Annotated in this window: 46 protein-coding genes and 2 pseudogenes (2 of these 48 only partly in view); 23 read left to right on the top strand and 25 right to left on the bottom strand. The window is 68.4% G+C overall.

The genetic code is table 11. The annotated features are described in order from the left end of the window. A protein-coding gene (gene bcsS, locus CBM2586_RS27200) for a cellulose biosynthesis protein BcsS (protein WP_115691510.1) crosses the window boundary here: on the top strand, window positions 1-347 show its 3' end. It extends 376 nt beyond the left edge of the window; only the last 347 of its 723 coding nucleotides appear in the window; the start codon falls outside the window, past its left edge; its stop codon occupies window positions 345-347. 100 nt (window positions 348-447) lie between these two features. Here the strand turns inward: bcsS and CBM2586_RS27195 are convergent, their stop codons facing one another. Further along, window positions 448-762, bottom strand: a complete 315-nt coding sequence (locus CBM2586_RS27195) for a DMT family transporter (RefSeq protein ID WP_115690947.1) — start codon at window positions 760-762, stop codon at window positions 448-450. A 174-nt stretch (window positions 763-936) separates the two neighbouring features. On the opposite strand from CBM2586_RS27195, the gene CBM2586_RS27190 reads away from it, so the two are divergent. Further along, entirely contained in the window at window positions 937-2,085 is a 1,149-nt protein-coding gene (locus tag CBM2586_RS27190) for a hypothetical protein (RefSeq protein WP_115690945.1), read from the top strand. Between the two features lie 12 nt (window positions 2,086-2,097). Here the strand turns inward: CBM2586_RS27190 and CBM2586_RS27185 are convergent, their stop codons facing one another. Continuing rightward, window positions 2,098-2,901 (bottom strand): BPL-N domain-containing protein, encoded by an 804-nt coding sequence (locus tag CBM2586_RS27185; RefSeq protein WP_115666226.1) that lies wholly within the window; start codon window positions 2,899-2,901, stop codon window positions 2,098-2,100. Between the two features lie 215 nt (window positions 2,902-3,116). Between CBM2586_RS27185 and CBM2586_RS27180 the strand changes: the two genes are divergently transcribed. Further along, on the top strand, window positions 3,117-3,566 hold the full coding sequence (locus CBM2586_RS27180) for a group I truncated hemoglobin (protein WP_115690943.1): 450 nt from the start codon (window positions 3,117-3,119) through the stop codon (window positions 3,564-3,566). Here the strand turns inward: CBM2586_RS27180 and CBM2586_RS27175 are convergent. Together CBM2586_RS27175 and CBM2586_RS27170 are read right to left on the bottom strand one after the other, a co-directional pair. After that, a complete protein-coding gene (locus CBM2586_RS27175) occupies window positions 3,563-4,363 on the bottom strand; it encodes an AraC family transcriptional regulator (protein ID WP_115690941.1) in 801 nt (266 codons plus the stop codon). The two genes, CBM2586_RS27180 and CBM2586_RS27175, sit on opposite strands and share 4 nt — an antisense overlap. Beyond that, complete coding sequence (locus tag CBM2586_RS27170) at window positions 4,347-5,270, bottom strand: DMT family transporter (RefSeq protein ID WP_115690939.1); 924 nt, start codon at window positions 5,268-5,270, stop codon at window positions 4,347-4,349. Before CBM2586_RS27170 ends, CBM2586_RS27175 begins: the two co-directional genes overlap by 17 nt. Window positions 5,271-5,468: 198 nt before the next feature. Between CBM2586_RS27170 and CBM2586_RS27165 the strand changes: the two genes are divergently transcribed. Continuing rightward, a complete protein-coding gene (locus CBM2586_RS27165) occupies window positions 5,469-7,073 on the top strand; it encodes a DUF1800 domain-containing protein (protein ID WP_115691508.1) in 1,605 nt (534 codons plus the stop codon). Between the two features lie 17 nt (window positions 7,074-7,090). Continuing rightward, window positions 7,091-8,422 carry a DUF1501 domain-containing protein gene (locus CBM2586_RS27160; protein ID WP_115666561.1) on the top strand — a complete coding sequence of 444 codons (1,332 nt, stop codon included), beginning with the start codon at window positions 7,091-7,093 and terminating at the stop codon, window positions 8,420-8,422. Window positions 8,423-8,450: 28 nt separating this feature from the next. Here CBM2586_RS27160 and CBM2586_RS27155 read toward each other — a convergent pair whose 3' ends face one another. Then, window positions 8,451-11,033, bottom strand: a complete 2,583-nt coding sequence (locus tag CBM2586_RS27155) for a penicillin-binding protein 1A (protein WP_115690937.1) — start codon at window positions 11,031-11,033, stop codon at window positions 8,451-8,453. Window positions 11,034-11,355: 322 nt separating this feature from the next. Here CBM2586_RS27155 and CBM2586_RS27150 point away from each other — a divergent pair, with 322 nt between their 5' ends. Beyond that, entirely contained in the window at window positions 11,356-12,423 is a 1,068-nt protein-coding gene (locus tag CBM2586_RS27150; RefSeq protein ID WP_115690934.1) for a porin, read from the top strand. Window positions 12,424-12,611: 188 nt separating this feature from the next. On the opposite strand, the pseudogene CBM2586_RS27145 reads toward CBM2586_RS27150, so the two are convergent. Continuing rightward, window positions 12,612-13,086, bottom strand: a pseudogene (locus CBM2586_RS27145) (DM13 domain-containing protein). 160 nt (window positions 13,087-13,246) lie between these two features. Between CBM2586_RS27145 and CBM2586_RS27140 the strand changes: the two are divergent. Then, entirely contained in the window at window positions 13,247-13,480 is a 234-nt protein-coding gene (locus tag CBM2586_RS27140) for a hypothetical protein (protein WP_062803537.1), read from the top strand. Between the two features lie 19 nt (window positions 13,481-13,499). Here the strand turns inward: CBM2586_RS27140 and CBM2586_RS27135 are convergent, their stop codons facing one another. The 6 genes from CBM2586_RS27135 to CBM2586_RS27110 all read right to left on the bottom strand — a co-directional run bounded on the left by CBM2586_RS27135 (window position 13,500) and on the right by CBM2586_RS27110 (window position 20,798). Continuing rightward, complete coding sequence (locus CBM2586_RS27135) at window positions 13,500-15,047, bottom strand: TAXI family TRAP transporter solute-binding subunit (RefSeq protein ID WP_115690932.1); 1,548 nt, start codon at window positions 15,045-15,047, stop codon at window positions 13,500-13,502. A 1-nt stretch (window position 15,048) separates the two neighbouring features. Continuing rightward, window positions 15,049-16,239: a sodium/glutamate symporter gene (gltS, locus tag CBM2586_RS27130; RefSeq protein ID WP_115666234.1), complete on the bottom strand. Its 1,191-nt coding sequence runs from the start codon at window positions 16,237-16,239 to the stop codon at window positions 15,049-15,051. Between the two features lie 291 nt (window positions 16,240-16,530). Next, entirely contained in the window at window positions 16,531-17,697 is a 1,167-nt protein-coding gene (locus CBM2586_RS27125; RefSeq protein WP_115690930.1) for an ABC transporter permease, read from the bottom strand. A gap of 15 nt (window positions 17,698-17,712) precedes the next feature. Further along, window positions 17,713-18,867 (bottom strand): ABC transporter permease, encoded by a 1,155-nt coding sequence (locus CBM2586_RS27120; protein ID WP_115666236.1) that lies wholly within the window; start codon window positions 18,865-18,867, stop codon window positions 17,713-17,715. Window positions 18,868-18,879: 12 nt separating this feature from the next. Next, entirely contained in the window at window positions 18,880-19,572 is a 693-nt protein-coding gene (locus CBM2586_RS27115; protein ID WP_115690928.1) for an ABC transporter ATP-binding protein, read from the bottom strand. Window positions 19,573-19,583: 11 nt separating this feature from the next. Further along, a complete protein-coding gene (locus CBM2586_RS27110) occupies window positions 19,584-20,798 on the bottom strand; it encodes an efflux RND transporter periplasmic adaptor subunit (protein ID WP_115690926.1) in 1,215 nt (404 codons plus the stop codon). 196 nt (window positions 20,799-20,994) lie between these two features. Here CBM2586_RS27110 and CBM2586_RS27105 point away from each other — a divergent pair. Beyond that, window positions 20,995-22,106: pseudogene (locus CBM2586_RS27105) on the top strand (IS481 family transposase). A gap of 204 nt (window positions 22,107-22,310) precedes the next feature. Here the strand turns inward: CBM2586_RS27105 and CBM2586_RS27100 are convergent. The 9 genes from CBM2586_RS27100 to CBM2586_RS27060 form a co-directional block, all read right to left on the bottom strand. Next, window positions 22,311-22,670, bottom strand: a complete 360-nt coding sequence (locus CBM2586_RS27100; protein ID WP_115666239.1) for an ArsR/SmtB family transcription factor — start codon at window positions 22,668-22,670, stop codon at window positions 22,311-22,313. Next, the gene (locus CBM2586_RS27095) at window positions 22,651-23,115 is read right to left on the bottom strand and encodes an SRPBCC family protein (RefSeq protein WP_115666240.1); all 465 of its coding nucleotides are present in this window, start codon (window positions 23,113-23,115) and stop codon (window positions 22,651-22,653) included. Before CBM2586_RS27095 ends, CBM2586_RS27100 begins: the two co-directional genes overlap by 20 nt. Before the next feature lie 103 nt (window positions 23,116-23,218). After that, the gene (locus CBM2586_RS27090) at window positions 23,219-24,172 is read right to left on the bottom strand and encodes a PDR/VanB family oxidoreductase (protein WP_115690924.1); all 954 of its coding nucleotides are present in this window, start codon (window positions 24,170-24,172) and stop codon (window positions 23,219-23,221) included. A gap of 80 nt (window positions 24,173-24,252) precedes the next feature. Continuing rightward, entirely contained in the window at window positions 24,253-25,899 is a 1,647-nt protein-coding gene (locus CBM2586_RS27085) for an APC family permease (protein ID WP_115666242.1), read from the bottom strand. 347 nt (window positions 25,900-26,246) lie between these two features. Continuing rightward, complete coding sequence (locus CBM2586_RS27080; protein ID WP_115666243.1) at window positions 26,247-26,558, bottom strand: CBU_0592 family membrane protein; 312 nt, start codon at window positions 26,556-26,558, stop codon at window positions 26,247-26,249. A gap of 46 nt (window positions 26,559-26,604) precedes the next feature. Beyond that, window positions 26,605-27,504 carry a TorF family putative porin gene (locus CBM2586_RS27075; protein WP_115690922.1) on the bottom strand — a complete coding sequence of 300 codons (900 nt, stop codon included), beginning with the start codon at window positions 27,502-27,504 and terminating at the stop codon, window positions 26,605-26,607. Window positions 27,505-27,679: 175 nt separating this feature from the next. Next, a complete protein-coding gene (betA, locus tag CBM2586_RS27070; protein WP_115690920.1) occupies window positions 27,680-29,410 on the bottom strand; it encodes a choline dehydrogenase in 1,731 nt (576 codons plus the stop codon). 86 nt (window positions 29,411-29,496) lie between these two features. Continuing rightward, complete coding sequence (locus CBM2586_RS27065; protein ID WP_115690918.1) at window positions 29,497-30,963, bottom strand: aldehyde dehydrogenase family protein; 1,467 nt, start codon at window positions 30,961-30,963, stop codon at window positions 29,497-29,499. Between the two features lie 28 nt (window positions 30,964-30,991). Next, window positions 30,992-32,113, bottom strand: a complete 1,122-nt coding sequence (locus CBM2586_RS27060) for an aromatic ring-hydroxylating oxygenase subunit alpha (RefSeq protein ID WP_115690916.1) — start codon at window positions 32,111-32,113, stop codon at window positions 30,992-30,994. Window positions 32,114-32,350: 237 nt separating this feature from the next. Between CBM2586_RS27060 and CBM2586_RS27055 the strand changes: the two genes are divergently transcribed. The 5 genes from CBM2586_RS27055 to CBM2586_RS27035 all read left to right on the top strand — a co-directional run bounded on the left by CBM2586_RS27055 (window position 32,351) and on the right by CBM2586_RS27035 (window position 37,963). Then, window positions 32,351-33,364 carry a helix-turn-helix domain-containing protein gene (locus CBM2586_RS27055; protein WP_115666248.1) on the top strand — a complete coding sequence of 338 codons (1,014 nt, stop codon included), beginning with the start codon at window positions 32,351-32,353 and terminating at the stop codon, window positions 33,362-33,364. 266 nt (window positions 33,365-33,630) lie between these two features. Further along, window positions 33,631-33,930, top strand: coding sequence for an amidase family protein (locus CBM2586_RS27050; protein WP_240988037.1), 300 nt, complete (start codon window positions 33,631-33,633; stop codon window positions 33,928-33,930). A 172-nt stretch (window positions 33,931-34,102) separates the two neighbouring features. Continuing rightward, entirely contained in the window at window positions 34,103-35,092 is a 990-nt protein-coding gene (locus tag CBM2586_RS27045) for a Bug family tripartite tricarboxylate transporter substrate binding protein (RefSeq protein WP_115690914.1), read from the top strand. 25 nt (window positions 35,093-35,117) lie between these two features. After that, complete coding sequence (locus tag CBM2586_RS27040; protein WP_115690912.1) at window positions 35,118-36,629, top strand: N-acyl-D-amino-acid deacylase family protein; 1,512 nt, start codon at window positions 35,118-35,120, stop codon at window positions 36,627-36,629. Further along, window positions 36,626-37,963 (top strand): aspartate aminotransferase family protein, encoded by a 1,338-nt coding sequence (locus CBM2586_RS27035; protein WP_115690910.1) that lies wholly within the window; start codon window positions 36,626-36,628, stop codon window positions 37,961-37,963. Before CBM2586_RS27040 ends, CBM2586_RS27035 begins: the two co-directional genes overlap by 4 nt. 113 nt (window positions 37,964-38,076) lie before the next feature. Here the strand turns inward: CBM2586_RS27035 and CBM2586_RS27030 are convergent, their stop codons facing one another. Next, window positions 38,077-39,189 carry an IS481 family transposase gene (locus tag CBM2586_RS27030; protein ID WP_115687561.1) on the bottom strand — a complete coding sequence of 371 codons (1,113 nt, stop codon included), beginning with the start codon at window positions 39,187-39,189 and terminating at the stop codon, window positions 38,077-38,079. 418 nt (window positions 39,190-39,607) lie between these two features. On the opposite strand from CBM2586_RS27030, the gene CBM2586_RS27025 reads away from it, so the two are divergent. Further along, window positions 39,608-39,850, top strand: a complete 243-nt coding sequence (locus CBM2586_RS27025) for a hypothetical protein (protein ID WP_115690908.1) — start codon at window positions 39,608-39,610, stop codon at window positions 39,848-39,850. Between the two features lie 23 nt (window positions 39,851-39,873). Here the strand turns inward: CBM2586_RS27025 and CBM2586_RS27020 are convergent, their stop codons facing one another. Both CBM2586_RS27020 and CBM2586_RS27015 read right to left on the bottom strand, forming a co-directional pair. Further along, entirely contained in the window at window positions 39,874-40,965 is a 1,092-nt protein-coding gene (locus tag CBM2586_RS27020) for a methyl-accepting chemotaxis protein (RefSeq protein WP_115690906.1), read from the bottom strand. A 185-nt stretch (window positions 40,966-41,150) separates the two neighbouring features. Next, window positions 41,151-41,771 (bottom strand): flavodoxin family protein, encoded by a 621-nt coding sequence (locus CBM2586_RS27015; protein ID WP_115666254.1) that lies wholly within the window; start codon window positions 41,769-41,771, stop codon window positions 41,151-41,153. A gap of 287 nt (window positions 41,772-42,058) precedes the next feature. On the opposite strand from CBM2586_RS27015, the gene CBM2586_RS27010 reads away from it, so the two are divergent. The 3 genes from CBM2586_RS27010 to treF all read left to right on the top strand — a co-directional run bounded on the left by CBM2586_RS27010 (window position 42,059) and on the right by treF (window position 47,684). Further along, a complete protein-coding gene (locus CBM2586_RS27010) occupies window positions 42,059-44,248 on the top strand; it encodes a TonB-dependent receptor family protein (protein WP_115690904.1) in 2,190 nt (729 codons plus the stop codon). Between the two features lie 101 nt (window positions 44,249-44,349). Continuing rightward, entirely contained in the window at window positions 44,350-45,774 is a 1,425-nt protein-coding gene (gene mdtD, locus CBM2586_RS27005) for a multidrug transporter subunit MdtD (protein WP_115666256.1), read from the top strand. Window positions 45,775-45,902: 128 nt separating this feature from the next. Next, the gene (treF, locus tag CBM2586_RS27000; RefSeq protein WP_115690902.1) at window positions 45,903-47,684 is read left to right on the top strand and encodes an alpha,alpha-trehalase TreF; all 1,782 of its coding nucleotides are present in this window, start codon (window positions 45,903-45,905) and stop codon (window positions 47,682-47,684) included. A gap of 45 nt (window positions 47,685-47,729) precedes the next feature. Here the strand turns inward: treF and CBM2586_RS26995 are convergent, their stop codons facing one another. Then, window positions 47,730-49,718, bottom strand: a complete 1,989-nt coding sequence (locus CBM2586_RS26995) for a ligand-gated channel protein (RefSeq protein ID WP_115690900.1) — start codon at window positions 49,716-49,718, stop codon at window positions 47,730-47,732. A 244-nt stretch (window positions 49,719-49,962) separates the two neighbouring features. Here CBM2586_RS26995 and CBM2586_RS26990 point away from each other — a divergent pair, with 244 nt between their 5' ends. The 6 genes from CBM2586_RS26990 to CBM2586_RS26965 all read left to right on the top strand — a co-directional run. Then, window positions 49,963-50,682, top strand: a complete 720-nt coding sequence (locus CBM2586_RS26990; RefSeq protein WP_115690898.1) for a response regulator transcription factor — start codon at window positions 49,963-49,965, stop codon at window positions 50,680-50,682. Next, entirely contained in the window at window positions 50,679-52,088 is a 1,410-nt protein-coding gene (locus tag CBM2586_RS26985) for a sensor histidine kinase (protein WP_115690896.1), read from the top strand. The genes CBM2586_RS26990 and CBM2586_RS26985 overlap by 4 nt, the downstream gene beginning before the upstream one ends. Before the next feature lie 293 nt (window positions 52,089-52,381). Continuing rightward, complete coding sequence (locus tag CBM2586_RS26980; RefSeq protein ID WP_115666260.1) at window positions 52,382-52,930, top strand: fimbrial protein; 549 nt, start codon at window positions 52,382-52,384, stop codon at window positions 52,928-52,930. A gap of 115 nt (window positions 52,931-53,045) precedes the next feature. Further along, window positions 53,046-53,804, top strand: coding sequence for a fimbria/pilus periplasmic chaperone (locus tag CBM2586_RS26975; protein ID WP_115690894.1), 759 nt, complete (start codon window positions 53,046-53,048; stop codon window positions 53,802-53,804). A 144-nt stretch (window positions 53,805-53,948) separates the two neighbouring features. Next, window positions 53,949-56,546 carry a fimbria/pilus outer membrane usher protein gene (locus CBM2586_RS26970; protein WP_115690892.1) on the top strand — a complete coding sequence of 866 codons (2,598 nt, stop codon included), beginning with the start codon at window positions 53,949-53,951 and terminating at the stop codon, window positions 56,544-56,546. A 157-nt stretch (window positions 56,547-56,703) separates the two neighbouring features. Further along, on the top strand, window positions 56,704-57,671 hold the 5' portion of the coding sequence (locus tag CBM2586_RS26965) for an ATP-binding protein (protein ID WP_115690890.1). Its footprint extends 2,425 nt past the window's final position; the window shows 968 of its 3,393 coding nt (coding positions 1-968); it begins with the start codon at window positions 56,704-56,706; the stop codon falls past the right edge of the window.

Genomic DNA, 57,671 nt, shown 5'->3' with positions numbered 1-57,671 from the left:
CGGACAATCGGTCCGACGGCGGCGAATGGGGTCTCGCGCTGACCCTGCTGGGGCAGCAGGAGTTTGCGCGGAACTGGGCAGTCAACGGCATCGCCAGCTACAACTTCGGACCCAGGGCCTACTGGGCGCGCGGCCGCCTGCTCTACAAGGTCTTCGGCGATGCCTGGGCCGGGGTGGAGTTCATCAAGCACGGCGATCCGTTCTACCATGCCACGCAAGGTGGCGTGGTCGTGACCGGCATTGCCATCGGCAAGGGCGTGAACCTGGGCTTCTTCGGCGGCGCCAAGAAGACAGCGGGCGAGCCGCGCGCCTTCTATGGCGGGCTGGAGCTGAGCAAGGCGTTCTGAGCGCACACCGGATGCGCCGTTGCGGATGCAAGCGGCTACCACGGGGCAGCAGACGAAGCTGGCCCGCGCGCTTGGGCAAGGCAAGCCCGGCGCCGGATCCTCAGGAGGTGACCTTCATCATCACGAGCCCGCTGACGATCAGTGCGGCGGCCAGGATTCTGGCGGCGCTGGCGGGCTCGCCCAGCACGAACAGTCCCACCAGGAACGCGCCCACGGCGCCGATGCCGGTCCAGATGGTGTAGGCCGTGCCGAGCGGCAGGCTCTTCATTGACAGGGACAGCAGGGCAAAGCTGGAAATCATGGCCACGATCGTGATGGCCGAGTAGCCCGGGCGGGTAAAGCCTTCGGACAGCTTCATGGAGTAGGCCCAGAGCACCTCGAGCACTCCGGCGATGACGAGAAATATCCAAGCCATGACGGCTCCCTGATCAAGAGCCGGGCCGTCCCGGACATTCATACCCAGTATGGGCGAGGCCGTCCTCGAAAGCGGAGCATTGTACCGGATCGCAGCCGTGCGCCGTGGCGAGGTGCACCATGGTATCGTCGGCATGTCATGGTCATGCCCGGCGGCAAAGATTCGGGGGAAATAATGAGGCTGGTGCTGTGGTTCGTCGCGATTGCCTTGCTCTTGCCGCGCCTGGCCCTGGCCAACGCATTCGGCAGCAAGGGCGGGCCGGAGCCTGCCAACCTCGGACAGATTGCGGCACGGTTGCGCGAGGATCCCTATGACCTGGAACTGCTGATCAGCTTCGGCACCTCCAAGGGCGGATCCGCCGGCCATATCGCACTGGCGCTGCGTGACGATGCGGCCGGCGACGACGTGGTGTATTCGGCCAATTTCTACGCTGATCGGGACCCCGCGCACGCAAGCGGCCGCTATACCACCGATCTGATGATCGCCATCCCCAGGCAGGAATATCTGTTCAAGACCGTATCCACGGTCGCCGAGACCGCATCGTTCGGGCTCGACTTCGGCGAGATCTACAAGCGCTCGGTCATCGGGGTGCGGGTCTATGGCGTGCCGGCGGCGCACAAGGCGGCGCTGGCCGCGTATTTCCGCCGCATCAACGACGACTATCACCAGCAACGCAGCAACACCGAATACCATCACGGCCCGATCCGCTACGACTACCTGCGCCTGAACTGCGCCAAGACCATAGGTGCCGCTTTCAAGTATGGCGCCGGCTACCGCAACCTTGAGGTGACCAGCGCGACGCTGTTTTCAGGACAGCGCCTGGTTGCGGCAGCCAACGCCAATATCCCGACCGAGATGGCGATGAAGCTGGTCCGGGAATGGGGCCAGCGCAACTACGGCATGGATGTGGTGCTGTACAAGAAGTATCGCGGCTCGACCTATGTCGATCCGCAAGAGGAAGAGCAGATCGCCTTCAAGGACCTGCCGGACCGCTTTCCGTCGGTGCTGTCGCTGGACTTCCGCCGCGAAGCCGGAGCCTACCAGGACTATGACAACCTGCTGGCGATGTACCTGCTGTTCAACCTCGGCAAGTACAGCGTGCGGGTCAACGAACAGACGCTGCTGCTCGAGATCGAGAAATCGAAGGAGGCGCTGCCCTATGCCGAGGCGCTGCAGGCCGCCGAGCGCGACGCCCGGGCCGACAGCGAAAAATTCCGGCGCCATATGGAATTTCGCCCGAGCGGCGAGGGCGTCAGCGAGGCGCCGGACAATACCCACCTTTACCACTTTACCGAGGATGCGGCGGAGAAGTTGGCGCGCTAGGATGCCGCCCACTCAGCCCAGCGACAATCCACCCTGCGCCAGCAACTGCCGGAACACCGCCAGGCGCGCATCGCCGGTTTCCGCCAGCCGGTCGCAAACATAAAGGTACTCGGACATATCGCTGTGTCCACGCAACGCATCCTTGCACTCCCGCTCCGAAATCTCCAGATGCACCCCGGTCAGCAGCGCGCGGCCCTTGCCGACCTGTGCGCTGACGATCGCGGGCGGGGTGCCGGCGATGCCTGCATAGACCGCCAGGACTTCGGTCCCGGGGCCGGGGGTGTCGGCGAAGTCGAAGCGGCAGCCGCCGTGGTAATGCGTGTACAGCGACAGCGGGACGTCGGTCAGCTTGTCGGTGGTCCGCAGCTCCACCGCGGCCGTGGTGCGCGGCGTGCCGTCGTAGAGCTTGCCTCCGGTCAGTTCCGGCAGCGAGCCGACGGCCACCGCGTCCACCAGGCGCAGTTCGCGCGGGCCGCAGATCGCGCCGCGGGTGCCGGCATGGAATGCCAGTTCGCGGCACGCGTAGTAGGCGCCCGCGCATATGCCCAGATAGACGCCGCCCCGCTCGACAAACTGCCGGATGCGAGCGTTCGGCGCGCCGTTGAGCAAGGCGCAATAGGGCAGGTCGGCGCCGCCCGGCATGACGAACATCACCGCGTCATCGAACAGCGTGGCGTCGTGCCGGATGTCGTTGGCCATCACCGCGCGGAGTTCGTATTCCCCGGCCGGAAGCTGATGGCCGATGGTCCGCATCAGGCATGCGGTCCAGTCCGACGCGCCGGCGTCGACATAGGTAAGGATCTGAGGCCTGGGCATCGCCGCATTCGTGTCTTGTCATCTCCGACTCTAGCCGTTCGGTAGCGAAAACGCCATGCCGTCATCCGGCTTGCCAGCAAGACAAAATCAACCTGCTATGCTGAAACAGCCGAAGCCGGCGCTGTCGGCGCAATCCCCGCATGCGGTCAATGCCGATTGCGCCGCGGCGGCACTGGCTCGATCCCGCAGCTACCGGGTAAAGGAAGGAGGCAGCCATGCGTATCCCGCCTGTTCTGTGCGGTCTTGTTGCGGCGGCGGCGCTTGGGGTTGCCGGTTGCGCAACGCCGGAGTCTGCCAAGCCTGCCACGTCGTCGTCGTTATACGACCGGCTTGGCGGCATGCAGGCGATTACCGCGGTGGTCGACGACTTTGTCGGCAACCTGGCAACCGACGAGCGCATCAAGGCAAAGTTTGCCAACGCCAATATGCCGCGGTTGAAGACGCGGCTGGTCGAACAGATCTGCGCGGGTTCGGGCGGGCCCTGCACCTATGCAGGACTTGATATGAAAACCGCCCATGCCGGCATGGCCATCACCAATGACGAGTTCGACGCGCTGGTGGACGACCTGGTGAAATCGCTCGACAAGTTCAAGGTGCCGGCGGGGGAGCAGAAGGAGCTGCTGGCTATTCTCGGGCCGATGCGCAAGGATGTCGTCTCGCGCTAGCCCGGTCGCGCCAGGCGCTCGGCGCTCTCGCACTCCCCGCGCGCGGCCGCCCGCCATGCCCCCGGGGCCAGCCCGAAGCGCCGCGTGAAGCTGCGCGTAAACGTGGTCTGGTCCGGGTAGCCTGACATCAGCGCGATCTCGGCCAGCGCCAGCCGGGAGTTGGACAGCCACTGCAGCGCGCGGTCCAGCCGCAGCCGGATGTGGTAGCGGTGCGGGGTATCGCCGAAGGCCTCGGCGAACAGCGTCTGGAAGCGCCGCGCGCTCCAGCCGAAATGCGCGGCCAGTTCCGGCACGCGCAGCGGCGCGGCCAGGTTGGCGCGCAGGTAGGCATCGACGGCCATGAGCGGAAAGACATCATGCTCGGCGGGCAGGCCGAGGCTGTCGGCCAGCGTCGCGGCCAGGGTTGCCGCAAGTTGCCAGTCTGCCTGCGGCGCCCGTGCCGCGAACGCCGTGCGCGCCGCCGCCAGGGCCCGCACCCGGTTGCCAAAGGCGCCGTCCAGCGCGAACACGCGCGGCCGCGCCATCAGCCGCGCGGGCAGCGCCACCGATTGCGCGGGGAAGTCCGCCACCAGCTGCAGGTTGCCCTGGTAGCCCAGGTAGTCGTGATGGCTGCCCGCCGGCACGATCAGGCCGGTGCGGTCGTCGACGCGGTAGAGATGGTCGTCGAGCTCCAGCTCGGAGACGCCGGCCAGGCCGAACAGCAACTGGTGGTAGCCGTGCTGGTGGCCCTGCGGCTGCGGGGTGTAGCGCCGGTGCTCGACCAGCGGGGCGGGCAGGGGTTCAGCGAGCTTCGGCATGCCGCATCCTGCCACGGGTCTGGCACAGCCAGACGCCGGCGCCTGCCACCGCCATGCCCAGCGCCTGCACCGCGCCGAGGCGCTCGCCGAACAGCAGCCAGGCCTGCAGTGCCGCGAGTGGCGGCGCCAGGAACATCAGCGCCGCGGCATTGGCGGCCTGGCCGCGCCGCACCAGGCTGACCAGCAGCCAGGTGCCAACGCCGGACAGGCCGATGGCGGCCCAGGCCAGCCCGGCCCACAGCGCCGGCCCGCCGTGCCAGTGCAGCGGCGCGCCGGCTGCCTGGGTCGCCACCATCGCGGCGGCGACCAGCATGGCGCCCAGGCTCTGCCACGCCGAGCTGGCGCGCAGGTCACAGGTGGCGATGGCAGTCTTCTGCAACAGGGTTCCCATGGTGATGGAGACAATGGCGACCAGGCCCAGCAGCACGATCCCCGGCGATACCGCGCCGGACGCGCCGTGCGCGCCGGCCCGCAGCGCGGGGGCGACCACCAGCGCAACACCGAGGGCACCCAGTGCCAGGCCATGCCAGCTCCGTCGGGAAGGTAGCTCTTTCAGCAGGGGGATGGCAAGCAGTGCGGTCAGCAACGGCTGCAGCGCGCCCAGCAGGGCCATGATCGCCGGTGGCAGGCCGCTGGCGACGGCGCCGTAGCCGGCGCACAGGTAGAGGCCCTGCAGCAGCGCGCCGGCCAGCAGGTGGCGCGGTGCCTCGCGCAGCGGTGGCCAGGCCGCGCGCGCGGCCAGCGACCACGCCACGAACATCACCCCGGCCACGGCAAAACGGGCCAGCAGGAACAGGCTGGTGTCGGCCAGCGGCACGATGGCCTTGCCGACGATAAAGCCGGTGGACCAGATCAGGACGAAGGCCACGGCGGGTAGCCAGGCGACAGTGGACAAGGGGCGCGACATGCAGGCGGGCGTTGCCGCTACGGGAGCGGGAAGGGCGGTAAAAACGCAAGGCTAGCGGGGCGCGGCGCCGCTGTCTTGGCAAATCCGGCAATCTCGCGCTGAAAGCATTGGTAACACTCGCCTGGCGTCGCCGCGTCAACCGGCGCGGGCTTGCCACGTAACATGGTAATGGGGATCGAACCGGACGAGGTGAACCACATGGATCCAGCGCAGCATCCGAGACCAACCGGCCGCGGGCGCCTGGCCGCCTGGCGCGCCGCCGCCGCGCTGGCGCTGGCCGCGGGCCTGGCGGGCTGTGCCCAGTTGCAGGCGGGGCCGGGCCATGGCGACGACCGTGGCGCCACGGCCGCCGCCGACCTGCGCTGGCTCAATACCGTCACCTATGGCGCCGACCAGGCTTCGCTGGATGCGCTGCGCCGGCTGGGGCGCAAGGACTTCCTCGCGCAACAACTGGCAATGCCGCTCGCCGATCCGCCGGAGCTGGCGGCCGCAATCGCCGCCTTGCCCAACCTGCGCGACGGCGCCGCGGCGCAGGTCCAGGCCGCGCGCGCGGCGCGCCAGCGCATCGATGCCTTGCCGGACGAGGCCAGCCGGCAGCAGGCCCGCCAGGCGCTCAACCTGCGGGGCCGCGAGATCGTCGCCGATGTGGCGCGGCGCCACCTGCTGCGCGCGCTGTATTCGCCGGCGCAGCTGCGCGAGCAGATGACGTGGTTCTGGATCAACCATTTCAATGTCTTTGCGGGCAAGGGCCAGGTCGGGCTGCTGCTGGCCGACTACGAAGAGCACGCCATCCGGCCCCACGCGCTGGGCCGTTTCCGCGACCTGCTGATGGCCACGGTGACCGCGCCGGCAATGCTGGTCTATCTCGACAACGCCCAGAGCAGCGTCAACCGCGTCAATGAGAACTACGCGCGCGAACTGATGGAGCTGCATACGCTGGGCGTCTCTGGCGGGCCCAGCGGCTCGCGCTATACCCAGCAGGACGTACAGGAGCTGGCGCGCGTGCTGACCGGCGTGGGCGTGAACCTGCGCGGCGCGCCGCCACCGAGGCTGGCGCCGGCGCGCGCGGGCCTGTACCGCAGTGACGGGCTGTTCGAGTTCAATCCCGCGCGCCACGACTTCGGCACCAAGACGCTGCTGGGCCAGCGCATCGAGCCGGCCGGTTTTGAGGAAGTGGTGCGGGCGGTCTCGATGCTGTCGCGCGAGCCGGCCACGGCGCGCTTTCTCAGCGCCAGGCTGGCGGCCCACTTCATCGCCGATCAACCGCCGCCCGCGCTGGTCGAGCGCATGGCGCAGACCTTCACGCGCACCGATGGCGATATCGCCGCGGTGCTGCGCACCATGTTGCTCGCGCCCGAGCTGGACCGGCAGGCGGGCGCGTCGCCGCGCAAGTTCAAGGATCCGATGGTCTATGTGGTGTCGTCGCTGCGGCTGGCATATGAAGGCCGGCAGGTGGCCAACCTGCGCCCGGTGATGAACTGGCTGAACCAGCTGGGCCAGCCGCTGTACGGCCACGTGGCGCCCGACGGCTACCCGTCGGCGGAAAGCGCCTGGGCCAGCTCGGGGCAGATGGTGCGGCGCTTCGAGATCGCGCGCGCGCTCGGCTCGGGGCCGGCGGGATTGTTCGCGGGCGATGGCACCACGCCGCGCGGCGCGCGCTTCCCGACGATCGGCAACAAGTTCTACTACGGCGCGATCGAAGCCACCCTTGGCCCCGCCACGCGCGCCGCGCTGGACCAGGCCGCGTCGCAGGCGGAATGGAACACCCTGCTGCTGGCTTCGCCCGAATGGATGCAGCGCTGAAGGCAACGGAGAGCACCATGGAACGCCGACAATGGCTCCGGACGATGGGTGGCGCAGCGCTCGGGCTGGCCCTGCCTGCCGTCGCTTCACGCGTCTACGCGCTGCCCGCGCAGGCCGACGCGCGCTTTCTGCTGGTATTCCTGCGCGGCGGCTATGACGCCGCGAGCGTGCTGGTGCCGGCCGGCAGCGACTTCTACTACGCGGCGCGGCCCAATATCGCCATCCGCCGCCCGCCCGCGCCGGGTGCCGACGCCGATCCCGGTGCCGCGGTAGCGCTGGCATCCGCTGTTGGCGCCGACAGCGCCGCGCGCGGCATCGGCGACTGGGCCCTGCACCCGGCCCTGGCCCCGACTTTGCTGCCGTTGTGGCAGCAGGGCCAGCTGGCCTTCGTGCCGTTCGCCGGCACGCACGACCTGTCGCGCAGCCACTTCGAGACCCAGGACGGCATCGAGGCTGGCCTGCCCGGCAATGACGATAGCCGCCAGGCAGTGGCCGCGCCGCGCGGCAGCGGCTTCCTCAACCGGCTGGCCCAGGCCATGGGCGGGCAGGCCGCGCCGGTGGCGTTCACCGACGGGCTGCCGCTGGTGCTGTCCGGCCCGCGCGACGTGCCCAATGTCTCGCTCAAGGGCGCCGGCCGCGCCCCCTTCGATGCGCGCCAGGCCGGGCTGCTGGCGCAGATGTATCGCGGCACGCGCTTCGAGTCACTGATCGACGAGGGTTTCGAGCTGCGCGAGACCGTCGCGCGCCAGGCCCAGGCGCAAGCGCCGGAGGGCGGCATGGCGGGTGCCGGCCCGGCCACCATGGCGTCGCGCCAGCAGGAGATGCAGGCCGCCAGCCGCCGCGCGCTCAGTGCCCGCGGCTTCGAGGTCGAGGCCCGGCGCATGGCCGGGCTGATGCGCGAGCGCTTCAACCTGGGTTTTATCGACGTGGGCGGCTGGGACACCCACGTCAACCAGGGCGCCGCGCAGGGCCAGCTGGCCGGGCTGCTCGACAACCTCGGCCGCGGTTTGTCGGCCTTTGCCGCGCAGATGGGGCCCGCATGGAGCCAGACCACCGTGGTGGTGCTGTCCGAATTCGGCCGCACCTTCCGCGAGAACGGCACGCGCGGCACCGACCACGGCCACGGCACGGTCTACTGGGTGCTGGGCGGCAGCGTGCGCGGTGGCCGCATCGCCGGCGAGCAGGTCCCGGTGGAGCCGGCCACCCTCAACCAGAATCGCGACTGGCCGGTGCGCAACGAGTATCGGGCGCTGCTGGGCGGGCTGTTCGGCAGGTTGTACGGGCTGGATGCGGAGCGGCTGGCGCGGGTGTTTCCGGGAGTGGCGGCGCGGGATATCGGCTTGGTATGAAGGCCGCGCCGGCAGGCAACAACGTGGTTCACTGGCTGCCGCTGGCCGGCGTGATGATGGTGGGCGCGAGCGGCCGGATGGGCTCGGTGGGCGGCGGCGCCTGCGGCGGTGTGCGCGAGGGGGGCGCCGGCGGCACCGCCGCGGAAGCCGGTTCATTCGACGGGAACGGCGCAGCCGGCGCGCTGCCCGCGCCAGGGTCTGGCGCGGGCACTGCCATCACCGTCTCCCCCCGGTCCAGCGCCAGGCTGGAATCATCCTGGCCAAGCTCCGCCGCTGCGGCCGACGCCGCGCCTGCCGGCGGCGCGACCTCGGCTTCCTGCGCCGGCAAGGCCGGGCGGCGCGGCGCCGGACGCGGGGCCGGGGTCTCGCTGGCCTTGTCGCGCGTGAACAGCTGGCTGAACCAGCCGCGCAGCTGCGTGCCCAGTGATGCGAATACGTGCGTTTCCTCGTGCTCGGCAAAGCGCGCGCGGCCGTCGATGATGCGGGCGCGCAGGGCACGCTGGTAGAAGTCGCCCACCATCGGCAATGCGCTGTGCGCGCCCTGGCCCCAGTAGTCGCTGCGCAGCGTGATGCGGCTGTCGTTGAAGCCGACCCAGGCGCCCGCCACCAGTTCCGGATGCATCAGGATGAACCAGCCGTCGGCATTGTCCTGGGTGGTGCCGGTCTTGCCGGCGACGTCGGCGCGGATGCCGAAGCGCGAGCGGATGCCGGCGCCGGTGCCGCGGTCGATCACGTCGCGCATGACGTCGAGCAGGGTTTGCGTGGCCGCCGCGGGCAACGCATGCTCGGCCCGCGTCGGGCGGAACACCTGCAGCACATTGCCGTTGCGGTCTTCGATGCGCGTCACCATGGTCGGCGCGATGTAGTCGCCGGCATTGGCGATGGTGCCGTAGGCGGCCACCATTTCCTTCAGCGTGACCGGGCTGGTGCCCAGCGCCAGCGACGGCACCACGTCGAGCTGGCTGTCGCGCACGCCCATGTCGCGCGCCAGTCGTGCCACGCGCTCGGGGCCCACTTCCTGCATCAGCTGCGCGGTGATGGTGTTGCGCGAATAGACCAGGCCGTCGCGCAGCGTCATGGCGCGGCCGGTGGGGCGGCCTTCGTCGCTGGGCCGCCAGATCTCGCCGCCGGCCAGCTCGATTTCCACCGGCTGGTCCACCAGCGTGTCGTCGGGCGTCTTGCCTTCTTCGAAGGCCGCGCCGTAGACAAAGGGCTTGAAGGTCGAGCCCGGCTGGCGGCGCGCCTGCTGCACGTGGTCAAATGCGTCCTGGGTGTAGTCGCGGCTGCCGACCCAGGCGCGGATCTCGCCGTTGCGCGGGTCGAGCGCCAGGAAGCCGGCCTGGATCCGGGTCTTGTTCTGGTGCAGCGTGCGCAGGAACGCGCCATCGGACATCAGCTGGCGCAGCGCCTCGTCCGGCGCGGTGCCGGCGGCGACGGCGGCACGGTACTCCGGCGTCTCGCGCACGAAGGCCTGCACCAGCGGCTTGTTGGCGGCCCAGCCCGCGCGCGGGGCCCAGGCGGCGTTGGCAACCGCCTGCAGGCGGTTGCCCTGCTGCACCACGGCCTGCGTAGCCATGGCCTGCAGGCGCGCGTCGATGGTGGTGTGCACCACCAGGCCATCGGCGTAGATATCGTAGCCGTTGCGGTCGGCCCAGCCGATCAGCCATTTGCGCAGCTGCTGCGCAAAGTGCGGAGCCGGGCCGGGCGGCTCGGTCTGGCGTTCGAAATCGATGCGCAGCGGCCGCTTCTTCAGCTGCTCGTAGCGCGCCGCGTCCAGCTTGCCGCGCTTGACCATCTGCCCCAGCACGGTATTGCGCCGGTCCAGCGCGCGCTCGGGATTGAGCACCGGGTTGTAGTAGCTGTTGCCCTTGAGCATGCCGATCAGCGTGGCGCTCTGCAGCACGTCGAGCGAGCGGGCGGGGCGGTCGAAGTAGGTGCGCGCCGCCATCTCGATGCCGAAGGCGTTGTACAGGAACGGCACCGTGTTGAGATAGGTCTCGAGGATCTCCTCCTTGGTGTAGAGCGCCTCGATCTTCAGCGCGGTGATCGCTTCCTTGAGCTTGCGCGTCAGCGTGGGCGCGCGCCCGATCTCGTCGGGATAGAGATTGCGCGCCAGTTGCTGGGTGATGGTGGAGCCGCCCTGGCGGTCGCCGGAAAACGTATGCAGCGCGGCCGAGGCGAGGCGGCGCCAGTCCAGCCCGTGGTGCTGGTAGAAGCGGTGGTCCTCGGTGGAGATCAGCGCGGCCACCACGTTGGGAGAGATCTGCTTGAGCGGGACCCAGTCGCGGTTGGCCCACTTGAACACCGCCAGTTCCTTGCCGTCGGCGGACAGCACCTGCGCCGGCTGCTCGGACTTCGCCTTGCGGATATCGCTGATGCCCGGCGTGAACGGAATCAGCACCAGCACATAGAGCAGCAACGCCCCCGGGATCGCGGCCAGGCCGGCCAGCAGGCCGCGCCGGGTCGGTCGCAGCGTGCCGGGCCGGGTCAGGCCGGCGCGCGCGGTGCGCGCAGCAAGTCGGGACAGGCCTTGTCGGACCGGGGCAGGCAGTGAAGCCGGGAACGAGGCAAGCAGCTGGGCAAGCCGGGTCTTGATCTCAGCCAGCTTCATGAGGCGAAGCGGTCGAGGCACAGGCGCGGGGCGGCACGGAACACTGGCATTACCGTCGTCGGAAAAGCCTGCATCCTACCAAAACGTTACCGCTAGTCACAGGGAAAACCCCCACCCCGGCGCGATGCGCCACTTTCCGCTGAGAAGCATGGGTCACAAAGCGTTCATATTGCGCCGCCACAATGCCGAGGCCGCCACTCGTGCGGACGATGCACCGTCGCCGGGTTGCCCGGCCGGGCCGGATCGCCATGGCTCTCCATGGCGAGCGGGGCCCTGGGTCCGGTGCGGTGTCGTGCCTCAAACAGAACACAGAGAAACTACAGTGAAGAAAGCTCTCCTTGCATTGACGGCAGCAGTGGCCGCGTCGGCCGCATCCGGGGTGGCGTCGGCCCAGTCGATGTCCAATGTGACGCTGTACGGCATCGTCGATGCCGGCGTCGAAGTGATCAGCAACGTGCCGGGCAGCGGCGGCGCCGAGGGCACGGCCGTGCGCCTGAACTCGGGCAACCTGTCCGGCTCGCGGTGGGGCGTGCGTGGCACCGAAGACCTGGGCGGCGGCCTGAAGGGCATCTTCGTGCTGGAAAGCGGCTTCGACGTCGACACCGGCACTTCGGGCCAGGGCAACCGCCTGTTCGGCCGCCAGGCCTACGTCGGCCTGCAGGGCGGCTGGGGCGCGGTCACGCTGGGCCGCCAGCAGAACGCGCTGTACGACCTGTTCGGCGCCTTCGACCCGATGGGCGTGGGCCCGCGCTACTCGCTCAACAGCGTCGACTCGGCCTTCAACGGCCGTGCCGACAACGCCATCAAGTACACCGGCAAGTTCGGCGGCCTGACCGCCACCGGCTTCTACAGCTTCGGCCGCGATAACAACGAAGTCCCGGGCGAGACCAAGGTCGGGCGGAATTTCGGCGGCGGCCTGTCGTATGCGGCGGGCGGCTTCTCGGTCGGCGCGGCCTACGACCAGTTCCAGGGCGGCACGGTGGCGCTGCAGGACCGCGCCGCCAAGCGCGCGGCGCTGGGCGCGGCCTACGCCTTCGGCGGCGCCAAGGTGTTCGCCGGCTACCGCTGGCTGCGCGACGACGGCGTGTCCGGCGCCACCGCCGCCGCGACCCGCAGCAATGTCTACTGGGCCGGCGCGCAGTACCGGTTCACCCCGGCGCTCCTGCTGACCGGGGCGGCGTACTACAACGACACCCGCAACAGCGACGCGGATCCGTGGATGTTCGTGCTGTCGGCGGACTACTCGCTGTCCAAGCGCACCGACGTGTACCTGAACGTGGGCTACTCGAAGAACAAGTCGGGCTCGGCGCTGGGCCTAAACGGCGTGGGCACCGTGGTTGCCGGCGAGAACCAGACCGGCGCCACCGTCGGCCTGCGTCACCGCTTCTGAGTATTGCCGCCTGATGCCCGCCCGGCAGGCCCCCATGCCTGCACGGGCGGTTGCCTGACTTTCATATCGACGCCTGCGGCTGGTCTTGCGGGGTTCGTTGGGCCGGTTGTCTGGATCGGCCCTTTTTTCCTTTGGCCGGGTGCATCCAATCGGCGCCATCGCTCCCCGCCGCGATCTGCACGCCGTCCCTACCGATACCCCGCCGCGCCGATAAACTGCCCGAACCGCTCGCACCAGATCACCACCGCCGCGTACCGGGAGGGATCCACCCCGGCCGGCAAAGCCACGGTGAAAATTGCCGAAGGTCTTCAGTTCGCCCACCTGCAGGGACTGGTCCTTGATCCGCAGGAAGGCTTCCTTGTTGTCGACGAACGCCGGCGCCAGGTAGATCCGGTAATCCGGTCCCGGTGCCACGCTGCCTTCGAAGGCGAGCGCGCTGGCCGAGACATGGAGCCGGCCGCTGGCCCAGTGCAGCGCGTCGCTGCCGGCCAGGTCCTTGCGGAAGGTGCCGGCATAGCGCGCCTGTTGCGATATCGCCTGCACCTGCCCGGCGCTGGCGCCAGGCTGCGCCGTCAGGATCGGCAGTACATAGATGCCCGCGGCAAAGCCGGCGGCGAGCATGGCGAGGTGGGTCAGGACGAGGATGGCGGGCCGGGCGGTCATGTGTGGCTCCAGCAGGCACGAAGATGCCGGTATGTCGGCGCTGGCGCCCGAACCTGACAGTGCCATGGCAGGTTGGCGGCCTTGGCATTCGCAACGGTTTCACCAATCCAACACATGGAAGTGGTTATGATCTGGTAGTTGCCCTGTCGAGAAGCTGCCTATGACTCTCCACGTCACGATCCGCACCATCCGTACCGGCACGATGCAATCCGCGCGCTACCAGGCGCGCGTCTACCTGACCACCGATGCCGAGGCCCTGCCATTGCTGGCAACGGATTGGAGCGAGCGCGAGGCCGAAGCCTTCCGTACCGCACAGTTCTGGGCGCAGCGCCACGCTTATGTGGTGTCTAATCCACGCGCAGGAACGTTCTACGGCGTTTCGGGCCGGCGTTGAGGCCGGCCCCGCGTATCCTTTACCTGACCTGCGTCCCGGACGCGGCCGGCGGCGGGACAGGCCTTGCCGAGCCCGGCGCGGCGCCGGCCGGGCCCATGGCGTCGAGCGCCTTGGCCGCCGCCAGATGCTGCGGAATCATCAGGCCCTGGCGCGCCGTGGCCACGGCGATCTGTCCGCCCTGGGCACTGCCGCGCGCCACCAGGTCGCGCCCGTTGCGGTAGACCAGCCGCGTCAGGTCGGCCACTTCGGCGTCGGACAGGTCCGGTCCGGTCACCAGGACGGCCGCGGTGGCGATGGTGCGCACCGGTGCGCTCAGGCCGGGATAGGTGCCGGGCGCAATCGCTGCGCGGAAGTAGCCGGCCTTCTGCCCCACCAGCGCGGCGATGGCCTTTTCGTCCAGCGGCAGCAGCCGTAGCGGCATTTCCGCGAGCGCATCGCGGATGCTGTCGGCGGGCACGCCGATCACCTGGATCACGGCGTCGACCTGGTTCTGGCGCAGCGCCACCAGGCCGGTGCCCAGCCCCACTTCCTCGGCCTTGAAGTCCTTGTCCGCCAGCCCGTGCGCGGCCAGCACCCGCAGCGCGGTGCCGCGCGAGGCCGAGCCGCGCTCGCCCACCGCGATGCGCTTGCCACGCAGGTCGGACACCGAGCGCGCGGGATCGCCGTCGCGCACCAGCACGTGCACGGGCTCCGGATAGAGGCTGCCGATGGCGCGCAGCGAGGCCTGCGGGCCGTCCTCGGCGAAGGCGTGCTTGCCCTCGTAGGCGTCCAGCGCGGCATCGCCCTGTGCCAGCGCCACCGAGACCTTGCCCGCGCGCAGCAGGCGCAGGTTCTCTTCGCCGCCGTGCGTGACCAGCGGTATCGCGCGCACGCGCGTGCCGGCCACCAGCGCCTGCGCAAAGCGCAGGTACTGCCCATGCTCGGCGCCGGCGGCAATGGCATAGCCTTCGTTGATGCGCGCCAGCCGCGCGCGGATATTGGCGTGCGCGGTGGTCAGTTCCTGCTCGATCACCGCGCGCTGCGCCGGCGAGGCATCCTTCTGCACCGAGTCGATCACCTTGCGCATCGCGTCGAGGATCGCCGCCGGGCCGCTTTGCGCATTGGTGGCGACCGCCGGGGCTTCGGCGGGACGGTAGCCGGCCGGCAGCACGCCGACCCAGCGTTCGCCGTCGCGCCGGTACAGCGCGGTGCCGTGGGCGCGGATGATGTCGCCGGCCTTGTTGCCGCCGCTGGTGATGCCGGTGATGCCGCGCGGGCCCGCGCCCAGCGCCGACACCAGCCCGGCCACGCCGGGCGAATCCCAGGCGCCGAAGTCATAGTCGCGCAGCAGCTTGAGCTGCGCATCGAAATAGAGGATGCGGCGGGTCTCGCCGGCCGGGGCCTTGGTGTCGGCCTGCGAGCCGCGGCGCTCCAGCGCCACCACCTCCACCGTGCCCGGCGGCAGCGCCAGCGCCAGCCGTTCGTTGACGCCGGCGCGGATGCCATCGGCGGCGGGGCCGCCGCCGCATCCCGCCAGCCAGGCGCTGGCCAGGACGGCGAACAGCAGGGTCAGCAGGGCGCGGCGCATGTCAGCCTCCGATCAGCGGCAGCGCCAGCATCATGGTCAGCACGAACGCGTTCATCAGGTCGACGAAGAACGCGCCGGCCAGCGGCGTGATCAGGAAGCTGGTGGGCGCCGGCCCGTAGCGCGCGGTGATGGCGCGCATATTGGCCATGGCGGTGGCGGTCGAGCCCATGTTGAAGCCGATGAACGCGGCCGAGCTGACCGCGGCTTCGTAGTCGCGCCCCATGAAGCGGAAGCACACCAGCACCACGTAGAGGATGATGAACACCACCTGCATCGCAATGATCAGCAGGAACGGCCCGGCGGACAGCGCCACGTCGGCCAGGTCCAGCGCCATCATCGTCATCACCAGGAACAGCGACAGGCAGACATTGGTGATCAGGTCGGTGGCGCGGTCGTCAAAGCGCATGCCGGCAAAGGGCAGCAGGTTGCGGATGGCGATGCCGAGCATCATGCACCAGAGGAAGCCCGGGATGGTGATGGCGCCGGTCGGCATCTGCGCGGCGATCCAGCGCCCGCCGATCACCGCGGCCAGGATGCCGGCCAGCGATGCCAGCGCGCCCACGGTGGTGATGGGCGCGACCGCCGCCGCTTCCTCCTCGGTGTCGCCGGGCTCGCGCGCGGTCGAGCGCAGCCGGTAACGCGAGATCAGGTATTGCGCCACCGGCCCGCCGATAATGCCGCCCACGATCAGGCCGACGGTGGCCACCGTCATCGACAGGTCCATCACCGCCTGCAGGTTGTTGACTTCGGCAAAGCGCGCGGCATAGGCGGCGCCGGTGCCGTGCCCGCCCACCAGCGTGATCGAGCCGCCCACCAGGCCGAAGATCGGATGCAGGTCCAGCACCCGCGCCATGGCCACGCCGACCACGTTCTGCACCACGATATAGGGCAGCAGGATGATCAGGAAGATCACCAGCGCCTTGCCGCCGCGCCGGAGCATGCGCAGGTCGGCGCAGAGGCCGACGCCGCCGAAGAACATCAGCAACAGCACCGGCTTCATGCCGGGATCGATCACCACGCGGAAGTTCACCGTCGCCATCGCCGTCGACGCCAGGATCGCGAACAGCAGGCCGCCGGTGACGGGATCGGGAATGTTGTAGCGCGACAGAACGCCGACGCTGCGGTTGACCAGCGTACCGATCAACAGCACCACCACGGCGGTCAGCAATGAGGCCAGCAGGTCAAGGTTCATCGGGGGGCGTCCTGACGCGTAGCATGCATCACTACGGGTTGTAGTCGGACGGCGGGGAGAAGGCAAGGAAAGGATGGGCCGCGCAAGGGCAGGGTGTACTCCCTCTCCCCTCATGGGGAGAGGGCCGGGGTCAGGGGTGGTCTGGCTGGCGGCCACATCAAGCGGCGCCAATGGTTTTTTCAAGCGCACAACTGTCGTGGAGGCGCCGGCCCTCACCCCCGCCCCTCTCCCGCAAGCGGGAGAGGGGAGCAAACCGGCAGTGATGTCATTGACTTCGCGTCCGGCGCAGCCTCAACGCGTCCGCAACGCCTCCACGATATTCATGCGCGCCGCCCGCACCGCCGGCAGGAATCCTCCCACCAGCCCCATCACCATCGAGAACGCCAGCGTCTGCAGGGCAATCGCCGGCGTCAGGATAAAGCGGAACGACAAGTCGGCGAAGGTCTGGAAGTTGGTGGTCGAAAACGAGGCGAACTGCATCAGCGCCGCGCAGGCCAGGCCCGCGGCGCCGCCGACCAGGCCCAGCAGTGCCGCTTCGGCCAGGAACGCGGCCAGCACGCTGCCGCGCGGGAAGCCCAGTGCGCGCAGCGTGCCGATCTCGGCGACGCGGTTGGCCACCGACGCATACATGGTGATCATCGCGCCGATCATCGCCGCGATCGAGAAGATGGTAGACAGCGTGAAGCCAAGGATATTGATAAAGCCGGACAGGGCCTTGGACTGGTCGCTGTAAAACGCCTGCTCGCGCTTGGCCTCGTCGGCGAGGCGCGGGTCGACATCGAGGTCGGCGCGAAAGCGCTCGAACAGCGCCGAATCGGCCAGCCTGACCACCATCGACGAGTACGCATTGCGCCGGAACGATTGCATCAGCTGGTCGACGTCGCCCCAGATCTCGGAGTCGAAGCCGCTGCCGCCGCCGTCGAAGTGGCCGACCACGGTCCAGTCGCGCTGCGCAAAGCGCAAGTGCTCGCCGATCTGCACGCCGGCAAAGCCGCCGGCGATGCTGCTGCCGACGATGATCTCGGACGAGCCCGGCCGGAACATGCGTCCGGCCACCAGCCGCACCTGCGGACGCAGGTCCATGCCCGCCGGCGAGATGCCTCGGATCACCACGTTGGACGGCTGGCCGGTGCTGGCCTTGGTCAGCGAGATCAGCACCACGGCCTCGCGCGACGCCAGCGGCTGGCCGGCGCCGCTCATGGCCACGGCCGGATGCATCTCGATGATGCTGGCCTGGTCGCGGTTGACCGCGCTCTGGATCTCGGTCTCGGCGCCCTTGCGGATTACGACCACGTTGTCGTGCTCGCCGGTGGTGACCAGCGTCTTCTTCAGGCCGGCGTCGAGCATCAGCATGGTGGCGAAGACGAACACCACCAGCGCCAGGCCGGCCGCGGTCAGCGCGGTGGTCAGGCGCCGGGCCCACAGGTTGCGCGCGATATAGGTCAATGGGATGGCCACGGCAGTCTCCCCGCGCTAGCCGATGGCCCGCAGGCCCTCGACGATGCGCACGCGCGCCGCCTGCAGCGCCGGCACGATGCCGGCAAAGATGCCCACCGCCAGCGCGCACGCCGCCTGCAACTGCATGGTCTGCGGCGACACCGTGAATACCGGGAACACGCCGCCGACCGCCTGCTTGAAGGCAGCCGCCACCGGCGGCGTGGCCAGCATGCCGAGCGCGCCGCCGGCCACGCACAGGGCCAGCGATTCGCCGAACACCAGCAGCGCCAGGAAGCCGGGGCCGAAGCCCAGCGCCTTGAGCGTGGCATATTCGACGGTGCGCTCGCGCGCGCTCATCGCCATGGCGTTGGCCATCACCGCCATGATGATCACGATCACCACGTATGACACCACGCGGATCGCCGCGATGATCTGGTTCGACATCGCGACAAAGCCGAGCTGGAAGGCCTGCTCGGTCTCGGTCAGGGTTTCGGCCAGCGAATTGCGGAACACGCCGTCGACCTGGCGCGAGATTGCCGCGGTGTTGTCAGGGTTGCCGACGCCCAAGATATAGACGCCGACCTGGTCGGCCTGGCGCGGGGTGCGCTTGCGCACGGTCTCGTTCAGGTATTCCCAGTGGAACACCATCTGGCGCGTGATGGTGCTTTCGTCGCGGCCGTCCATGATGCCGCGCACCACGAATTCCCAGGTGCCGGGGTAGATGGTGCCCTTGATCGGGATCACGTCGCCGACCTTGAAACCGAACTGGTCGGCCAGCTGGCGCCCCACCAGCGCGCCCTTGCGGTCGCGCTGGTAGTCGGCGCGCTGCGCGTCCGGCACAATGAATTCGGGGTAGAGGTCAAGGTAGTTGTCGGAGACCGCGAACTGCGCGAAGAAGTTCTTGGGATCGCGATAGACCCCGCCGAACCAGTTGGAGCGCGCCACCATGGTCACGCCGTCGATGCCCTTGATGCGGCTTTCGTAGCTGAGCGGCAGCGGGAACACCAGCGAGATCGCATTGCGCGTGACCAGCCGCGCGCTGGAGGCGGCCGAGGCGCCGGCATACCAGGCATCGATCACGGTTTGCAGCAGCCCGAACGCCAGCACCGCGATCACCAGCCCGAATACCGTCAGCGTGGTGCGCAGCTTGTGCCGCAGCGCATTGCGGGCGATCAGCTTGAGCGCGTACATGGTGAACGGAGGCTACGCCGGCTCGCCACGGATCAGCTCTCCCTTCTCCAGGTGCACCAGAGCGCCGGCCGCGGCGGCGGCGTGCGCGTCGTGCGTAACCATGATGATGGTCTTGCCGGCATCGGCATTGAGCCGCTGCATCATTGCCAGGATCTCGGCCGCCGAGGTGCGGTCAAGGTCGCCGGTGGGCTCGTCGGCGACGATCAGCGCTGGGTCGGTGATCAGCGCGCGGGCGATCGCCACGCGCTGCTGCTGGCCACCGGACAGCTCCGACGGATAGTGGTTCATGCGGTCGGCCAGGTTGACCATGTCCAGCACCAGCTCTACCCGCGCGCGCCGCTCGGCGCGCGGCAGGCGCGTCAGCATCAGCGGCAGCTCGACGTTCTCGAACGCGGTCAGCACCGGCATCAGGTTGTAGAACTGGAAGATAAAGCCGACATTGGCGGCGCGCCAGTCGGCCAGCGCCGCCTCGGGCAGCTGGGTGATGTCGAGCCCGGCGACGCGCAGCGTGCCGCGGTCGGGGCGGTCGATGCCGGCAATCAGGTTCAGCAGCGTGCTCTTGCCCGAGCCGGAGGGCCCCATCAGCGCGACGAAATCGCCCGCGCCGATCTCCAGCGAGATATCGGTCAGCACCGGCACGGTCTGCATGCCGCGGCGGTAGGATTTGGCGACGTGGTAGATCTGTACCAGCGGTGCGGCGCTCATCGGGGCCTCGCTCATGGCTTGGCCGTGGTGACGCGGCTGCCGTCGCTGATCTGGTCGCCGGGCGACAGCACCACCATGTCGCCGGGCCTGAGGCCCTGCACGGCCACCAGTTCGCCCAGCTTGTCGCCGCGCTTGACCGTCATCTCGTGCGCCTTGCCGTCCCTGACCACGTAGACCACCTGGCGGCCGTCGCGCGTGGCGACCGCCGCCGGCTGCACCGCGACCACCGGCTGGCGGTCCTGCGCGGTGGCCGCGCGCGACAGGAAGGCAATCTTGGCGCTCATGTCCGGCAGCACGCGCGCATCGCGGTCGACAAAGCGCACCTTGACCAGCACCGTGGCCTTGGAGCGGTCCACCGTCGGCACGATGCGCGAGACCTCCCCGGCCAGGCGCAGGCCGGGCAGGGCGTCGAGCAGCAGCTCGCAGGGCTGGTCGACGCGGATCCGGGCGATATTGGATTCGGCGACATCGGCTTCGACTTCCAGCGTCTCCATGTCGGCGATGGTGACGATCGCACCCTTGGTGTCGGCGGCGGCGGAGAAGGGCGTGATGTTGTCGCCCACGTTGGCATGCTTGACCAGCACCACGCCGTCGAACGGCGCGCGCACCACGGTCTGCTCGACCGCCACCTCGGCCGCGCGTGCATTGGCCTGCGCCGACACCACCGACGCGCGCGAGCTGTTCACCGATGCCCGCGCCTTGTCGAAGCGCGCCACGTCGGCGTCGTACTGGGTGCGCGAGATCGCGTTCGGCACGATCAAAATCTTGGAGCGGCGCAGGTTCACCTCGGCGTCCTTGAGCTCGGCCTGCTGCAGCGCCAGGTTGGCCTGCGCCACCTGTACCTGCGCCTGCGCCTGCGCGAATGACGCGGCCACGTCCTTGCTTTCCAGACGCGCGATCACCTCGTCCTTTTTCACGCGCGAGCCTTCGAGCACGCCCAGCCATTCCAGCCGGCCCTGCGCCTTCGACGCGACCGCCGCCTTGCGCTGCGGCACGACATAGCCGGTGGCGTTCAGCAGCGTGAAGTTCTGCGTGGGATAGGCTGAGGTGACGGTGGCGGTCTGCACCGGCCGCGGCGCGGCCAGCCGGATGGCAACGCCGGCCAGGGCCAGCAGCACCACCGCGATGGCCGCGTAGCGCAGCCACCGGCGCCGCGGGCGGAGGCGGGCACCGGGCGCGGCGGCTTGCCGGTCGATCTTGAGCCTGGACAGGTCGTGGTCAGCCACTGCGCGCTTCCTTTCGCTGGAATGGGCGGGGCTGTCAGTATAGCGGTGATAAGGAGGGACTTCGTGACGTGCGGCGCAGCCAGCGACCGCTTGGTTTGCTCCCCTCTCCCGCAAGCTGTATGGACCGGGGACATAGGTAACAGGTGTGCCAGGACATGGGTAACACTTTTCCCGCTTAGTCAGCGGGAGGAAAACGTTGCCCTGGAGCCAAACCACCGTGAAGCAGCAAAGAGAAGAGTTCGTCCGCCTGGCACGCCAGGCGGACGCCAATATTGCGGAGCTTTGCCGCCGCTTCTGCATCAGCCGCAAGACCGGCTACAAGTGGTTGAACCGAGAGGATCTGGACGACCGAACTCGGCGGCCACATAGCTCTCCCGGCCGAACTCCAGCTGCCATCGAAGAGAGCGTGCTAGCGATACGAGCCGAACATTCGGCCTGGGGCGCCCGCAAGATCGCACGCGTGCTGGAGCGCGACCACCGCATCCAAATCGCCCCGAGCACAGTCAATTGGGTGCTGCGCCGCCATGGCTTGATCGATCCGGCCGCCAGCGCGGCCGCTACAGCATGGCAGCGCTTCGAGCACGACCGGCCCAATGCACTATGGCAAATTGACTTCAAAGGCCACTTCGCTACCGACACGCAGAGGTGCCACCCGCTCACGGTCTTGGACGATCACTCCCGGTTCAATGTGCTGCTCAAGGCCTTGGGCAACGAACAGTTTGAATCCGTACAGGAAGCGTTAGAGATGGCTTTTGCGCGCTATGGGCTGCCCGAACGGATCAATGCAGACAACGGCCCGCCCTGGGGTTCCCCAGTGCCCGAGCATTAACCACGCTGGGCGCGTGGCTGATTCGCCTGGGCGTGCGGCTCAGTCATAGCCGACCTGGCCATCCTCAGACCAACGGTAAGGACGAGCGCTTCCATCGAACCATGCAGGCTGAGCTGTTGGCCAACCAGCGTTTCCGGGATCTGGACGATGCCCAGCAGCACTTCAGCCATTGGCGCCACGTGTACAACTTCAAGCGCCCCCACCACGCGCTGGATATGGAGACCCCCGCAAGCCGCTATGCGCCTAGCCCACGGGCGATGCCGCGCGAACTCCCGCCCATCGAGTACGGCAGCAATGACATCGTGCGAAAGGTAGGCGACGGCGGGCGCATCTGCTTCCGAGGAAAGACGTTCCGGGTCGGACGAGCCTTGGTCGGAACGCCCGTAGCGCTGCGCCCTCGCGTGGATCTGGACGGCACCTTTGACGTCTACTTCTGCCATCAAAAGGTCGCCACAATAGACCTACAGCAGGCCGATTAAACTGGAGACTGGACTGTTACCCATGTCCTGGCACATGTGTTACCCATGTCCCCGGTCCATACAGCAAGCGGGAGAGGGGCGGGGGTGAGGGCGGGCGCTGGCAATTGCGACAGCGGGTACTTCGTGGAAGCTCCCGCCCTCACCCCAACCCTCTCCCGCAAGCGGGAGAGGGAGCAAACCGGGCAGCACGAGCGAGGTGGTCAGCTAATGCTCGCCTTCCACCGCCAGCTTCAGCTTGCCCAGCGCAAACTCCCATTGCCGCCCGATCGCTTCCAGCGACCGGCGCGCGGCATCGAGCTGGCCGGGCTCGAACTGCCACAGGCGCTCGCGTCCGGCGCGGCTGTCGTGCACCAGCCCGGCCTGCGCCAGCACCCGCAGGTGCTTGGTCACCGCCTGCCGCGTCATCGCGCTGCCCGCCGTCAGTTGCGCGATCGACATCGCGCCGCCGGCGCACAGCGTCGCCACCAGCCGCAGCCGGGTTTCGTCGCCGAGCGCGGCAAACACCGCGGCCGACTGCCGCAGCTCCGGCGCGTCCGGCAGCGCCTCAGGCAGCGCCGGCAACATGCTGGCGGATATTGTTGACCTGCGCATCCCAGCCGCCGCTGTTGATGCGGAACGCTTCCTGGCGTCGTTCGGGCGGGATCCGGTCAAAGCCGGACTCGACCACGGTCAGCATGGTCCCGCCTTCCGCCTCGCGCAGCGTGAATTCCACCAGCGTGGCGGGCTCGTCCGAGTAATCGCGTCCCCGCTCCAGCGGCGCCGGATGCCAGCGCCACGACAGCAGCCGTTCCGGCTCCATGCGCTCGACGCGGACGTCGAACTTCAGGTATTCATAACCCGGATAGGTGATGCTGCCCACCACGCGCTGGCCAGGGGCGAAGGTGGCGCCGTCGAAGCGGACGCCGAACCAGCTGCCGAAGGTATCGGCATCGGCCAGCGCGTGCCAGACGCGCGCGATCGGGGCTTCGATCAGGATGCTGCGTTCGATGCGGTCGGTGTCGGAAGGCATGGGCGGTCTCCTGGTTGGGGTATCTACATGCAACGCGATGGTTGCATGGTAGGAGCCCTGCCCGTGAAATGCAACCAAAAGGTTGCTGGTTTGGCCGACCCCTTTACAGGTCCAGCACCAGCCGCTGGCCCTTGCAGCGCGACACGCACGGCATCATGGTCTTCTGCGCCGCTTTCTCGGCGTCCGACAGATACTGATCGCGGTGGTCGGCCTGGCCCTCCAGGATCGCGGTCTCGCACGAGCCGCAGATGCCCTCGCGGCACATGCAGTCCACCTTGACCCCGGCTTTCTCGATCGCGCGCAGCAGGGACTCGTCGGCGCCCACCTGCAGCGTTATCCCGCTCTGGTGCAGCACGGCCTCGAAGGCGCCGCCGCTGGCATCGACCTCGTTGCGGAACTGCTCGAAGTGGATGCGCGCGGTGTCCCAGCCGGCGGCGCGCGCGGCGTTGACCACGGCATCGTTGAGCGGGGCCGGGCCGCATACGTAGACGTGGGTGTCGGCCGGCTGTGCGGCGATCAGCGCGGCGATGTCGAGCAAGGTGCCGCTGTCGCTTTCATACAGGTGCAGCTGCCCGGGCTGCAGCGTGGCCGGCAGCACGTCCAGGAAGGCGGCGGAGTGCGCGTTGCGGAAGCAGTAGTGCAGCGCGAAGGCGGCGCCGCGCGCGGCCAGCGCCTGGATATGGGTCATGAAAGGGGTGATGCCGATGCCGCCGGCGATCAGCAGGTGGCGGCCGGCGCCGTGGTCCAGGCTGAACAGGTTGCCGGGCGTGCCGATGTGAAGCTCGTCGCCTTCGCGCACCCGTTCGTGCAGGTAGCGCGAGCCGCCGCGCGAAGCTTCTTCCAGCCGCACCGCGATCTGGTAGTGGCCGGGCTCGCCCAGCGCGCTGGTGAGCGAGTAGGCGTTGCGCAGCCGGCCGCCGTCCATGTGGACGACGACGTGGCTGCCGCTGTCGAAGGCGGGCAGGGCGCCGCCGTCGCAGGGTTGCAGGGTGAAGCGCTTGATGCCGGCGGCCAGCGGCTCGACGCGGCCGATGCGCACGCGCAGGGTGTCATTCATGGCGGTACCTCGGAATTCAGGGATTGCGGGGAAGGCGGGAGGGAAGGCGGACCGGCACGGCGCCGGCCCGCCCCAGGCCATCAGGTAATGACTGTCAGCCGGGCGGCGATCCACACCACCAGGCCGCCGACGACCAGCGCCACATAGGGCAGCACGCCGGCGCGCGCGTTGGGCAGTTCCATGTCGCGGCGCATCGACTCGGGGAAGCGGCCCTTGTCCTGGATGTAATGGCGGTAGATGAACACCGGCACGATCAGCAGCGCGGCGATCAGGCCGTTGCGCAGCGTGTGCTCACCCTGGAAGTTGGCGCCGGCGCCGACGAAGGCCAGGTCGAAGAAGCCCAGGAACGCACCCAGCGCCAGCAGCCAGTTCTTGCACTTGTATGGCCGCGGCCAGTCGGGGCGGTCCATGCGGTGGATCCAGCCCGACTGCAGGTTCAGGAACACGAAGATCATGTAGCAGACGTTCGAGATCGACAGCACTGCCATGTAGTTCGACATCAGCAGCAGGAACAGGTTGAATAGCAGGTCCGTCCACATCGCGCGCGTGGGCGAGCCGTGCTCGTTCACGTGCGAGAGGTAGCGCGGCAGCCAGCCGTCGACCGAGGCCTGGTACAGCGTGCGCGACGAACCCATCATCGAGGTCATCACGATCAGCAGGATCGCCAGCACCAGCATCACCACGATCACGTTGAACACCACCGCGCCGCCGCCGACGAACCTGGCCATCGCCGCGCCCACGCCGGAACCGTCGACGATGTCCGGCGCCAGCATGCCCTGGAGCCCGAGCGAGCCCTGGAAGGCGATCGGCACCGCGATAAACATGAACAGGCACAGCACGCCGGACCAGAAGATCGCCTTGAAGGTGTCCTTCTGCGGGTCCTTGAATTCGCGGGTGTAGCACACCGCGGTCTCGAAGCCGAAAGTCGACCAGCACGCCAGGAACATCGCGCCCATCGCCGTGCTGATGCCGGCGGCGTTCCAGCCGCCCAGCACCGCGGCGCCGGAGGCGTCATGCGTTAATGGCAGCAGGGGGAAGAAGCTGGTCGAAGGCATGTCGCCGGTGAACAGGGGCACCAGCGCGATCACCACCAGCGGCGTCAGCGAGGCGATGCCGAGGATGCGTTGCGTGGTCGCCGCCGCCGAGGCGCCGCTGTGCTGCAGCTTGAAGGTGATCAGCAGGAACGCGGTGGCGAGCAGGAAGGTGGAATTCACCCGCAGCGTCAGGCCCTTGCTGACGAAGCCCAGGTCCACCAGCGTCAGCTGCCAGGTGTTGATCACCGAATCGGGCGGGAACAGCGCGCTCAGCATATAGCCGGCCGCCAGGCTGGTGCCGAGCGCCAGCATCGGCGACCACGCCACCCAGTTGCACCAGACCGATACCGGTGCCACGAACTTGCTGTAGCGGACCCAGCCCATCGCGCCATACACCGACGCCCCGCCCGACTTGTGCGGGTACAGGCCCGAGATCTCGGCGTAGACGAAGCACTGGGCGAAGCCGACCAGGATGGCGAGGACCCAGATCACCCAGGCCGGGTTGCCGATGGTGGCGGACACGCCGCCGATGGTGAAGAGCACGCCCGCGGGCACGCCGCTGGTAACCCAGAAGGCGTCCTTCCAGGTCAGGGTGCGCTGCAGTTCATGCGATGGGGCTTGTTGCTGGGTTTGCTGCGCTGGGGCGAGCGGCGCCTGCGCGCCGAGCGACAGCACGTCTTTTTGTGAATACACGATGTCTCCTTGCTTCCCGGTTGCCGTGTTGCGTGTTGCCGGAGCGGGGCTCCGTCACGGTCTGCCGTCTGCGGTCTGGGTGGGTACGTTGCGGTACTGCCTGCCGGGGTTACGACGGTCGGGAATGTGTGATGGGGATTTTGGGGGCCTTGGTCATGGTTGTCTCCTGTTGTCATCCCGGGCTTGCCAGGCATTTGTTGGTCAGGGTGTGTGGCGTTTCCGGTTCTTTGAATTTACTAAAAGTAAATTAGAGAACTTCTGGTGTTTTAGTGAGTATAGGAACGGCAGGGAGCCAAGGCAACGGAAGTTTTGCAGCGCCGTTGCCAGGCGTGCCGGCCGCCACCTGGCTACTGCTTCACGGGCTGGCCGGGGCGCGGCGCGCCCAGCGTTTCCACCACGGCCCGGCCGCTCCGGCTGGCCCGACGGTTGCGCCACCAGCCCAGCAGCGTCAGCGCCAGCCAGAAGCACTGGGTCAGGAACGACGCCAGGTTGAACGCGCCCGCCAGCGAGATCAGGATGCAGCTGGGCCCGATCACGTTGAGGACGACGGCCAGCCTGCCGGTCGGGGATTTGTGCAGGACCTGCACGGCAAAGTGCGCGGCAACGTAGGCGGCAACGCCGACAAGTCCGGTTGCGTCGGTAAGACCCAGGGAGGCCATGGTGGTGGGCTTCGTAAGGCAGTGGTACAGCGGTTGATGAATGCCGTCAGAACGTCTTGGTCAGCGAGACCAGGAACGTGCTTTTCAGCGGGTTGGACACCGCCGGGTTGCCGGAGGAATCCAGCGCGCCGGTGGTGTATTTGTCGTATACGTCGGTGCGGCCCCAGCCGCGGGTATAGGCGCCGGTCAGCGTCCAGCCGCCTTCAAAGGCCTTGGACAGTGCCACGCGCACGTCGCGGAAGTTGTAGGCGGCGAAGTTGCGCACGCGCTCCTGGCCGTAGTGCAGCAGCAGCGTGACGCCGTGGCCCAGGTCGAAGGTGCCGTTCACGTCGAGGTAGCCGGAGCCGCGGCTGTGCGGGTCGTTGCCAGTCATCAGCGAGGCGCTGTTGTAGCCGAAGTAGTCGGGCGTATAGGTCAGCCAGTACTTGACGTTGAACCACTTCCACGTCAGCGAGGCGACCGCTTCCCCGTAGTTGTATCGGGTCTGCGCGTACTGCAGCTTCGCGCCCGGGTAGAGGTAGTAGTAGACCTGTCCGGCGTAGACGAAGTCGCCGACGGTGCCGGTATAACCGGCATACAGGTCCCATTCGACCGTGCCGCCCTCGATGAACTTGTCGCTGATGCTCGACATCCAGGTGCCCGCGGAGAAGCCGCTGGGATGGGCATAGTCGATGCCCCCCTGCACCGCAGGCTTACCCCAGGTCTGGCGGAAACCGCGCGAGACGTACTGCGAGGTCAGCGTCATGTTGGCGCTCCAGGGCGACACCGGCGCGGCGGCTTCGGCCGGCGGCACGGTAGCGGTGACTTGCGGCACCGGGGCGACCGCCAGCGTGGTGTCGCCGCCGGCCTGCGCCAGCGCGGGCAGCGCCTGGCACAGCAGCAGGGGCAGGGCGCCGTACAGGACGCTGTATGGGGCACGTCTTGCGGCAAAGCATTTGCGCAGCATGGTTGTGTCTCCTCCTTGCAGCCGGTCTGGGTTTGTTTATGGATCGCCGGCTTTGGTGGTGTTGGGGCGCTGCGCGCCCGACAGGGCGCACGCTGCCCGCCGGGACCTCGGTCCCGGCAGCACATGTGCCGCAGTCAGGGTTCGGGCGGGATGCCCGCGCGCCGCGCCGCTCGGGTCAGGCAGGCATCGGCATGGCGAGGCGCGCGGTGGGCGGCTGAGCTCGCTCCGCGCTAGACTGCATGCGCGCAGGCGCCGCCTGGTAGTAAGGCGCGGTCGAGCGCTGCAGCGGGGCGCGGCCGCGGATCACGTCGGCCAGCTTCTCGGCCATCATGATCGTGGGCGCGTTCAGGTTCCCGGTGACGATCTTCGGCATGATCGAGGCATCGACCACGCGCAGGCCCGACAAGCCATGCACGCGCCCCTGGTTGTCGACCACCGCCATCGGGTCGGAGGCGTCGCCCATCTTGCACGTGCACGACGGATGCAGCGCGGTCTCGGCGTGCTCGCGCACGAAGGCGTCGATCTCGGCATCGCTCTGCACCATCATGCCGGGCTTGATCTCGCGGCCGCGGAACTGGTCCATCGCCTGCTGGCCGATGATCTCGCGCGTCAGCCGCACCGCGGCGCGGAACTCGCGCCAGTCGACGTCGTGCGCCATGTAGTTGAACAGCAGCCGTGGCTTCACGCGCGGATCGCGGCTGGCGAGCTTGACGAAGCCGGTGCTGGGCGAGCGCATCGAGCCCACATGGCACTGGAAGCCGTGCGACTTCACCGGGTTGCTGCCGTCGTAGTTCATCGCCAGCGGGATGAAGTGGTACTGCAGGTTGGGCCAGGCAAACTCGTCGCTGCTGCGGATAAAGCCGCCGGCCTCGAAGTGGTTGGAGGCCGCCGTGCCGGTGCCGCGCAGGTACCATTCGATGCCGATCGCCGGCTTGTTCCACCACTGCAGCGCCGGGTACAGCGACACCGGCCTGGTGCATTCGTACTGCAGGTACATCTCCAGGTGGTCCTGCAGGTTTTCGCCGACGCCTTTCAGGTCGGCGACCGTATCGATGCCGAAGGCGCGCAGTTCGTCGGCATTGCCCACGCCCGAGCGCAGCAGCAGCTGCGGCGATGCGATCGCGCCGTTGCTGACGATCACCTCGCGGCGCGCGCGGGCTTCGCGCACATGGTCGCCCTGCAGGTACGACACGCCGATGGCGCGCTGTCCGGCGAACAGGATGCGGTCGGCCAGCGCACGCGTATGCACGGTCAGGTTGGGTCGTTCGCGGGCCTGGTCCAGGTAGGCCAGCGAGGTGCTGCAGCGGCGCCCGCCCGCGGTGGTGGTGCGGTCCATCGGGCCGAAGCCTTCCTGCCGGAAGCCGTTGAGGTCATCGGTGCGGCCGTAGCCGGCCTGCTCGCCGGCCTTGATAAAGGCGTCGAACAGCGGGCTGATGCCGGCCTTGGGCGTGGTCACATGCAGCGGGCCGTTGCCGCCGTGGTAGTCGTTGGCGCCCTTGTCGTAGGTCTCGGCCTTGCGGAAGTAGGGCAGGCAGTCGGCGTAGCTCCAGTTCTCCAGCGACCGGGTCTGCGCCCAGCCGTCATAGTCCATCGCGTTGCCGCGGATATAGCACATGCCGTTGATCAGCGACGAGCCGCCCAGGCCCTTGCCGCGGCCCTGCGTCATGCGCCGGTGGTTCATGTGCGGCTCGGGCTCGGTGACATAGGCCCAGTTGTAGGTGGTGCCCTGCAGCGGATACGCCAGCGCCGCCGGCATCTGCGTGCGCCAGTCCATGCGCCAGTCGGGCCCGCCGGCTTCCAGCAGCAGCACCGAGACCCCGGCGTCCTCGCTCAGCCGCGCCGCCAGCACGCAGCCGGCCGAGCCGGCGCCGACGATGATGTAGTCGTATTCATGGATTGCCTGCATGGTGCAATCTCCTCGTTTGCGTGACGTCGTGCGCGGCGTCCATGGGGGCGGTGCCGCCGCGCACGCGATTGCGAAGTCGGCCGCGCTCAGGCGCCGAACCAGCCCATCGCCTTCGGGGCGAGGTTGATATAGCTGTGCTTGAGCTCGGTGTACTCGTCCAGGCCGATGCGGGCCAGCTCGCGGCCGATGCCGCTTGCCTTGTAGCCGCCCCACGGCGCTTCCGGGAAGTACGGGTGGTAGTCGTTGACCCAAACCGTGCCGAAGCGCAGCGCGCGCGACATGCGGTTGGCCTTGTCCAGGTCGCGGGTCCAGACCGCGGCGGCCAGGCCATACGGCGTGTCGTTGGCGGCACGCAGCGCTTCTGCTTCGGAGCGGAAGCGCTCGGCGGTGATCACCGGCCCGAAAATCTCCTCCTTCGCAATCTTCATCTGCGCCGTCACGTCGGCCAGCAGCGTCGGTTCCAGCCAGTACCCCTGCTTGAATACGTCGCCGGGCGGCCGCTTGCCGCCGTGGACCAGGCGCGCGCCCTCGGCGATGCCGGCCTGCACCATGCCGAGGATCTTTTCGTGCTGTTGCGCCGACTGCACCGGCCCCATCCGGGTCTCGCCGTGGAAGCCGTTGCCGATCACGATGCGCGGCAGGCGCTCGGCCAGCCGGCCGATGAATGCATCATAGATGCTGTCTTCGACCATCAGGCGCGAGCCCGCGGAGCAGACCTGGCCGGCATGGAAGAACGCGGCGTTGAGCGCGTAGTCGACCGCTGCATCCAGGTCGGCATCGGCAAAGACGATGTTCGGATTCTTGCCGCCCAGTTCCAGGCCGATGCGCTTGAAGTTGCCGGTGGCGGCCTTCATGATGCTCTCGCCAGCGAAGGCGCCGCCGGTGAAGGACACCAGGTCGACGTCCAGGCTTTCGGCCAGTTCCGCGCCCACTTCGGCGCCGCCGGTGACCAGGTTGAATACGCCCGGCGGCAGGTCCAGTTCGGCCACCAGCTGCGTGAAGTGGTGCGTGGTCAGCGGGGTCAGGTTGCTGGGCTTGATCACCACGGTATTGCCGGCGCCCAGCGCCGGCGCGATCTTCCATGCTGCCTGCAGCAGGGGATAGTTCCACGGCGTGATCAGGCCGCACACACCCACGGGCTCGCGCAGCGTGCGGCTGATCACATGGTGCGGCGCTTCGTTGACGGCGCCCGCTTCCGATGCCACCAGCCCGGCAAAGTAGCGGAAGGTGGCGGCGATATCGCCCATGTCGGTGCGGCTCTCGGTCAGGGTCTTGCCGGTGTTGAGCGACTCCAGGTGGGCGAGCTTTTCGGCATCGCGGTCGATCAGTTCGGCAATCTTGTTCAGCAGTCTCGCGCGGTCGCGGATCGTGGTCTGGCGCCAGGGGCCGTCAAATGCCCGGCGCGCGGCCGCGATGGCCAGGCGCGCGTCGGCGCGGGTGGCTTCGGCGGCCTGGGCGATCACCGATTCGTCGGCGGGGCTGACGATGGCGCGCGTGCCCTGGTCGATGGGCGACTGCCACTGGCCGTCGATATAGAGCTGGGTCTGGATCATTGCTGCGGTTCCGTTTGATCTGGTGGTTTCAGGCGGCCAGGGCGTCGAGCACCATCTGCTGGAAGTGCTGCACGCCGTGCTCGCCGATGGCGGAGGTCCTGTCGTCGGTGACCAGCAGCGGGCCCTGGCCGTTGCGGTAGCCGCGCGACTTCAGGCCGCGCTGCACGGATTCGACGATGCTGAGGTCTTCGGGCTTGAGCACGTTCTTGTAGTACTCGATCAGCTGTTCCTGCTCGGCGGTGGGCGTGCTGTCGCGGAAGTAGAACTCGAAGTGCTGGATGGTGGTGTCGGCATCCACCGGCAACATGTAGAACACGCCATAGTTGCCGTCGCCCGGCAGCACGTTGAGCGTAACGTTGGGCCACAGCCAGTACGCGGCGAAGTCGGTGTTGGGCGCGTCGCTGTCATAGGTGAAGGCATCGCTGCCCGAGCGGGTCTGGCCGACCTGGCTGGTGTAGAGGCCGCGCACTTCGTGCTTGTAGGTCTCCATCCTGATCGACTCGACCAGCGCCGGATGCGCGGTCTGGCAGTGCAGGCATTCCAGGTAGTTGTCGACCACCACCTTCCAGTTGGCCTTCATCTCGTAGGTGAGCTTGTGCGCCGGCACCAGCTTGTCGACGTCCGGGCAGCGCGCGCGGATCTCGTCGTTCAGGCCGGCGGCCAGTTCGGCCAGCGGTTTTGCGTCCATGTCCAGGTTGACGAAGACCAGGCCGCAGAACTCTTCCACGCGCACCGGCGTCAGGCCGGCGTTGTCCTTGCAGAAGCCAGGCACGTTCTCGGCGTTGCGCACATGGATCAGCTTGCCGTCCAGGCCGAACGACCAGGCGTGGTAGGGGCAGGTGATCACGTTCCTGGCCTTGCCGGCGCCATCGGCGAACAGTTCGTGCGCACGGTGCGGACAGACGTTGTAGAAGGCGCGCAGCACGCCATCGCGGCCGCGCACCACGAAGATGTTCTCGCCCGCAACCTGGGCGGTGGCGTACTGGTTGTTCTCGGCCACCTGGCTCTTGTGCATCACGCACACCCAGCTGCGCGCGAAGATGGTCTTCTTTTCCTGCTCGAAGACTTCCTGCGAGGTGTAGTAGTGGGCAGGCAGCGTATAGGCGAGCGGCGGCGTGGGGCTGCAGACAGGGGCGGCGGACTCTTGCATTGCGGGTGTCTCCTCGTTGATATCGACGCTTTTGTTAATTTACCAACAGTAAATTAAATTACTATTGGTGATGTGAGATGTAGTCTAGTGAGGTGAGTTGTGTCGGCGCAATTCAAAAAAGCAATGTTTAATGCAAGTCCGATTGCGTAGAGCTATCGAATCGCGCGATTTGCAGCGATGGTGTAAGGTTCGAGCTACTCAATTCACCATCGGTTGAAAAAAAGTGGAGGAGCGCCCATGACCGAAGACACTTTTGCCACGCGCCTGAAGGGGGTGCTGGAAGGCAAAAGGATCATGCTCAAGCAGGTGGCCGAGGCCCTGTCGGTATCGCCGTCGGCGGTGCACAAGTGGACGCGCGGCGGCGAGATCGAGTACGAACGGCTGCTGGCGCTGGCGCGCTTCCTCGGCGTCAACTGGCTGTGGCTGCGCTACGGCGAGCAGGCCATTGCCGACCTCGAGGCCAGCAGCGCGTCCGACCCGCATATCAAGGAACTGCGCCAGAAGCACCTCGCCGAGATCATGGAAAGCGAGGCGCGGATGAAGTTTGCGCAGGAGGTATCGGGCATCGTCACCTGGGAGTGGAACGTGCTGACCGATGGCCTGACCTATTCCTCCAACGACGTCTCGCTGTTCGGCCGCCATATCCGCAACATGGACGACTTCTGGGCCTGCGTGCATCCCGGCGACGTGGCGCGGCTGAAGGAGGTGCTGGCGCGCACGCTGGGCGCGCAGGAGATGCACGAGTGGGAATTCCGAGTGGTGCATGAGGACAACACGCGCTGGATCTCGTCGCGCGCCACGCTGGTGCGCGACTTCGACCAGCGCCCGGTCAAGATGATCGGCGTCAGCCTCGACATCACCGAGCGCCGCCGCGCCGAGGCCGCGCTGCGCCAGAGCGAGGCGCTGCTGGCCAAGGCGCAGCAGATTGCCCACCTGGGCGGCTGGTACTGGAATATCCAGACCGACGACTGCGCCTGGACTGACGAAGCCTATCGCATCTTCGGCTGGGCCCCGCAGGCCTTCAAGGTGACCATGGAGCGCTACCTGGCGTCGATCGTCGAAGCCGACCGCCCGCGCGTGCAGGCGGCGATCCGCGCCGCCATCGTCGACAAGGCGCCGTATCGCGTCGACTACCGCATCCAGTTGCCGGACGGCAGCCATCGCCATATCCACGAGGAAGGCGAGGTCACGCTGGACGAGCACGGCAACGCACTGACGATGGTGGGGGCGTCGCAGGACGTGACGCCCTGAGCCGGCTTGCGCATGCGCCGGCCGGCGGCGGCCGGGCCAACACGGGGGGGGGCGGCATTGCCGCCCTTTCTTATTGCGGCGGGCCGTGGTCGCCACCCGGCGCCGATGAAATAGCGTTTGTTTCAGTGTAAACCATGCTGGAACGTTTGTTTCATTGCCGGCTATGATGGCAACTCCTGCCGCCGCCACCGCGTTCGCCAAGGTCACGCGCCGCATCGTGCCGTATCGGCGGGATCAAGCAGAGCACCGGCAGCATCTCGCTGGGCGTGCTGGGGCTGGCCGGGCTGATGCTGGCCCCTTCGACACCCTATGCGGCAACGCCGATCGGCGCCGAGGCCGTCGAGGTTGCCGGCCGCCTCTACCGGCCGCGTGCCGATGCCGGCCACATGACGCGGCCGTTGTCGCTGGCGGGCCTGCCGGTGGTGGCCGCGCCTTGTGCGGGCGAAGGCTTGCCGTTGGGCATCCAGATCGTCGCCCCGCCGTGGCGGGAGGGTCTGGCGCTGGCGGCAGGGCGTTTGCTCGAGGCGCAAGGCTTGTGCCGCAGGGCAGCGCCGCAATGTTTGTAACGAGTGTTTCATTGAAACAAAGGGCTTTGCCACAGGCACTTCGGTCGCGCACGTGCATGCAGAATGTTTCATTTTCGTGATTTAGGAAACGGATGTTGCATTACGCGGGGAAGTGCCCCTATACTGCAAACGCGTGATCGGGTCGACCTCAGCTACTGAACGGGATATCGAGATGCAAGAGCAAAGGCAGCAAAAAAAACGGCGGTCGCTGGCCACCCTGTTGTGGCTGGGCGCCGCAGTCCTGGCCGGGCCCGCGACGGCAGACACCTATCCGTCGCGTCCGATCCGCCTGGTGGTGCCATCGGCGGCCGGCGGCAGTCCCGACGTGCTGATGCGCGCGCTGGGCGCCGAGGCCGGCAAGTCGCTGGGCCAGCCCTTCGTGATCGACAACAAGCCCGGCGCCTCGGGCGTGATCGGCATCTCCGAGCTGGAGCGCGCCGCGCCCGACGGCTACACCCTCGGTTACGCCAACAACGTCACGCTGTCGATCAACAAGAGCACCTTCCGCAAGCTGCCGTACCGGCCCGATGCCTTCGTGCCGGTGGTGCTGCTGTTCAAGGTGCCGAACGTGATCGCCGTCCGTCCGGACATGCCGGTCAAGAACTTTGCCGAGCTGGTGGCCCACATCAGGGCCAACCCGGACAAGGTCACCTATGCCTCGCCGGGGCAAGGCACGTCCGGCCACCTCACCGGCCAATTGCTGGCCGACAAGGCGGGGCTTGCCTGGACCCATGTCGGCTACAAGGGCAGCCCGCAGGCCGCGACCGATGTGGTGGGCGGCCAGGTCAACGTGCTGATCGACAACATGCCGACCATCCTGCCGCTGATCAAGGCCGGCAAGCTGAAGCCGCTGGCCGTGACCAGCCTGGCGCGTGCGCCGCTGTTGCCGGCGCTGCCCACCATCGCCGAGTCGGGCGTGCCCGGCTTCGAGGGCGTGGCGTGGGGTGGCCTGGTCGCGCCGCACGGCACCGCCGCCGACGTGGTCGCCAGGCTCAACGGCGCTTTCAACCGCGCGCTGGCGGATCCGGCCATCCGGGAAAAATTTGCCGCGCTGGGCGCCGAGATCGTCGGCGGCTCGCCGCAGGCGCTGGCCGGCTATGCCGCGCAGGAAACCGGCAAGTGGGCGGCCGTGGTCAGGCAGGCCGGCATCGCGCCGCAGTAGCCGCCCGACCAGACAAGGACCGACAATGGCATCGCAATCCCCGGCGCCCCAACGCGCCGACCTGCTCTTTCGCAACGCCACGGTGGTGGACGGCACCGGCGCAGCCCGCCGCAGCGCCGGGGTCGCGGTCACCGGCGACCGCATCGTTGCCGTAGGCGACTGCGCCGGCATCGTCGCGGCCCACACCGTCGACTGCAGCGGCCGCGTGCTGGCGCCCGGCTCTATCGACGCGCATACCCATGACGACGGCTACCTGCTGGTGCACCGGGACATGACGCCCAAGGTGTCGCAGGGCATCACCACGGTGGTAACCGGCAACTGCGGCATCAGCGTGGCGCCGCTGGTCAGCAGCGCGCCGCCGCAGCCGCTGGACCTGCTGGGCCCGCCCGCGCTGTTCCGCTTCGATACCTTCGCGCAGTGGCTCGATGCGCTGCGCGCGGCGCCCGCCAATGTCAACGTGGTGCCCTTGCTGGGACACTCGACGCTGCGCGTGCGCGCGATGCCGGAACTCGACCGCCCCGCCAATGACGCGGAAATCGCCGCAATGCGCGCGCAGGTCGGGCTGGCGATGGAGGCCGGCGCCTTCGGGGTGTCGACCGGCACCTTCTATCCGCCCGCGGCCGCCGCTACCGAAGCCGAGATCATCGCCGTATGCGAGCCGGTCCGCACCCACGGCGGGGTCTATTCCACGCATCTGCGCGACGAGACCGACGCGATCGTGCCGTCGATCGAGGAGGCGCTGCGCATCGGCCGTGCGCTGCACTGCCCGGTGGTGTTCTCGCACCACAAGGTGGCGGGCAAGCGCAACCATGGCCGCTCAACCGAAACGCTGGGCCTGCTGGCCGAGGCCGCGCTCCTGCAGCCGTTGTGCCTGGACTGCCATCCGTATCCCGCCACCTCGACCATGCTGCGGCTGGACCGCGTGCGCCAGTCCACGCGCACGCTGATCACCTGGTCCACCGGCTACCCCGCGGCGGGCGGACGTGATTTCCATGAACTGATGCAGGAACTCGGGCTGGATGAGGAAGCGCTCCTCGCCAGGCTGCGTCCGGCGGCGGCGATCTACTTCATCATGGACGAGCGCGACGTCGCGCGCATCGCGCAGTTCCCGCTGACCATCTTCGGCTCCGACGGCTTGCCGTTCGATCCGCGCCCGCATCCGCGCCAGTGGGGCACGTTCCCGCGCATCCTGGCGCGCATGGTGCGCGAAGACCGGCTGATGACGCTCGAGGCCGCGATCCACAAGATGTCCGGGCTGGCCGCGCAGCAATACGGCCTGCAAGACCGCGGCCGGATCGCCGCTGGCGCGTTTGCCGACCTGGTCCTGTTCGACGCGCAGCGCGTGCAGGACCGTGCCACCTTCGAAGACCCGCTGCAGCTCAGCACCGGCATCGACGGCGTCTGGGTCAATGGCGCGCAGGTCTGGCAGCAATCCGCGCAGGCCGGGGCTGCCGCCGGCAGCGCGCTGCCCGCATTTTCCGGCCGCGTGCTGCGCCGCCTTGCCACCGACCACACTGCCACCACCACACCATCATGACCCACGTATTCCATCGCAATCCGCGCCAGCAACTTCCCGTGGCCGTGGCCGGACAGGGCATCGAACTGATCGACAGCACCGGCCGGCGTTACCTGGACGCCTCCGGCGGCGCCGCCGTGTCGTGCCTCGGGCACGGCCATCCGCGCGTGATCGAGGCGATCAAGGCGCAGCTCGACACCATTGCCTACGCACACACTTCGTTCTTCACCACCGAGGTGTCGGAGACGCTGGCCCAGACCCTGGCGCAGGCGGCGCCCGGCGATCTCGATCATGTCTATTTCGTCTCGGGCGGCTCGGAGGCGGTGGAATCGGCGCTGAAGCTGGCGCGCCAGTACTTTGTCGAGGTGGGGCAGCCCGCGCGCCGCCACTTTATCGCGCGCCGCCAGAGTTACCACGGCAACACGCTTGGCGCGCTGGCGATCGGCGGCAACGCATGGCGGCGCGAGCCGTTCCTGCCGCTGCTGGTGCCGGCCCACCACGTGTCGCCTTGCTATGCATACCGCGACCGGCAGGCGGGCGAAAGCGATGCGCAATACGCGCAGCGGCTGGCCGACGAACTGGAAGCGAAAATCCTGGAGCTTGGGCCCGAAACCGTGGCGGCGTTCGTCGCCGAAACCGTGGTGGGCGCCACCGCCGGCGCGGTGCCGCCGGTGGGTGACTACCTGCGGCGCATCCGCGCCGTATGCGACAAGTACGGCGTGCTGCTGATCCTCGATGAAGTGATGTCAGGCATGGGCCGCACCGGCTACCTGTTTGCGTGCGAAGAGGATGGCGTGGTGCCCGACATCGTCACCATTGCCAAGGGGCTCGGCGCCGGCTACCAGCCTATCGGCGCGATGCTGTCGACGCGCCGCATCTACGACGCCATCGTCGGTGGCAGCGGCTTCTTCCAGCACGGCCACACCTATATCGGCCACGCCACCGCCTGCGCCGCGGCCCTGGCGGCGCAGCGCGCCATCGTCGAGGACAAGCTGCTGGCCAACGTGCTGGCGCGCGGCGAACAACTGCGCAGCCGGCTGCGCGAGGCGCTGGCCGACCACCCCAGCCTGGGCGATGTGCGCGGACGCGGCCTGTTCGTCGGCGTGGAATTCGTCGCCGACCGCGACAGCAAGGCCACCCTCGATCCCGCGCTGAAGACCCACGCGCGGCTGAAATCCGCGGCGATGCAGAACGGGCTGCTGGTTTATCCGATGGGCGGCACCGTCGATGGCGTGCATGGCGACCACGTGCTGTTCGCGCCGCCGTTCATTTGCACGCCGCGGGATATCGACAACATCGTCGACCGCTTTGCCGCGGCGGTGGGGGCGGTGCTGCCGGCGAGCGTTGCGGCATGAATTACTGAAGCCCATCGCTTGCAGCCGGTTTGCGCCCCTCTCCCGCCAGCTGTATGGACCGGGGACATGGGTAACACATGTGCCAGGACATGGGTAACAGTCCAGTCTCCAGTTTAATCGGCCTGCTGTAGGTCTATTGTGGCGACCTTTTGATGGCAGAAGTAGACGTCAAAGGTGCCGTCCAGATCCACGCGAGGGCGCAGCGCTACGGGCGTTCCGACCAAGGCTCGTCCGACCCGGAACGTCTTTCCTCGGAAGCAGATGCGCCCGCCGTCGCCTACCTTTCGCACGATGTCATTGCTGCCGTACTCGATGGGCGGGAGTTCGCGCGGCATCGCCCGTGGGCTAGGCGCATAGCGGCTTGCGGGGGTCTCCATATCCAGCGCGTGGTGGGGGCGCTTGAAGTTGTACACGTGGCGCCAATGGCTGAAGTGCTGCTGGGCATCGTCCAGATCCCGGAAACGCTGGTTGGCCAACAGCTCAGCCTGCATGGTTCGATGGAAGCGCTCGTCCTTACCGTTGGTCTGAGGATGGCCAGGTCGGCTATGACTGAGCCGCACGCCCAGGCGAATCAGCCACGCGCCCAGCGTGGTTAATGCTCGGGGCACTGGGGAACCCCAGGGCGGGCCGTTGTCTGCATTGATCCGTTCGGGCAGCCCATAGCGCGCAAAAGCCATCTCTAACGCTTCCTGTACGGATTCAAACTGTTCGTTGCCCAAGGCCTTGAGCAGCACATTGAACCGGGAGTGATCGTCCAAGACCGTGAGCGGGTGGCACCTCTGCGTGTCGGTAGCGAAGTGGCCTTTGAAGTCAATTTGCCATAGTGCATTGGGCCGGTCGTGCTCGAAGCGCTGCCATGCTGTAGCGGCCGCGCTGGCGGCCGGATCGATCAAGCCATGGCGGCGCAGCACCCAATTGACTGTGCTCGGGGCGATTTGGATGCGGTGGTCGCGCTCCAGCACGCGTGCGATCTTGCGGGCGCCCCAGGCCGAATGTTCGGCTCGTATCGCTAGCACGCTCTCTTCGATGGCAGCTGGAGTTCGGCCGGGAGAGCTATGTGGCCGCCGAGTTCGGTCGTCCAGATCCTCTCGGTTCAACCACTTGTAGCCGGTCTTGCGGCTGATGCAGAAGCGGCGGCAAAGCTCCGCAATATTGGCGTCCGCCTGGCGTGCCAGGCGGACGAACTCTTCTCTTTGCTGCTTCACGGTGGTTTGGCTCCAGGGCAACGTTTTCCTCCCGCTGACTAAGCGGGAAAAGTGTTACCCATGTCCTGGCACACCTGTTACCTATGTCCCCGGTCCATACAGCCAGCGGGAGAGGGGCAGGGGTGAGGATAGCCGGTGGCATACCGCAGACCTCGCTTCGTAAACTCCGGCCCTCACCCCGACCCTCTCGCGCAAGCGGGAGAGGGGGCACACAATCGGGCGTGATGCTTGGGCGGCCTGCTCAGAGCCGCGTTCTGCGGTGTCACGGTATTCATCTGCACCACGGCTCCGCTGACCTGTGCGATGCTGGTCTGGTTGCGCGGCACTGCGCCTGACCGTGCAGAAAATTCTTCGACTCTAATCGACTGATCCTGCAACGAGAGTAGAAGTTCGGCATCCTGGGATTCGGATGGCTGGCGCGTCGGTGAACTGGTAGGCCATGAAGAAGGCACTGGCGGTGCTGGCCTCGGTCATCTTTCTGGCGTCAGCCTATGTCTGGTTCTCGGGTATTCGTTTCAGTCTTACCCCAAGCTTGAGCATTACTGCTGTAAAGCTTTACGCGACTGAGGCAGAGGCTAACGCCGAGATCGGTGGCAAGTACAACTCCGTGCGCTTGCGCTGCGATGATCCGTCGGTAGAAGGGTGGACGGGGGAGTTCAGCTTGTTTGACCCTCCCCTGTAGGGGTATCGCCGGTTCAGCAATTCTCACAGCCTGAACTCCCCCACCACCTGCTGCAGCTCCGTCGCCTGCCCCGCCAACGCCTGCGACGCGGTGGCCGCCTGCTCCACCAGCGCCGCGTTCTGCTGCGTCACGGTGTCCATCTGCGCCACCGCCTCGTTGACCTGGGCGATGCCGGCGCTTTGCTGTTCCGACGCCGCGGTGATATCGCCCAGCAGCCCGGTGACGCTGGCCACCGCCTGCACGATCTCCTCCATGGTTGCGCCGGCCTGGCCCACCAGCGCCGAGCCGCTGTCGACCTGCTGCACCGAATCGTCGATCAGCTGCTTGATCTCGCGCGCCGCGGCGGCGCTGCGCTGCGCCAGCGTGCGCACCTCGCCCGCCACCACGGCGAAGCCGCGGCCCTGTTCACCCGCGCGCGCCGCTTCCACCGCGGCGTTCAGCGCCAGGATATTGGTCTGGAAGGCGATGCCTTCGATCACTTCGATGATGTCGGTGACCTTGCGCGAGCTTGCGCTGATCGCCGACATGGTCTGCACCACGTTGCCCACCACTTCGCCGCCGCGCGCGGCGATGCCCGAGGCGCTGGCCGCCATGCCGTTGGCGGCGCGGGCGCGTTCGGTGTTCTGCTGCACCATCGCGGTCAGCTCGTCCATGCTCGATGCCGTTTGCTGCAGCGCCGCGGCCTGCTCTTCAGTGCGCTGCGACAGGTCGGTATTGCCCGCGGCAATCTGGTGCGAAGCGTCGGTAATGGAGTCGGTGGCGGTGCGGATGCGCGTCACCAGGTCGGTCAGCATGTCTTCCATCTCGCCGAGCCCGCCCAGCAGCCGGCCGAATTCGCCACCGCGCTCGGTGTTGAATTCCTGGCTGAGGTCGCCCGCGGCCACGGTTTCGGCAATGTGGACGGCTTCGGACAGCGGCGCCTCGATGCTGCGCGCCAGTCCCCAGACTGCGCCCACGGCCACGCATAGCGCTGCCGCGGCCAGCGCGATCAGCACGCGCCGCGCATCGGCGGCGTCGTGCAGGCGCGGCAAGGCTACCGCGATCCCGATCGCCATCAGCGACCACATGGCGCCAAACGCCGCGCCCAGGCGTATGCGAATGCCCAGATTTTGCATCTCTGTCTCCCGTCTCCGTCGCAATGCGACCCCATTGCTTAACGGCCGGAAGGAGCGAGGGCTTTAGCGCTGCGGCGAACGGCGCCGCTTACATTCGCAATTGAGTTGCTACCGCTACGACGGCAGCACCGAGCGCGACAACCTGTGCTGGAAGCTGTCGGGCAGGCCCGGCCCTGCCGCGCGCCTCAGGCCGCTTCTTTCAGCGCCGCCAGCGCCCGCCGGCCCGCGACCAGCTGCTGCGCCACTTCGGCGACGCGCGCCCCCAGGTGTTCGGCGGTGCGCAGGTCGGCCGGCGGCGGCGCCACCTCGGCGCTGACATCCGCATCCGACTGCGCGGCCGCGCCCAGGAAGAAGCCGTGGCGGTTCAGCGAATCCTCGGTTGACTTGGAATTGTTGTGGCCCGGAGGCAGGCCCAGGTTGACCCAGTGCATGCCGTGCTGGGCAGCGAAGATGGCCATCTGCTGCAGCGTTGCCAGCTTGTCGCCGGAGCGCGAGGCCGCGTTGGTGAAGCCGGCGGCTACCTTGTTGGCCCACTTGCCGCCCTTGGCGAACACGTTGCGCGAGGTCGCGTCCATGAAGCCCTTGAACTGGGCCGAGGCGCTGCCCATGTAGGTCGGCGCGCCGAAGATGATGGCATCGACCTGTTCCAGCGTATCCCAGTGCTGGTCGATGTCCTCGACCGGGATCAGCAGGCTTTGCGCGCCCGCAATGCTGCCGGCGCCGCGCGCGACGGCCTGGGCCTGGCGGGCGGTGTGGCCGTAGCCGCTGTGGTAGACGATGGCAACGCGGGTGGAGGCGGTGGTCATGATTGACGATCCTTTTGATTTCGAAAATCTGAATATCGTTATGCTGCGTTGCCTGGATGGAAACCTCTGGGTCGCAGCGGCTGGTGAGGGAAGTGTAGGGGGGTGCAGGGGCGCCGGCTGGGGTGGTTCCGCAATCAGTTGTTGAAATTTTCTGAACTTCGCTTCGAAGGTGGTCCCGGCGCCGGGCGCATAGCCATCGCCCCACTGCCGGGATAAAGTTGCGCCATATCCACCCACGCCCCGGCGCTGCCGACGCCGCGCCGCATCCGCAAGCGCTTCCGATTCCCATGAACCCAGGCGGCAGGCAGATCCCTGCGATGCGGCAGCAGCGCCGTTCCCACTCTCGTTTTTCCGCGGCCTCCCGGCTGGGGTGCGCGGTACTGATGGTGGCCGGCGCCACCGCGCGAGCCGCCGATGCGCCCGGCTCGGCCCTCGCCGCAGCCACCGGCGAGACCCTGCCGGACGTGGTGGTCAGCGCCACCCGCAGCGAGCAACGCCGTTTCGACGCGCCCGCCGCGGTCGACAGCGTGCCGGTCGACCCGCTGCGCAGCGCCACGCCGCTGGTGAACCTGTCGGAGGTGCTCGCCGGCGTGCCGGGCGTGGCGGTGCGCGATCGGCAGAACTATGCGCAGGACCTGCAGCTGGCGGTGCGCGGCTTCGGCACTCGCTCGACCTTCGGCGTGCGCGGCGTGCGGCTGTATGTCGACGGCATTCCCGCCACCATGCCGGACGGGCAGGGGCAGGCGTCGACGGCGGACCTGGCCAATGCCAGCCGGGTCGAGGTGCTGCGCGGCCCGTTCGCGCAGCTGTATGGCAACGCCTCGGGCGGGGTGGTGCAGGTGTTCACGCCCGATCCGCCCAGGGATGGGTTCACCGGGCGGGTCTCGACCGGCTTCGGCGCTGACGGCCAGTGGCAGGCCGGCGTGGCGCTGGCCGGTGGCAATGACCGGCTCGGCGGCTCGCTCGATGCGTGGACCTACCAGACCGACGGCTATCGCGAGCACAGCGCGGCGCGCCGCTACCAGCTCAATGCCAGGGTGGTGGCGCAGCCCGCCGGCGGCACGCGCGTGACCGGCCAGTTCAATTACTTCAACCAGCCGCTGGCGCAGGACCCGCTCGGCCTGACCCGCGCGCAGGCCGATGCCAACCCGCGCCAGGCGGTGGCCGCGGCCACCCAGTTCGATACCGGCAAGAGCGTCGAGCAGGCCCAGGCCGGGGTGGTGGTGGAGCACCAGCTCAGCGGCACCGACAGCCTGTCGGCACGGCTGTACGGCGGCACCCGCAACCTCTACCAGCGGCTGGGCTTCAGCGGCGCCGCCCCGGCCTCATCCGGCGGCATCGTCGATCTCGACCGTACTTTCGGCGGCGCCGCGCTGTCCTGGAGCCGGCGCACCACCACTGCCGCGGGCCTGCCCTTGCTGTGGAGTGCCGGGCTCGAAGCCAACGGCATGCGCGACGGCCGCAACGGCTACGTCAACCAGAACGGCACGCAGCGGGCGCTGCGCCGCGATGAGACCAATACCGCGACCGACCTCGGCGCCTTCGCGCAGTTCGACTGGAGCTTCCATCCGGCCTGGCAACTGGTGGGCGGAGCGCGCGCCAGCCGGGTGCGGCTGGGCATCGACGACCATTTCGTCACCGCGGCCAGCCCCGACGACAGCGGCCACGCCCGCTACGGCAATGTCAGCCCCGTGCTCGGCGTGGTCTGGCATGCGCTGGATTCGCTCAACCTCTACGCCAACCTCGGCCGCGGCTTCGAGACCCCGACGCTGACCGAGGTCGCCTACGGCCCCGGCGGCGTCGGCAGCAACCTGGGCCTGCAGGCATCGACCAGCCGCCAGGGCGAGATCGGCATCAAGTGGCAGGCGGCGGCGCAGCGGCTGGAAGCGGCGCTGTTCGATGCCGACAGCCACGACGAGGTGGTGCCGCAATCGAACAATGCCGGGCGCACCGTCTACCAGAATGTTAGCGGCGTGCGCCGGCGCGGGCTGGAGCTGGGCTGGCGTGGCGGCTTTCTGGGCCCGGTCGGCACGCCGGGCCAGGACGGCGGCAGCCGGGTCGAGGCGGGGCTGGCCTATACCTGGCTCGATGCGTACTTCGGCGATGGCTTTATCAACGCGCAGGGCCAGCCCGTGGCGGCCGGCAACCGCCTGCCCGGCACCGCGCGCCACAGCCTGGCCGCCGAGCTGTCGTGGCGGCCGCTCGCGCCGCTGACGCTGGGGGCCGAGTTGCGCGTCGACAGCCGGGTCTATGCCGACGACCTCAACACCCAGGCGGCGCCAGGCTATGCCGTGATCAACCTGCGCGCCGGCTATGCCTTGCGCATCGGGGCGACGCGCCTCTACCTGTTCGGGCGCATCGACAACCTGGCCGACCGGCGCTACATCGGCTCTGTGATCGTCAACGAGGCCAACGGACGCTACTTCGAGCCGGCACCGGGCCGGCGCTTCTTCATCGGGCTGCGCGCCGCGCTGTAAGCCTGGCGCCGATTGCCTCGGCCGTGGTTGCCCTTTAAGGTGTTGGCTTTGGCCGGCGCGCACCGGGTTACCGCGGCGCCGGCCGGACCCGGAGCCGCACCATGACCTCGCCCGCGCCCGACGACCGCACCCGCCGCATCATGCTGTGGGTGGTGGCGGTCGGCTTCTTCATGCAGACGCTGGACTCGACCATCGTCAACACCGCGCTGCCGTCGATGGCGCATAGCCTGGGCGAGAGTCCGCTGCGGATGCAGTCGGTGGTGATCGCCTACTCGCTGACGATGGCGGTGATCATCCCGGCCTCGGGCTGGCTGGCCGACCGCTTCGGCACCCGCACCATCTTCCAGACCGCGATCGCGCTGTTCGTGGCGGGCTCGCTGCTGTGCGCTTACGCGCCCACCCTCAACTTCCTGATCGGCGCGCGCGTGGTGCAGGGCGTGGGCGGCGCGATGCTGCTGCCGGTGGGGCGGCTCTCGGTGCTGCGCACCTTTCCGCGCGAGCAGTACCTGCAGGCGCTGAGCTTCGTCGCCATCCCCGGCATGATCGGGCCGCTGATCGGCCCCACCCTGGGCGGCTGGCTGACCCAGGCGCTGTCCTGGCACTGGATCTTCCTGATCAACGTGCCGGTCGGCGTGGCGGGCGCACTCGCCACCGTGCGCTACATGCCCAATGCGCGGCTGGCCGGGGTCGGCCGCTTCGACATCGCGGGCTACCTGCTGCTGGCCACCGCCATGCTGGCGCTGTCGTTCTCGCTCGACGGACTGGCCGGGCTGGGCTTCCAGCACGCCACCGTGCTGATGCTGCTGATCGCCAGCATGGCCGCGCTGACCGCCTACGGGCTGCATGCCAACCGTCGCAAGCAGCCGCTGTTCCCGCTGCGGCTGTTCCGCATCCACAGCTTCAGCGTCGGGCTGCTGGGCAACCTGTTCGCGCGCATCGGCAACGGCTCGATGCCGTTCCTGATCCCGCTGACGCTGCAGGTCAGCCTGGGCTATGCGCCGCTGGACGCCGGCCTGATGATGCTGCCGGTCACCGCGGCCGGCATGGCCTCCAAGCGGCTCGCCACGCGGCTGATCCAGCGCCATGGCTACCGGCGCGTGCTGGTGTCGAACACCTTCGTGGTGGGCGTGGTGATGGCGGCCTTCGCGCTGATCACGCCGCAGTTGCCGCTGTGGCTGCTGGTGCCGCTGCTGGCGTTGTTCGGCATGGTCAATTCGATCCAGTTCACGGCGATGAACACGGTCACGCTGAAGGACCTCAGCGGCGCCGGGGCCAGCAGCGGCAACAGCATGCTGTCGATGGTGCAGATGCTGTCGATGAGCCTGGCGGTGACGGCCGCCGGGGCGTTGCTGGCGACGTTCCAGTACCGCTTTGGCGGCGATCCCGCCGCAGTGCTGCCGGCCTTCCATGCCACCTTTGTCTGCATGGGGCTGATCACCTGCGCGTCGGCCTGGATCTTCATGCAGCTGGGCGTGCGCGAGGCGGCGCCGGCGATCCCGGTGCAGCACGGCGAGAAGGAGGTGTAGCGCGCGCGGGCTTGTCGCTGGCGTGGCACATGCGCCGCTTTGAGGCGCGGCGGCGAACTTACCGTGCGCGGCGCGGCTCCTATTTCTATCCGACACAAGCCGGCCGTGGCCGGCACCAGGAGGCGTCCATGCGGCCGACCGGCAAGCCCGATTCCCAACCCGCGGCGCCGCCGTCGGCCGCCGCCAGCGGCAGCACGGTGCCGCGCAGCGCTCCGGCCACGCCCGACGGGGCCGGCGCCGTGGCCGGGCCGGCCGCGGCGCCCGGCAAGATCCACGCGGCGGCGCAGCCGTATCTGATCACGCACCGCGACTGCCCGCCGCCGCACGCGCTGCCGGGCTGCGCCTGCGCCGACATGCTGTCGCCGGCGGCGCGCTATTGCGAACTGTTCGTCGACGTCCAGCACAGCGGCCTGTTCGCCGACAGCAAGACCTTCCCGGACTGCATTCCCAATTGCGATCCGGCCCTGATCGTGGCGCGCTATCGCGACACCCGCGACACGCCCGGCTTCTCGCTGGCGGATTTCGTGCAGGCGTACTTCACCCGCGCCACCGTGCCGGACAGCCATTACGTGTCCGATCCGGCCAGCACCCTGCGCGAGCATATCGACGGCCTGTGGCCGGTGCTGACGCGCGCGCCCGTGGCTCATCCGCCGCTGTCGTCGCTGTTGCCGCTGCCGCACCGCTACGTGGTGCCGGGCGGGCGCTTCGGTGAACTCTATTACTGGGATTCCTACTTCACCATGCAGGGCCTGGCCCCCAGCGGGCACGGCGACCTGATGGTGGAGATGACGCGGAATTTTGCCTACCTGATCGATACCTACGGCCTGGTGCCGAACGGCACCCGCAACTACTACCTGAGCCGCTCGCAGCCGCCGGTGTTTGCGCTGATGGTGGATCTGCTCGAGCGCGAGCAACTGGCCAGCGCGCTCGACTTCCTGCCGCAGCTGCGCCGCGAATACGCGTTCTGGATGGACGGCGCCGACGGCCTGTGTCCCGGCCACGCGCACCGCCGCATGGTCTGCCTGCCCGACGGCGCGCTGCTCAACCGCTACTGGGACGACCGCCCATGGCCGCGCGAGGAGGCGTTCCTGGAAGACATGGAGACCGCGCTGCGCAGCGGTCGGCCGCACCATATGGTGTTCCGCGACCTGCGCGCCGCGGCCGAGTCAGGCTGGGACTTCAGCTCGCGCTGGCTGGAGGCGCCTGATCCGGCCGCCGGCCAGCCCGCTGACCTGGCCACCATCCGCACCACGGCGATGCTGCCGGTCGATCTCAATGCGCTGCTGTGGCACCTGGAAACACGGCTTGCGGCGCTGTGCGAGCGCGCCGGCGATGCCGCGGCGGAGGATTACCGCGCCGCGGCGCAGCGGCGCGAGGCCGCCATCCTGCAGTACCTGTGGGACGAGGCCGCCGGCGTCTTCGTCGACTACGACTGGTGCCGCGGCGCGCCGCGCCGGTACCTCACCGCGGCCACCGTGATGCCGCTCTATCTCGGCCTGGCCACTCCGGCGCAGGCGCAAGCGGTGGCGCATGCGGTGCAGCAGCGGCTGCTGGTGGACGGCGGCCTGGCCACCACGGAGTGCACCTCGGGCCAGCAATGGGACCATCCCAATGGCTGGGCCCCGCTGCAATGGCTGGCGGTGTGCGGCCTGGAGCGCTATGGCCACGAGGCCCTCGCGCGCGAGATTGCGCAACGCTGGCTGGCCACCGTGGCCAGCCTGTACACCCACGAATGCAAGCTGGTCGAGAAGTACCGCATCCGGCGTATCGAAGGTGCCGCCCAGGGCGGGGGCGGCGGCGAGTATCCGCTGCAGGACGGCTTCGGCTGGACCAACGCGGTTGCCGGGGCGCTGATGGCACGCTACGGCGAGGTGCCGGCAAGGTGCCGCGCGGATGACGTGGCGGCCTGAGGCCCCCGACGGAACCGCGCAGCGCCCGCGCCGCGGCAACAGGGGTCAGAACTTGACCGCCACGCTCATCCAGTAGCGCCGGCCGTCCTCGACATAGCCGTAGTCGGTGTAGTTCACCTGCTTGTCGAAGAGGTTGTAGATGCCGGCGAACACCGACACGTTCCTGGTCACCGAGTAGGTCGCGCCCAGGTCGACAAAGGTGTATGACGGCGCCACCACGGTGCTGGAAGACGGCCCGGTGATCGGCTGGCTCTCCTTGCCGCGGTAGTTGACGCGGGCCCAGGCGTTGAGCTTTTCGGACGGGCGCCAGTTCAGCGTGGCCACCAGCAGGTGCATCGGCAACTGGTTCAGCGGCTGGCCCTGGTACTGGCCGGATTTCTGTTCCGAGCGGGTGTAGGTGTAGCTGCCGGTCAGCGACCACGCCTGCGCGATGGGCCAGCGCAGGCTGGCTTCGACGCCGCGCGAGTAGGCGCGGTCCACGTTCATGTACGTGGTCGGGGCGGCGCCGAACTGGTTGGGACCGTCGGTGCATTGCGTGAGCGGGCAGGCCACGCGCGTGATCTTGTCCTTGAAGTCGTTGTTGAACAGCGTCACGCCGGCCTGCAGGCCGTTGCCCTTGTCGTAGAGCAGGCCCAGTTCCTGCGACACCATGGTCTCGGGCTTCAGGTCCGGGTTGCCGTACATGTTGCCGCCGCGGCTGGTCTGGCCCCAGCCGGCCACGGTCTGGCGCAGGTCCGGCGCGCGGAAGCCGGTGGACACGCCGCCCTTGACGGTCCAGCGCTCGGCCGCATGCCAGACGCCGTACAGGCGCGGGCTGTAGTGCTGGCCGAAGTTCTGGTCATGGTCCATGCGCACGCCGCCGGTCAGCGCAAAGCTCTGCGCCAGGCGCCATTCGTCCTCGGCAAACAGCGCCCACTGGTAGCGCTCGACCCGGTTCGGGCCGCCCGCGATCTGGTTGCCGGTCTGGTCGTTCAGGCGCTGGTTCAGGTATTCGGCGCCAACCGACAGCATGTGGTTGCCCAGCGGCATGGCCCAGCTGGTGCGCGCATCCAGGTTCTTGATCTTCATCCGGCGGCTGCGGTTGTCGAACTCCTCCTGCTGGAGATAGCTGTCGGAGACGCCGAAGCCCCAGCGGCCGGTGTGCGACAACGCGTATTTCTCGCTGCGGTAGTCGGTCTCGGACGAGGCGGGGCAGCCGGTGCGCGGGCACGGCGTGCCGGGCGGCAGCGGCGGCACGGTCTTGCCCACGGTCTCGCTGCGTTGCTGGCGCATGCCGGTGGCCTCGAACACGATGTCGTGCTGGCGCGTGGGCGTCAGCGCCAGCTTGGCGGTCAGGCTCTCGGCGCGGCGGCCGCGGAAGCCGTAATCGATCTCGTCCTCGAGGCGATGCGTGCTCTGGCCGTATAACTGCAGCCCCAGCAGGTCGCTCTTGAGCGGGCCGGCCAGGTAGAAATTGCCCTGGTACTGGTTGCCCGAGTCGCTGTGCTGCTGCAGCGTGGCATCGCCGCGCAGCTCGCCGGTCCATTGCTTCGGCACCTTGCGCGTGATGATGTTGACCACGCCGCCCATGGCATCGGAGCCATACAGCGACGACATCGGCCCGCGCACCACCTCGATCCGCTCGATCGCGGCCAGCGGCGGAGTCCAGCTGCTCTCGACGCCGGACGAGTCGGAATTGGTGCGGGTTTCGCGCGAACTCTGGCGCTTGCCGTCGATCAGTACCTGGGTGTACTTGGCGCCCATGCCGCGCAGGCTGATATCGGTGCGGTCGCCGCCGCCGCTGACGATCACGCCCGGCACTTCGACCAGCGCGTCGTTGAGGTCGCGGTAAGCCTTGTTCTCCAGTTCCGAACGCGTGACCACGCTGATCGACGCGGGCGCATCGCGGATATCCTGCGCGCTGCCCGCGGCAGTCACCACCACGGTGGCGAGGGTGGCATCCGCCCTGGGTTCCTGGGCCTGGGCCCAGGCCCCGGTCATGCCCGAGGCCGCGCAGACCGCCGCCAGCCCCTTGGTCCACTGTCCCCGCAACATGCCCCGCGGTGATGCCGTTCCAACCATTGCCCGTGCTGCCGCCTGCAATGCCGACCCGCTTCCGGCGGCCTGCCTGTCCTTCATTTTTTTCCTCGCTGTATGCAAATAACAATCATTCTCATATTAGAATCGTGGGAAAAATTGCTAACCAGTCACTTTGGAAAGCTTTTGTTTTCTTGACGTTTCTTGACGGAACCGGGGGCCGGCGGCCCCTTCCTCGCCTGCCCGGGCCCCGGCAAGCTGCATGCTGATGTGCTCTCACACGCCGCCCGCGCGCGTGCTGCTGATCGACGACGACCTGGAACTGGCGCAGATGCTGCGCGAATACCTGGAGCCCGACCACTGCACCGTCACGCTGGCGCACACCCGCGAGCAGGGCGAGACCCTGCTCGCCCGCAATGACTACGACGTTGCGCTGCTGGACCTGATGCTGCCCGACGGCAACGGCCTGGAGCTGCTGCGCCTGCACCGCGCGCGCTCGCAGCGCCCGGTGATCATGTTTACCGCGCATGGCGACGAGACCGACCGCGTGCTCGGACTGGAACTCGGCGCCGACGATTACCTGAGCAAGCCCTTCAGCCCGCGCGAACTGCGCGCGCGCATGCACGCCGTGCTGCGCCGGTTCCAGTGCGCCACGCCGGCCACCGGCGCCAGCCCGTGGCTGGAGGCCGGCGCGCTGCGCCTGAACCCGGCTTCGGGCGAAGCCGTGCACGGCGCGGCGCGGGCCAGGCTGACCGGTGCCGAGCAGCGCGTGCTGGAAATCCTGGTGCGCTCGGCAGGGCGGGTGGTCGCGCGGGAGGAAATCGGGCGCTTCGCGCTGGGGCGCGCTCCCGAGCGCTACGACCGCAGCCTCGACACCCACATCAGCGCGCTGCGCCGCAAGCTGGCGCTCGACGGCGCTGCGTCGCCGCTGCGGATCCGCAACCTGCGCGGCCAGGGCTACCTGCTGGTACAGGCACCGTGAACGGCTGGCGCCGCGTGCGCACGCTGTTGCCGCTGTCGCTGTTCTGGCGCAACTTCCTGGCGTTCTGGCTCGGCATGGCCGCGATCGTCGGCATCGGCATGGCGCTGACGGCGGCGATGGCCTGGTACCGCTTCGAGGCGCTCGACGGCCTGAGCCCTGCCGCGCTCACCGCGGACGCCATCGAGGTGGCGCGGACCCAGGGGCGTCCAGGACTGCGGCGCTGGCTGCGGGCGATGGATTCACATGCCTCGGCGCTGGACGTCTATATCGTCGACCCCGCGCTGCACGACATGCTCGGCCGCCAACTGCCGACGCGGCTGCGCAACCATCTGGCCGACCGCATCGTGCCGATGTGGCGCGCCGGCATGAACGGCCATGGGGTCGCGCACGGGCCGCGGCCCGGCGCGCGCGTGTCATGGTGGGACCCGCAACCGATCGCGCTGCCGGACGGCAGCGAGGCGCTGCTGCTGTTCCTGCCGTTCGACTCGTCGCGCTGGGAGGTGCTGCACCTGTCGCCGGTGGCGCTGGCGCTCGGCCTGTTCGCGCTGGCGGTGTCGGCGCCGCTGTGCTGGGCCCTGACGCGGCACGTGACCGGCCCGGTGCGGCGCCTGCGCGCAGCCACGCAGGCGCTCGCCGATGGCGCGCTGGCCACGCGCACGGCGCCCGTGCTGGCCCGCCGCGCCGACGAGCTTGGCCAGCTCGCGCGCGATTTCGACGCCATGGCCGACCGGCTGCAGCGCCTGGTGGACTGGCGCGAGCAGTTGTTGCGCAATATTGCGCATGAGCTGCGTTCGCCGCTGGGCCGGCTGCGCCTGTCGCTGGAGCTGGCGCGCCGGCGCGATGCCACGCTCGCGCTGCAGTTCGAGCGCATCGAGCGCGAGACCGAGCGGCTCGATGCCCTGGTCGAGCGCACGCTGCAGCTGGCGCGGCTGCATGCGATGGCGCCGGTGCGCGACCCCATCGACCTCGCCGGACTGGTCGACGTGATCGTCGCCGATGCACGCTTCGAGGCCGCGGCCCGCGGCGTGGCGATCCGCTGGACCGCGCCCGACGAACTGATCTTCGACGCCGATGCCGCGGCGCTGGGCAGCGCGATCGAGAACATCCTGCGCAATGCCATCCGCTACACCGAACCGGCCGCGCCGGTGAGCGTGACGCTGCAGGCCGACGCGCACGAGATCCGCCTCGATATCGTCGACGGTGGCCCCGGCGTGCCGGCCGCAGCGCTGGCAAGCCTGTTCGAACCGTTCTATCGCGTGCGCAGCGGCCCCGGCCATCCGGCCGGCGCCGGGCTCGGGCTCAGCATCGCGCATGCGGGTATCGCTGCGCATGGCGGCACGGTATCCGCCCGCAATGCACAGCCGCGCGGGCTGGCGGTATCGGTGTACCTGCCACGCCGGGCCTGACGCGCGCAGCGGCGGCGCTGCAAGCGGGCGGCCTGCGGAGCCGGTCCGTCATCCATGCCGGCCCCTGGTGGTGCCAACGCATCATGGCGTGACCCTGGCAAGTCAAAGGGAAAATTCCGAACCAGATCTAAGGCTTGCCTGATTGGTGGCATTAAGCCCCATCCCTATATTCCACTTGTCCCCGGGGCGGCCGGCAACTGCACGAGCCGATCGGCAATTGCACGCGGCACGGGGCAAGGCGGGATCCGCCGGATCCGCAAGCCATTGACCTACCAACCTCTGAATCACCCATCATGACCAATAACAAGCTTCTCGCCGCTCTGATCGTTGCCGGTATCGCCATGGGCGCGCAGTTTGCGCATGCCGCCGATGGCACCATCACCTTCAATGGCTCCATCACCGCCCAGACCTGCAAGATCAACGGCAACGGCAGCGGTAACCACGACTTCACCGTGCTGCTGCCGACGGTTTCCACCTCGACCCTGAAGCAAGCCGGCGATGTTGCCGGCCAGACCCCGTTCAATATCGCGCTGACCGAATGCACGCCGGATACCGGCAACGTGCATACGTTCTTTGAGGCCGGCCCGACCACGGACGCCAGCACCGGCAACCTGATTCTGGATGCGAACGGCGCCACCAACGTGCAGATCCGGCTGCTGAACGGCGGCACCGCCAACACGCCGATCAAGGCCGGCTACACCAATCTGGCGCAAAACTCGAATGCGGTTGCGCTCGTCAACGGCGCGGCCACGCTGTGGTACTACGCGCAGTACTACGCCACCGGCCAGGCGAGCGCCGGTTCCGCCAACTCCAGCGTGATGTACTCCATCGCCTACGAATAAGTCTCGTCCCTCCCGGGTGCGGAGCGTGATACCGGCGCGCTCCGCCCCGTGCTCCACCCGACGTCGCGCCGGTAAACCCATTAGCGGCCTGTCCGGCCGCCGGTTCACCCGAAACATGACGATCAAGTCCCTGATTTCCGCCGGCGTTGTTGCGCTGGGACTCCTGAGTGCGGTGCAAGCGCAGGCCTCCGTGGTCATCGCCGGTACGCGGGTCATCTATCGCGCGCAGGAGAGCGAGACCACCATCAAGCTGACCAACGAAGGCAAGACGCCCGCATTGACGCAGGCGTGGATCGACAAGGGCGATCCCAGGGCCGCGCCCGCCGCCATCGAAGTCCCCTTTGCCGTAACCCCGCCGGTATCGCGCATCGACCCCGGCAAGGGCCAGACGCTACGCATCCTCTACACCGGCGAGCCGCTGGCGCAGGACCGCGAATCCGTGTTCTGGCTCAACGTGCTGGAAATCCCGCCCAAGCCCGGCGCGGACCAGGCCGACGCCAACAAGCTGCAACTGGCTTTTCGCTCGCGCATCAAGCTGTTCTTCCGTCCTGCCGGCCTGAAGGGCACGGCGGAGGAAGCCCCGGCCATGATCCGCTGGCGCGTCGTCCAGGCCGGCGGCAAGCCTGCACTGGAAGGCAGCAACCCGAGCGCGTATCACGTTTCCTTCTCCAAAATCGAACTGGTCGGCGGCGGCAGGACCGCCCGCTTCGAAGAAGGCGGCATGATCGGGCCGGGCGAAACCAAAAGCTTTCCGCTGACCGGCGAGGTGCCGCAGGGGCCCGACGCCAGGGTCCGCTTCAACACCATCAATGATTACGGCGCCTCCGCACGCGGCGAAGCCGCGCTCGACAGCGGCGCCGCCCAGGCCCTCTAGCGCTGAAGCTTGCGCTGAATGCTGCGCTGACTCGCGCCGGGCGCCGCCCGGCGACCCTCCAGGCTGCATGCCTTCGATTGACGATGCCGCGCAGGCGGCAGGGGCAAGTCTTGCCCGCGCAGTGCCAGTTATCCGGCATAGATCATGAAAACCCAGAAGACCTCGTCGTTCCCGTCGCGGCTGCGCCCGGCCAGTGCGGTGGTGTTGTCCCTGTTTGCCAGCATGAGTGCGTGGGGAGCGCCCGGCAGTTCCCGTGGTTCAACGTTACTCGCCGAAGTTGAATTCAACGATACCTTCCTGCAACAGCCAGGCGGGGTCCGCATCGACGTGAGCCGCTTCAACAAGGGCAACGTGGCCCTGCCGGGCAACTATCGCGCAGAGCTCTACGTGAACGACGTCTGGCTGGGCCGGACCGAGGCGACGCTGCGCCAGGTCGGCGACGACACCCGCAATGTGCAGCCCTGCTTCGACCGCGCCGCGGTCGAGCGCATCGGCATAGACCTGTCGAAACTCTCGCCCGAGGCCTCGGCAAGGCTGGTGGCTGGCTGCGTGGCGCTGCCCGAGCTGGTGCCCGATGCCACCGCCGGCTTCGACAACGGCGAGCAGCGGCTGGACGTCTCGGTGCCGCAGATTGCCATGTCGCGCACGGCACGCGGCTATGTCGATCCCAAATACTGGGACGAGGGCGTCACCGCGGCGCGGCTGCAGTACAACGCCAACGTCTATCACTCGGATGCGAGCGGGCTATCGACCACGCAAGGCTACGTCGGCCTGAACGCCGGCTTTAACTTCGGCGGCTGGCGCTTGCGCCATGTGGGCAACCTGACCCATGGCGATATCGAGGGCAGCCGCTACCAGAGCGTGCAGACCAGCCTGCAGCGCTCGCTGGCGCAGATCCGCGGCCAGCTGGTGATCGGCGAGGCCTATACGGATGGGGCCCTGTTCGACAGCTTCGGCTTTCGCGGCGTGCAGGTCGCCAGCGACGACCGCATGTACCCGGAATCGCAACGCGGCTATGCACCGGTGGTGCGCGGCATTGCCAACAGCAATGCCCGGGTGCAGGTGCGCCAGAGCGGCAACATCATCTACGAAACCACCGTCGCGCCCGGCGCGTTCGAGATCACCGACCTGTACCCGACCGGATACGGGGGCGACCTGGAACTGGTGATCACCGAAGCCGACGGCAGCGTGCGCACCTCGCGGCTGCCCTTTGCCGCGGCCGTCAATGCGCTGCGCCCGGGCATCACGCGCTACAGCATTACCGTGGGACAGTACCGCAATGTCTCGCTCCACAGCCGCCCGATGATGATGCAGGCCACGGTCCAGCACGGCATCAGCAATATGGTGACGGGCTACGGCGGCTTTATCGTGGCGCAGGACTACACCGCGGTGATGGGCGGCGGGGCGTTGAACACGGACCTGGGCGCCTTCGGTGCCGATATCACGCAAGCCTGGACCACGCTGATCGACGCGGGCGGGCGCGATGGCCAGAGCCTGCGGCTGTCGTACAGCAAGCTGGTGGCGCCGACCAACACCAACCTGACGCTGGCCGCCTACCGCTACTCCAGCAGCGGCTATCTCAGCATGGCCGATGCCATGGCGCTGCGCGACCTGGAGCAGCGTGGCATGGCCGCGGGCATGTTCATGGGCGGGATCCAGCGCGGGCGGCTGCAGGTGACCATCAACCAGATGCTGCCGCAGGGCTACGGCTCGTTCTACCTGACCGGGTCCACGCAGAACTACTGGAACCGCAGCGGCAGCGACACCCAGTTCCAGGCCGGCTACAACAACAGCTACAAGCGCATCAACTACGGGGTCTCGGCATCGCGCCAGTTCAACGTCAACGCCGGCAAATGGGATAACCGGGTGATGCTCACCGTGGGCATCCCGCTCGGCACCGGCCAGCATGCGCCGCACTCCATGACCAGCCTGTCCCACGACTCCAGTGGCGTTAGCTCGCTGCAGCAATCGGTGACCGGCACGCTCGGCGACGACAACGCCTTCACCTACGGCATCAATGCCGGCTATACCGGCGGCGGCAACAGCACCGACACGGCCACGGTCGGCGCCAACGTCGGCTATGTGTCGCCCTTCGCCACCGTCACCGCCAGCGCCAGCAAGGGCCGCAACTACTCGCAGGCCGGTTTCGGCATCGGCGGCGGCATCGTCGCCTATGCCGGTGGCGTCGCGTTCACGCCGATGCCGGGCGACACCATGGCCATTGTCGAGGCCGCGGATGCCGCCGGCGCGCGCGTGACCAACGGCAGCGGCCTGCGCGTGGATCCGTGGGGCCACGCCATCGTGACGAGCCTGACGCCGTTCTCGACCAACCAGGTCGAGATCGATCCCAAGGGGCTGCCGATCAGCGTGGCATTGAAGACCACGCAGCAGAACACGGCACCCACCGCGGGCGCCATCGTGACGATGAAGTTCGAGACCGACAACCCCGGGCGCGCCGCGATCCTGCGCGTCATGGGCCCCGATGGGGCGCCGCTGCCGTTCGGAGCGGAGGTCACCGACGCGCGGGGCCAGGCGGCCGGCACCGTGGGGCAGGGTGGACGCATCATCGTGCGCGGGCTGAAGCAGGACAGCGGCGAACTGCTGGTGAAATGGGGCAGCGACGCGAAAGCCTCGTGCGCGCTGCGCTACGCGCTGCCGCCGGAAACGGCGCGCCCGGCCAACCCGTTGGAAGTGATTGACGCGGCGTGCGTGGCATGGGCGCCGCGCCAGGGCGGGGCATGACATGGTCAGTGGCCTGCCAGCCGTCGCGACACGGCGGCGTGCCGGGAAGAGCCGGGATGTTGATGCATAATCCGTAGGCAATTCCCCAGCCATCGGGCGCGGGTGATGCCCGGTCCCCGAGCGACGTCAGGCAGGTTGCTGAGAAGGAGCTTCGCCAATGCCCAATTGGCTGTCTCGCGCAAACAAGCAGTTTCCCGGTCGCCTTCTCGCCGTCGTTGCCGCCCTGCTGATCGTGGTGATCAGCGGCTGCCTCGCCTTGTTTCTGCATAGCCGGTTCCAGCGCGTCGTATGGGAGCAGGCATGGGCCGCGCGCCAGCACTTTGGCGCGGTGCTGGCCGCCAAGGCCACCCACGAGTACTTTATCCGGCGCATGGCCGAGATCACCGGACCCGAGTACCGGCTGGTGCGCAACGACCGGCCCGCGACCCGGCTCGAAGCCATGCTGATGGCCGTGCCGGTGGGCAGTGCGCGCGCGCTCGACTTGCCCGGGCTGATCAATCCCGCGACCCTGATGCGCGGCGCGCCGGTGCCGGGCGCGGACCGGTCCGCGGCCGTGTCGCACATCATTCGCTTTGCCATGTTCGAGCGCGCGTACTGGGGCACGGCGCCGCAGGGCGTGCGCTCGGTGTTTGTGATGGCGGACGGCAGCGAGGCGCTGGTGACCCCCGCGCTGCCGGCGGCCCTGCCGCTGAATGGCCCGCTGGTTGCCGATGCCGTCAGCAACTGGGCCAAGGCACTGGCGCGCCGGTCCGGCGAAGCGCGGGCGTCGACGCCGGCAGGCACGCCGCTGTGGGCCGGTCCCTATCCGGGCCTGGTCGGGCAGGAACCGATGCTGAGCTGCTTCCTGCCCGTTCGCGACGCCACCGGAGCGCTGCTCGGCTATACCGCGACCGCCCTTCCGCTGCGCGCGCTGATGGGTGATGTCAGCCTGCCGGGGGCCACGCAAGCGGCGCAACGGGTCTCGGGCCAGCGCGCCGTGTTTTTCGATGAGCGTGGCAAGTTGCTGTTCCAGGGCCGCGATGCCGGCTGGTTGCGCACCCAGGCCCTGAGCGAGCGGGTCGCGCGCGAGCCGGCCGCCAGCGAGCAGGGCGTGGCCTACTGGTTCGAGCAAGGCAGCCTGATGAT

The sequence above is a fragment of the Cupriavidus taiwanensis genome (assembly GCF_900250115.1).
In the GTDB taxonomy this organism is placed as follows: Bacteria; Pseudomonadota; Gammaproteobacteria; order Burkholderiales; family Burkholderiaceae; genus Cupriavidus; species Cupriavidus taiwanensis_B.
The sequence above is the reverse complement of the archived record's forward strand: the minus strand, read 5'-3'. Positions and strand labels throughout refer to the sequence as shown.

Bases quoted from the DNA above. Each gene is read 5' to 3' on its own strand.
- CBM2586_RS27025 (WP_115690908.1), top strand. From the start codon at position 39,608: ATGAAGAAGGCACTGGCGGTGCTGGCCTCGGTCATCTTTCTGGCGTCA.
- CBM2586_RS27180 (WP_115690943.1), top strand. From the start codon at position 3,117: ATGCGTATCCCGCCTGTTCTGTGCGGTCTTGTTGCGGCGGCGGCGCTT.
- treF (WP_115690902.1), top strand. From the start codon at position 45,903: ATGCGGCCGACCGGCAAGCCCGATTCCCAACCCGCGGCGCCGCCGTCG.
- CBM2586_RS27165 (WP_115691508.1), top strand. From the start codon at position 5,469: ATGGATCCAGCGCAGCATCCGAGACCAACCGGCCGCGGGCGCCTGGCC.
- CBM2586_RS27020 (WP_115690906.1), bottom strand. From the start codon at position 40,965: ATGCAAAATCTGGGCATTCGCATACGCCTGGGCGCGGCGTTTGGCGCC.
- CBM2586_RS27170 (WP_115690939.1), bottom strand. From the start codon at position 5,270: ATGTCGCGCCCCTTGTCCACTGTCGCCTGGCTACCCGCCGTGGCCTTC.
- CBM2586_RS27140 (WP_062803537.1), top strand. From the start codon at position 13,247: ATGACTCTCCACGTCACGATCCGCACCATCCGTACCGGCACGATGCAA.
- CBM2586_RS27175 (WP_115690941.1), bottom strand. From the start codon at position 4,363: ATGCCGAAGCTCGCTGAACCCCTGCCCGCCCCGCTGGTCGAGCACCGG.
- CBM2586_RS27100 (WP_115666239.1), bottom strand. From the start codon at position 22,670: ATGTTGCCGGCGCTGCCTGAGGCGCTGCCGGACGCGCCGGAGCTGCGG.
- CBM2586_RS27095 (WP_115666240.1), bottom strand. From the start codon at position 23,115: ATGCCTTCCGACACCGACCGCATCGAACGCAGCATCCTGATCGAAGCC.
- CBM2586_RS27015 (WP_115666254.1), bottom strand. From the start codon at position 41,771: ATGACCACCGCCTCCACCCGCGTTGCCATCGTCTACCACAGCGGCTAC.
- CBM2586_RS27065 (WP_115690918.1), bottom strand. From the start codon at position 30,963: ATGATCCAGACCCAGCTCTATATCGACGGCCAGTGGCAGTCGCCCATC.
- CBM2586_RS27080 (WP_115666243.1), bottom strand. From the start codon at position 26,558: ATGGCCTCCCTGGGTCTTACCGACGCAACCGGACTTGTCGGCGTTGCC.
- CBM2586_RS27045 (WP_115690914.1), top strand. From the start codon at position 34,103: ATGCAAGAGCAAAGGCAGCAAAAAAAACGGCGGTCGCTGGCCACCCTG.
- gltS (WP_115666234.1), bottom strand. From the start codon at position 16,239: ATGAACCTTGACCTGCTGGCCTCATTGCTGACCGCCGTGGTGGTGCTG.
- CBM2586_RS27185 (WP_115666226.1), bottom strand. From the start codon at position 2,901: ATGCCCAGGCCTCAGATCCTTACCTATGTCGACGCCGGCGCGTCGGAC.
- CBM2586_RS26990 (WP_115690898.1), top strand. From the start codon at position 49,963: ATGCTGATGTGCTCTCACACGCCGCCCGCGCGCGTGCTGCTGATCGAC.
- mdtD (WP_115666256.1), top strand. From the start codon at position 44,350: ATGACCTCGCCCGCGCCCGACGACCGCACCCGCCGCATCATGCTGTGG.
- CBM2586_RS27090 (WP_115690924.1), bottom strand. From the start codon at position 24,172: ATGAATGACACCCTGCGCGTGCGCATCGGCCGCGTCGAGCCGCTGGCC.
- CBM2586_RS26995 (WP_115690900.1), bottom strand. From the start codon at position 49,718: ATGTTGCGGGGACAGTGGACCAAGGGGCTGGCGGCGGTCTGCGCGGCC.
- CBM2586_RS27195 (WP_115690947.1), bottom strand. From the start codon at position 762: ATGGCTTGGATATTTCTCGTCATCGCCGGAGTGCTCGAGGTGCTCTGG.
- CBM2586_RS27155 (WP_115690937.1), bottom strand. From the start codon at position 11,033: ATGAAGCTGGCTGAGATCAAGACCCGGCTTGCCCAGCTGCTTGCCTCG.
- CBM2586_RS27120 (WP_115666236.1), bottom strand. From the start codon at position 18,867: ATGTACGCGCTCAAGCTGATCGCCCGCAATGCGCTGCGGCACAAGCTG.
- CBM2586_RS27190 (WP_115690945.1), top strand. From the start codon at position 937: ATGAGGCTGGTGCTGTGGTTCGTCGCGATTGCCTTGCTCTTGCCGCGC.
- CBM2586_RS27060 (WP_115690916.1), bottom strand. From the start codon at position 32,113: ATGCAAGAGTCCGCCGCCCCTGTCTGCAGCCCCACGCCGCCGCTCGCC.
- CBM2586_RS26980 (WP_115666260.1), top strand. From the start codon at position 52,382: ATGACCAATAACAAGCTTCTCGCCGCTCTGATCGTTGCCGGTATCGCC.
- CBM2586_RS27075 (WP_115690922.1), bottom strand. From the start codon at position 27,504: ATGCTGCGCAAATGCTTTGCCGCAAGACGTGCCCCATACAGCGTCCTG.
- CBM2586_RS27160 (WP_115666561.1), top strand. From the start codon at position 7,091: ATGGAACGCCGACAATGGCTCCGGACGATGGGTGGCGCAGCGCTCGGG.
- CBM2586_RS27040 (WP_115690912.1), top strand. From the start codon at position 35,118: ATGGCATCGCAATCCCCGGCGCCCCAACGCGCCGACCTGCTCTTTCGC.
- CBM2586_RS27035 (WP_115690910.1), top strand. From the start codon at position 36,626: ATGACCCACGTATTCCATCGCAATCCGCGCCAGCAACTTCCCGTGGCC.
- betA (WP_115690920.1), bottom strand. From the start codon at position 29,410: ATGCAGGCAATCCATGAATACGACTACATCATCGTCGGCGCCGGCTCG.
- CBM2586_RS27115 (WP_115690928.1), bottom strand. From the start codon at position 19,572: ATGAGCGCCGCACCGCTGGTACAGATCTACCACGTCGCCAAATCCTAC.
- CBM2586_RS26975 (WP_115690894.1), top strand. From the start codon at position 53,046: ATGACGATCAAGTCCCTGATTTCCGCCGGCGTTGTTGCGCTGGGACTC.
- CBM2586_RS27055 (WP_115666248.1), top strand. From the start codon at position 32,351: ATGACCGAAGACACTTTTGCCACGCGCCTGAAGGGGGTGCTGGAAGGC.
- CBM2586_RS26970 (WP_115690892.1), top strand. From the start codon at position 53,949: ATGAAAACCCAGAAGACCTCGTCGTTCCCGTCGCGGCTGCGCCCGGCC.
- CBM2586_RS27010 (WP_115690904.1), top strand. From the start codon at position 42,059: ATGAACCCAGGCGGCAGGCAGATCCCTGCGATGCGGCAGCAGCGCCGT.
- CBM2586_RS27135 (WP_115690932.1), bottom strand. From the start codon at position 15,047: ATGCGCCGCGCCCTGCTGACCCTGCTGTTCGCCGTCCTGGCCAGCGCC.